General features: G+C 45.0%; 41 protein-coding genes, 1 tRNA gene, 1 other RNA gene and 1 pseudogene (1 of these 44 running past the window's edge). 11 read left to right on the plus strand and 33 right to left on the minus strand.

The features are described from left to right. Positions 1–110: 110 nt before the first annotated feature. The 18 genes from glnA to glmS form a co-directional block, all read right to left on the minus strand. Positions 111–1,463: a type I glutamate--ammonia ligase gene (gene glnA / locus AC5162_RS04775; protein ID WP_496534117.1), complete on the minus strand. Its 1,353-nt coding sequence runs from the start codon at positions 1,461–1,463 to the stop codon at positions 111–113. 88 nt (positions 1,464–1,551) lie between these two features. Then, on the minus strand, positions 1,552–1,893 hold the full coding sequence (locus tag AC5162_RS04780; protein ID WP_496534118.1) for a MerR family transcriptional regulator: 342 nt from the start codon (positions 1,891–1,893) through the stop codon (positions 1,552–1,554). 31 nt (positions 1,894–1,924) lie between these two features. Beyond that, complete coding sequence (gene polA, locus AC5162_RS04785) at positions 1,925–4,615, minus strand: DNA polymerase I (protein ID WP_496534119.1); 2,691 nt, start codon at positions 4,613–4,615, stop codon at positions 1,925–1,927. Positions 4,616–4,696: 81 nt separating this feature from the next. Further along, on the minus strand, positions 4,697–5,419 hold the full coding sequence (locus AC5162_RS04790; protein WP_496534120.1) for a Bax inhibitor-1/YccA family protein: 723 nt from the start codon (positions 5,417–5,419) through the stop codon (positions 4,697–4,699). 77 nt (positions 5,420–5,496) lie between these two features. Further along, entirely contained in the window at positions 5,497–6,837 is a 1,341-nt protein-coding gene (gene murC, locus AC5162_RS04795; RefSeq protein WP_496534121.1) for a UDP-N-acetylmuramate--L-alanine ligase, read from the minus strand. Between the two features lie 16 nt (positions 6,838–6,853). Further along, positions 6,854–7,513, minus strand: a complete 660-nt coding sequence (gene ytpR, locus AC5162_RS04800) for a YtpR family tRNA-binding protein (protein WP_496534122.1) — start codon at positions 7,511–7,513, stop codon at positions 6,854–6,856. 38 nt (positions 7,514–7,551) lie between these two features. Further along, positions 7,552–8,229 carry a 5'-methylthioadenosine/adenosylhomocysteine nucleosidase gene (locus tag AC5162_RS04805; protein ID WP_496534123.1) on the minus strand — a complete coding sequence of 226 codons (678 nt, stop codon included), beginning with the start codon at positions 8,227–8,229 and terminating at the stop codon, positions 7,552–7,554. A gap of 15 nt (positions 8,230–8,244) precedes the next feature. Next, complete coding sequence (locus tag AC5162_RS04810) at positions 8,245–8,541, minus strand: hypothetical protein (RefSeq protein ID WP_496534124.1); 297 nt, start codon at positions 8,539–8,541, stop codon at positions 8,245–8,247. Further along, entirely contained in the window at positions 8,531–9,106 is a 576-nt protein-coding gene (locus AC5162_RS04815; RefSeq protein WP_496534125.1) for an NUDIX hydrolase, read from the minus strand. Before AC5162_RS04815 ends, AC5162_RS04810 begins: the two co-directional genes overlap by 11 nt. A 1-nt stretch (position 9,107) precedes the next feature. Then, entirely contained in the window at positions 9,108–9,320 is a 213-nt protein-coding gene (locus tag AC5162_RS04820) for a cold-shock protein (protein ID WP_496534126.1), read from the minus strand. Positions 9,321–9,568: 248 nt separating this feature from the next. Further along, positions 9,569–9,751 (minus strand): putative holin-like toxin, encoded by a 183-nt coding sequence (locus AC5162_RS04825; protein ID WP_496534127.1) that lies wholly within the window; start codon positions 9,749–9,751, stop codon positions 9,569–9,571. A 119-nt stretch (positions 9,752–9,870) separates the two neighbouring features. Further along, positions 9,871–11,322 carry an NCS2 family permease gene (locus tag AC5162_RS04830; RefSeq protein ID WP_496534156.1) on the minus strand — a complete coding sequence of 484 codons (1,452 nt, stop codon included), beginning with the start codon at positions 11,320–11,322 and terminating at the stop codon, positions 9,871–9,873. Positions 11,323–11,395: 73 nt separating this feature from the next. Further along, on the minus strand, positions 11,396–15,703 hold the full coding sequence (locus tag AC5162_RS04835) for a PolC-type DNA polymerase III (RefSeq protein WP_496534128.1): 4,308 nt from the start codon (positions 15,701–15,703) through the stop codon (positions 11,396–11,398). A gap of 53 nt (positions 15,704–15,756) precedes the next feature. Next, complete coding sequence (locus AC5162_RS04840) at positions 15,757–17,490, minus strand: proline--tRNA ligase (RefSeq protein ID WP_496534129.1); 1,734 nt, start codon at positions 17,488–17,490, stop codon at positions 15,757–15,759. A 55-nt stretch (positions 17,491–17,545) separates the two neighbouring features. Next, complete coding sequence (rseP, locus tag AC5162_RS04845) at positions 17,546–18,799, minus strand: RIP metalloprotease RseP (RefSeq protein WP_496534130.1); 1,254 nt, start codon at positions 18,797–18,799, stop codon at positions 17,546–17,548. Positions 18,800–18,827: 28 nt separating this feature from the next. Further along, complete coding sequence (locus tag AC5162_RS04850) at positions 18,828–19,625, minus strand: phosphatidate cytidylyltransferase (protein ID WP_496534131.1); 798 nt, start codon at positions 19,623–19,625, stop codon at positions 18,828–18,830. A gap of 18 nt (positions 19,626–19,643) precedes the next feature. Continuing rightward, positions 19,644–20,417, minus strand: coding sequence for an undecaprenyl pyrophosphate synthase (uppS, locus tag AC5162_RS04855; RefSeq protein WP_496534157.1), 774 nt, complete (start codon positions 20,415–20,417; stop codon positions 19,644–19,646). A 120-nt stretch (positions 20,418–20,537) separates the two neighbouring features. Further along, positions 20,538–22,343, minus strand: a complete 1,806-nt coding sequence (gene glmS, locus AC5162_RS04860) for a glutamine--fructose-6-phosphate transaminase (isomerizing) (RefSeq protein ID WP_496534132.1) — start codon at positions 22,341–22,343, stop codon at positions 20,538–20,540. Positions 22,344–22,581: 238 nt separating this feature from the next. Here glmS and ade point away from each other — a divergent pair, with 238 nt between their 5' ends. Beyond that, positions 22,582–24,240: an adenine deaminase gene (gene ade, locus AC5162_RS04865; protein ID WP_496534133.1), complete on the plus strand. Its 1,659-nt coding sequence runs from the start codon at positions 22,582–22,584 to the stop codon at positions 24,238–24,240. Between the two features lie 4 nt (positions 24,241–24,244). Then, positions 24,245–24,748 carry a hypothetical protein gene (locus AC5162_RS04870; protein WP_496534134.1) on the plus strand — a complete coding sequence of 168 codons (504 nt, stop codon included), beginning with the start codon at positions 24,245–24,247 and terminating at the stop codon, positions 24,746–24,748. A gap of 51 nt (positions 24,749–24,799) precedes the next feature. Here AC5162_RS04870 and AC5162_RS04875 read toward each other — a convergent pair whose 3' ends face one another. After that, positions 24,800–27,211, minus strand: a complete 2,412-nt coding sequence (locus AC5162_RS04875) for a DNA translocase FtsK (protein WP_496534135.1) — start codon at positions 27,209–27,211, stop codon at positions 24,800–24,802. Positions 27,212–27,428: 217 nt separating this feature from the next. Between AC5162_RS04875 and AC5162_RS04880 the strand changes: the two genes are divergently transcribed. Continuing rightward, positions 27,429–27,998, plus strand: a complete 570-nt coding sequence (locus AC5162_RS04880; protein ID WP_496534136.1) for a hypothetical protein — start codon at positions 27,429–27,431, stop codon at positions 27,996–27,998. Positions 27,999–28,051: 53 nt separating this feature from the next. Here AC5162_RS04880 and AC5162_RS04885 read toward each other — a convergent pair whose 3' ends face one another. The 4 genes from AC5162_RS04885 to AC5162_RS04900 form a co-directional block, all read right to left on the minus strand. Next, entirely contained in the window at positions 28,052–28,444 is a 393-nt protein-coding gene (locus AC5162_RS04885; protein WP_496534137.1) for a type II toxin-antitoxin system HicB family antitoxin, read from the minus strand. A 44-nt stretch (positions 28,445–28,488) separates the two neighbouring features. Then, positions 28,489–28,671, minus strand: a complete 183-nt coding sequence (locus AC5162_RS04890; protein ID WP_496534138.1) for a type II toxin-antitoxin system HicA family toxin — start codon at positions 28,669–28,671, stop codon at positions 28,489–28,491. Between the two features lie 355 nt (positions 28,672–29,026). Further along, entirely contained in the window at positions 29,027–29,215 is a 189-nt protein-coding gene (locus AC5162_RS04895) for a hypothetical protein (protein WP_496534139.1), read from the minus strand. Between the two features lie 278 nt (positions 29,216–29,493). Beyond that, positions 29,494–29,565: transfer RNA gene (locus tag AC5162_RS04900), tRNA-Glu, on the minus strand. Between the two features lie 149 nt (positions 29,566–29,714). Between AC5162_RS04900 and AC5162_RS04905 the strand changes: the two genes are divergently transcribed. Further along, a complete protein-coding gene (locus AC5162_RS04905) occupies positions 29,715–31,277 on the plus strand; it encodes an MFS transporter (RefSeq protein WP_496534140.1) in 1,563 nt (520 codons plus the stop codon). Between the two features lie 62 nt (positions 31,278–31,339). Continuing rightward, on the plus strand, positions 31,340–31,864 hold the full coding sequence (locus AC5162_RS04910) for a PadR family transcriptional regulator (protein WP_496534141.1): 525 nt from the start codon (positions 31,340–31,342) through the stop codon (positions 31,862–31,864). A 35-nt stretch (positions 31,865–31,899) separates the two neighbouring features. On the opposite strand, the gene AC5162_RS04915 is transcribed toward AC5162_RS04910, so the two are convergent. Then, positions 31,900–32,415: a tRNA (cytidine(34)-2'-O)-methyltransferase gene (locus AC5162_RS04915; RefSeq protein ID WP_496534142.1), complete on the minus strand. Its 516-nt coding sequence runs from the start codon at positions 32,413–32,415 to the stop codon at positions 31,900–31,902. Next, positions 32,412–33,563 carry an AI-2E family transporter gene (locus AC5162_RS04920; protein ID WP_496534143.1) on the minus strand — a complete coding sequence of 384 codons (1,152 nt, stop codon included), beginning with the start codon at positions 33,561–33,563 and terminating at the stop codon, positions 32,412–32,414. Before AC5162_RS04920 ends, AC5162_RS04915 begins: the two co-directional genes overlap by 4 nt. Positions 33,564–33,715: 152 nt before the next feature. Here AC5162_RS04920 and AC5162_RS04925 point away from each other — a divergent pair, with 152 nt between their 5' ends. Next, entirely contained in the window at positions 33,716–34,747 is a 1,032-nt protein-coding gene (locus tag AC5162_RS04925; protein ID WP_496534144.1) for a lactonase family protein, read from the plus strand. A gap of 27 nt (positions 34,748–34,774) precedes the next feature. Here AC5162_RS04925 and AC5162_RS04930 read toward each other — a convergent pair whose 3' ends face one another. The 7 genes and pseudogenes from AC5162_RS04930 to recU form a co-directional block, all read right to left on the minus strand. Continuing rightward, positions 34,775–35,593 carry a Fic family protein gene (locus AC5162_RS04930; protein ID WP_496534145.1) on the minus strand — a complete coding sequence of 273 codons (819 nt, stop codon included), beginning with the start codon at positions 35,591–35,593 and terminating at the stop codon, positions 34,775–34,777. A 124-nt stretch (positions 35,594–35,717) separates the two neighbouring features. After that, on the minus strand, positions 35,718–47,030 hold the full coding sequence (locus AC5162_RS04935; protein ID WP_496534146.1) for a DUF1542 domain-containing protein: 11,313 nt from the start codon (positions 47,028–47,030) through the stop codon (positions 35,718–35,720). Positions 47,031–47,274: 244 nt separating this feature from the next. Continuing rightward, positions 47,275–48,759, minus strand: a complete 1,485-nt coding sequence (locus tag AC5162_RS04940) for an ABC transporter substrate-binding protein/permease (protein WP_496534147.1) — start codon at positions 48,757–48,759, stop codon at positions 47,275–47,277. A 158-nt stretch (positions 48,760–48,917) separates the two neighbouring features. After that, positions 48,918–49,281: RNase P RNA component class B (gene rnpB, locus AC5162_RS04945), an RNA gene on the minus strand. A gap of 35 nt (positions 49,282–49,316) precedes the next feature. Further along, positions 49,317–49,727 (minus strand): DivIVA domain-containing protein, encoded by a 411-nt coding sequence (locus AC5162_RS04950; RefSeq protein ID WP_496534148.1) that lies wholly within the window; start codon positions 49,725–49,727, stop codon positions 49,317–49,319. Between the two features lie 132 nt (positions 49,728–49,859). Beyond that, positions 49,860–50,414 carry an SLOG family protein gene (locus AC5162_RS04955; protein ID WP_496534149.1) on the minus strand — a complete coding sequence of 185 codons (555 nt, stop codon included), beginning with the start codon at positions 50,412–50,414 and terminating at the stop codon, positions 49,860–49,862. Positions 50,415–50,527: 113 nt separating this feature from the next. Beyond that, positions 50,528–51,139, minus strand: a pseudogene (gene recU, locus AC5162_RS04960) (Holliday junction resolvase RecU); the annotation flags it as partial. A 139-nt stretch (positions 51,140–51,278) separates the two neighbouring features. On the opposite strand from recU, the gene AC5162_RS04965 reads away from it, so the two are divergent. Next, the gene (locus AC5162_RS04965; RefSeq protein ID WP_496534150.1) at positions 51,279–52,313 is read left to right on the plus strand and encodes a branched-chain amino acid aminotransferase; all 1,035 of its coding nucleotides are present in this window, start codon (positions 51,279–51,281) and stop codon (positions 52,311–52,313) included. A gap of 186 nt (positions 52,314–52,499) precedes the next feature. Continuing rightward, positions 52,500–54,485, plus strand: coding sequence for a hypothetical protein (locus tag AC5162_RS04970; RefSeq protein WP_496534151.1), 1,986 nt, complete (start codon positions 52,500–52,502; stop codon positions 54,483–54,485). 46 nt (positions 54,486–54,531) lie between these two features. On the opposite strand, the gene AC5162_RS04975 is transcribed toward AC5162_RS04970, so the two are convergent. Continuing rightward, on the minus strand, positions 54,532–55,110 hold the full coding sequence (locus AC5162_RS04975; protein ID WP_496534152.1) for a PBECR4 domain-containing protein: 579 nt from the start codon (positions 55,108–55,110) through the stop codon (positions 54,532–54,534). 360 nt (positions 55,111–55,470) lie between these two features. On the opposite strand from AC5162_RS04975, the gene AC5162_RS04980 reads away from it, so the two are divergent. The 3 genes from AC5162_RS04980 to AC5162_RS04990 form a co-directional block, all read left to right on the plus strand. Further along, positions 55,471–56,004 carry an HdeD family acid-resistance protein gene (locus AC5162_RS04980; protein ID WP_496534153.1) on the plus strand — a complete coding sequence of 178 codons (534 nt, stop codon included), beginning with the start codon at positions 55,471–55,473 and terminating at the stop codon, positions 56,002–56,004. A 127-nt stretch (positions 56,005–56,131) separates the two neighbouring features. Beyond that, the gene (proB, locus tag AC5162_RS04985; RefSeq protein ID WP_496534154.1) at positions 56,132–56,920 is read left to right on the plus strand and encodes a glutamate 5-kinase; all 789 of its coding nucleotides are present in this window, start codon (positions 56,132–56,134) and stop codon (positions 56,918–56,920) included. A 1-nt stretch (position 56,921) separates the two neighbouring features. Further along, a protein-coding gene (locus AC5162_RS04990) for a glutamate-5-semialdehyde dehydrogenase (protein WP_496534155.1) crosses the window boundary here: on the plus strand, positions 56,922–57,671 show its 5' portion. 492 nt of this gene lie beyond the right edge of the window; only the first 750 of its 1,242 coding nucleotides appear in the window; the start codon lies at positions 56,922–56,924; the stop codon falls past the right edge of the window.

Raw genomic sequence — 57,671 nt, forward strand, 5'->3', positions numbered from 1 at the left:
AACTTTGTCTTCTTTTGATAATTTGGACATAATAAAAACCTCGAAATTTGGTTGTCCAAATTTCGGGGTTCATATCAGAATGGACTGCTTAATTTGATAAAACGTTTTGATTAATAGTTGTTAAAGTAATTGTCGACTTCCCACTTTGAAACGTATTGGCGGTAAGAAGTATATTCAATCTTCTTGGCTTCTACGAACTTATCGGTGATGTGAGTTCCGATGGCATTGATAATGGTTTCATCGGTAGACAATTCTTCAAGGGCAGCCAGCAAGGTATCGGGCAAGTTCACAATGCCAGCCTTCTTGCGTTCATTTTCATCCATCAAGTAGATGTTCTTGTCAACAGCAGCAGATGGTTCCAACTTGTTGTCAATTCCATCCAAACCAGCTGACAAGATCGCAGCTAAGATGGTGTATGGGTTGGTGGTTGGGTCAACTGACCGGAGTTCTAGTCGAGTCGCAACACCACGTGAAGCAGGTACTCGGACCATTGGTGACCGGTTTGATGCTGACCAAGCCACATAAACTGGGGCTTCAAATCCAGGAGTCAACCGCTTGTATGAGTTGACCGTTGGGTTAGCAATGGCCGTCAAAGCCGGAGCGTGCTTCAAGACCCCACCCAAGAAGTGCATTGCTGTGTCAGACAAGCCCATGCTAACATCGTCATCATGACCATCAAAGACGTTACCATCTTTATTAAAGAGTGACATGTTCGTGTGCATTCCCGAACCGTTAATGCCAGAAACTGGCTTTGGCATGAAGGTTGCATAGTAGCCATTTTGACGGGCAATCGTCTTCACGACCAACTTAAAGGTCTGAATCTTGTCAGCCATATCCAAGGCGTCTGAATACTTGAAGTCAACTTCGTGTTGACCAGCAGCGACTTCGTGGTGGGCTGCTTCAACTTCAAAGCCCATCTTTTCCAAGGTCAAAACGATTTCACGACGAACATTTTCACCACGGTCCAAAGGAGCCAAGTCAAAGTAGTTTCCATGGTCGTTTAGTTCCATGGTTGGGTTACCCTTTTCATCCAACTTGAACAAGAAGAATTCTGGTTCAGTCCCAACGTTAAATTCAGTAAAGCCTTCCGCTTCGGCCTTAGCAACGGCCCGCTTCAAGGCAATTCGAGGATCGCCCTTGAATGGTGTCCGGTCCTTTGAATAAACATCAGCAATCAACCGAGCAACCTTACCACCATGAGCGTCTGTTGCCCATGGGAAAATCATAAAGGTCGACAAATCAGGGTACAAGTACATGTCTGATTCATTAATCCGGACAAAGCCTTCGATTGATGATCCATCAAACATCAGGTCGTTGTCTAAGACTTTATCGAGCTGTGAAACGGGAACCTCAACGTTTTTGATGGTACCCAAAACATCGGTGAACGTTACGCGGATAAATTCGACTTGTTCATCTTGAACAATCTGCTTAATATCTGCTTTTGTGTAAGAAGGCTTTGCCATGAAGAACTCCTTTATCTGGCTGCAAGTGTGACAATACAACAATTATTTTTGGCCGAAGGCTTACTCCGACCAAGCAATCAATCAAATTTTAATGACTATTAAAGCGGGCAATCTGAGCAAATTCATCTTGCAAAGACCGACGCAGGTTCGTATCGGAACCAGCGGCCAAGGCTTCTTTTTTGCGCTTTGATTTGGCAAAGAGTTCCTTAATATCGGCCGTTGAATCACCGGCATCCAAGTAGTCTTTAATTTGCAAGAGTCGGTCAATGTCATTTAAAGAAAAGCGACGCTGGCCACCCTTCCCCCGCTTGGGAGTAATCAATTCATGCTGTTCATAATAACGGATCTGCCGGTCAGTCAAAAGGGTTAACTCCCGGACCGTTGACATTGGCAAAACCGCCAAGTTGCGTTGTAATTCTGAACTAGACATCGGATCTCCTTTCACACCACTTGGAAAAAGGTTATTTTGCCTCGTACCAAGTTGGACCTGAGTGAGCTTCCACCTTAAGTGGGACAGCCAATGAGACGGCTGAATCCATCACGGAAGTCACTAGCTTCGAAACTTCTTCTAACTCTTCTTTTGGACCTTCAAAGACTAATTCATCATGGACCTGAACTAACATCTTTGTCTTTAATCCCTTTTCTTGTAAGGCCTTGTCGACCTTAATCATCGCAATTTTAATGACATCAGCTGCTGAACCCTGGATTGGCGAATTCATTGCCGTCCGTTCGGCAAAGGACCGTAGGTTAAAGTTCTTAGCATTAATATCTGGCAAATAACGGCGGCGGTGCTCAATTGTTTCAACAAAGCCGTCTTTATGGGCCTTTTCCTTAATTTGCTCCATCCAATTATGGATATCCGGATATTCCGCAAAGTAGGTCTCAATAAAGGACTTGGCTTCTTTTCGGCTAATGCCCAAGTTCTTCGACAAGCCATAGTCTGAAATTCCATAAACAATTCCAAAATTAACTGCCTTGGCTGTCCGACGGTGGTTCGCATCCACTTCGTCGCCATCTTTTAGACCAAAGACCGCCCGGGCCGTTTCCGCATGAATGTCTTCGTTATTTTCAAAGGCCTTTTTCATGTTCGGGTCACCGGTAATGGCAGCTAAGACTCGGAGTTCAATTTGTGAATAATCTGCCCCAAAAATCACCCAGTCAGACTTACTTGGTACAAAAGCGTGACGGATTTTCCGTCCCTCTTCCGTCCGCATTGGAATGTTTTGCAAGTTTGGGTCAACTGATGAGAGCCGACCTGTCTGTGTCAATGTTTGCAAGAACCGGGTATGAATCTTATGGTCACCGAGACCTACAACTGCTAACAAGCCGTCCACATAGGTCGACTTAATCTTAGCTAACTGCCGGTATTGCAAGATGTGTTCAACAATCGGTGCCTGTGGTGCTAACTGTTCTAAGACTTCGACTGCCGTTGAATACCCGGTCTTCGTCTTTTTAATCACTGGCAAATTCATTTTTTCGAAGAGCAAAGTGCCCAGCTGCTTAGTTGAATTGATGTTAAACTCTTCGCCAGCTAACTGGTAAATTTCCTTCTTTAAGCCTTCAATTTGCTCGTCTAATTCAACGCCCATCTTAGACAACCGGTCGGTATTAACCGTAAACCCTTGGGCCTCCATTTTAGCTAAAACAAAGGATAGTGGTAGCTCAATATCATGGTAAAGATGCGTTTGCTGGTGAGCTTCTAAGTCATTAAAAGCTTCGTCGCGTAAGGCATACAAGACTTCTGCCTTGTGCCCCAAGTGGTTAAAGACAGCTTGGTCATCTTCTGGCACTGCATACTTGGCGCCCTTACCATAGAAGTCTTCATCTGACGTAAGCGTCTTACCAAAACGGTCGGCTAAGGTCGACAAGCTATTATCGTTACCAACCGTATCAAGTAGGTAAGCCACCAGCATAAAGTCAAAGTCGACGCCTTGCAATGTCAACCCTAAGCGGTGGAGCAAGACCCAATGGGCTTTGGCGTTAAATAGGCGAAGATTTGTGGTCTCCCCTTCAACAATCCTTTGCAAATCAGGATTATCAAACCAAGTGAAATCACGGCTAGCAAAGTAACCCAAGTCATCATTACCAAGAGCAAAGGCAACCATATCAGCAGTGTGGTAATTATCAGCCGTCGTATCAATTTGAAGAGCCAAAGTCTTAGCCGCTGCTAGTTTCGTTAAAGCTTCTTTTGAAAGGGGCTGAACATCATGCCAATTAGAAACGACTGCTTCTGCCTGGTCAACCGAGGTATCATCCTGGTCCACCAATTGGTGAGCCCGCAGTTTCGATAAGGCCTGCTTAAAGTGTAAGGTTTCAAATAAGGCCACCAAGTCAGTGGTATTTGGACCATTATAGCCCAAGTCATCCAAGCCAATTTCCAAATTGGCATCAGTAATAATCGTCGCCAACTTTTGAGCCCGGTAAGCGACTTCCTTGTCGGCAATCAGGTTTTCCTTCATCTTGGACTTCTTCATTCCATCGATGTTGGCATACAAGTTATCCAAGTCATGGTACTGGGTTAATAGCTTCAAGGCTGTTTTTTCACCAACTTTAGTAACACCTGGATAGTTATCGGAAGTATCACCAGTCAAAGCCTTCTTATCAATAATTTGGTCAGGCGTCAGACCAAACTTTTCCATAATAAAGTCTGGTGTATAAACTTCTACTTGCGTAACACCTTTCTTGGTAATCTTAACGGTAATATCATCTGTGGCTAACTGAGTTAAGTCCTGGTCACCCGTAATAATTACCACTTCGTCACCGGCCTTGGCACCCATCCGCGATAAAGTGCCGATGATATCATCAGCTTCTAAGCCATCTTGTTCGTAATTGTGTAATCCATGAGCCAGAACCATTTCCCGCAAGTATGGGAATTGCTCCTTAAATTCGGCCGGCGTCTTATCCCGACCACTCTTATAATCAGCGTAAAGGTCTCCACGGAAGGTTTCCTTACCTGATTTTGCGTCCCAAGCCACCAAAGCAGCATCAGGCTGCATTGGTAATACGAGTGATTCTAAGAAATTGTTAAAGGCCACTAGGGCATTAGTGTGTAAGCCCTCTGGGGTGACCATTCGGTCTAGTTGCTGGTACATCGCGTAAAAAGCCCGAAATGCCAGCGAATTACCGTCGATTAAAAGTAGTTTTTTCGTCATTGGTTAATCCTTATTCAACTTGTTTGTAGTTTAGCACAAAAAAAGCCCGCCGAAGCGAGCAATGTTAGTTTTTCTAACACTTTAGTTTCGTTGGTCACCCATAATCCGAATCAAAGCGTAGAAGATGTTAATAAAGTCAAGGTACAACATCAAGGCACCGTAAACGGCAATTCCAGTCACTTGGTTATCATCATCGGCACCATTTGAAGTCAATTGAACATACAACTGGCGCAAACGGTTGTTATCGTATGCTGTATACAACGCAAAGATAATTACCGATGCGTATGAGATGATCAGCGTCAAACCTTCAGAATGCATAAAGATTCCAAAGAATGAAGCAACCATCAAACCAATCACTGACCCAAACAAGACAGGACCAAGTGAAGCAAGTGACTTCTTAGTGATAAAACCATAGAAGCCCATGCCGCCAAACAAAGCGGCGGTAGAAGCAAAGGCGGCAATCACAGAAGCTGGCGTATAAATAGCCAACAACAAACCAAGGGTCAACCCTTGGACTACCGAAAAGGCCATTAGCAAGCCAAAGGCCTTCGCCGGGTTTTTCACTGATGCTGATCGCATCATCACCACAATAATCATTTCAATGGCAAAGATTGCCAAGGTTCCAACAATGCTAGTAAAGAAAACGACCAACTGTGGCAAGAAAAATTCCTGGGCCACAAAACCAGTAATCGCCGTTACCAACAATGCCACCGTCATGTAGCCATAAATCTTTTGGAAGAATGTCTTCATGCCAGCGTCCACACCCGTGACGTCACGGCGTGAATCAAAGTCAAAGTTATTCATCAGTCAACCTCCTAATTGGTCTCAGAATTTGAAGTTACTCTATTATAATCGATTTTTTCAAACGGAACAAGGTTCGTTTAAACTAAGTCTGATTGAATTTGCCCGAGTAACGTTTCATAGGCAAACTCATACTTTTGAATGTCACCAGCCCCCATAAAGACCAAAACCGCGTCCTGATGCTTTAGTAATGGTGACACGTCCTCTTCATCTAAAATACCAGCACAGCTTGGAAGTTCTTCGGCAATATCTTTGGCTGAAACAGTTCCCTGCGCCTCACGGGCTGACCCGAAAATCGGAGTCAAATACACCGTGTCAGCTGCCTTCAAAGCTTCAGCAAACTCATCTTTGTAAGCAATGACCCGAGTAAAGGTATGGGGCTGGAAAACTGCCACTACTTCCTTATTTGGATACTTTTGCCGAGCTGCATCAATCGTCGCTTGAATTTCGGTTGGATGGTGGGCATAGTCATCAATAATGATGATGTCTTGGACTTGCTTTTCAGAAAAACGGCGCTTCACTCCCTGGTAAGTCAACAAGTACTCACGAACCTTAGCTAGGTCAACCCCTTCTAAGTAGGCTACCGCAATGACAGCTGTGGCATTATAGACATTATGCTGGCCAAAGATTGGAATTGAAAACTCACCCAAGTCCTGACCCTTATAAGAAACATGGAACTTCGACCCCGTCGTTTCCTTATCAACTTGGTCAATCAAGAAGTCATCACGACCAGCCTGGTCACCGTAATAGTAAACCGGTACATCAACATCTTTTGCCAGTTCTTGCAAACTTGGATCATCACCCCAGGCAACAATCCCCTTCTTCACCCCTTTGGCAAAGTCGGTAAAGGCGGACTTTACATCCGCCAAATCCTTATAATAGTCCGGGTGGTCAAAATCAATGTTCGTTAAGATTGCATAGTCCGGGTGGTAACCAGCAAAGTGGCGGCGGTATTCATCGGCTTCCAAAACAAAGAATTCCGAATCCTTGGCACCGCGTCCAGTTCCATCACCAATTAAGTAAGAAGTCTTGGCCACATTTTTAAAGACATGAGCCAATAGCCCGGTCGTTGAAGTCTTTCCGTGGGCCCCAGCTACTGCAATCGTTGTTGCCTGGGCAATTTGTTCTGCAACCGCCTCTGGGAATGAAATCATCTTGACCCCAGCCTCCAAGGCTGCCTTCACTTCAACTTGGTCGTCTTCAAAGGCATTTCCCCGGATAAAGGTTGCATCCTGGTTAGCTAAAACATTTTTGGCATCAAATGGCAAAAGCTTGATACCAGCATTTTCCAGTGGCGCCTGTGTATAGGTGAACTTCGTAATATCAGATCCTAAGACTTCGTTGCCCTGGTCATGTAAGATTTGAGCCAAAGGTCCCATTCCAGTTCCCTTGATTCCAATAAAATAATATTTTTTTGGCATGGTAAAATGCCCTTTCTTAGTAATTGGTATCAATTAAGCCATCAGCATACAAATTTTTTGCTGCATTAAAGTCAAAGGCTTTTCCAACTTGACCGAAGTCTGCTGGCAAAACTAAGGCACCTGGTTTGTTTGGTGCTCCTTGCAAATGCAATTCCCGGCCGGAAACAATCATGCCGGCTGATGGAACGCCGCGCAAAGCACCATCCCAAATAATTTCGCCAGAAGGCATCATAGAACCTGGTTGAGCAACAACAACGCGGATGCCCGTTTGCATGTTGGGTGAACCAGAAACAATTTGCAAGTGGTCCCCATTGCCAACATTAGCCTTCACAACATGAAGGTGGTCAGAGTCTGGGTGAACTTCCATTTCATCAACTTCACCAACCACTAGTTTCGATTCTTCAACATTAATTTTGTCTGAAAGACCAGCTGAAACCAAAGCCTGGTTAACAACTGCCGCCTGGTCTTCCGTTAAAAATACTTGACCGGCTTGGTTGTCATTAAAATTCAATTGGTCACCAAGGCCTTGAATATTCAAGCCCAAAGTTTGACCATTTTCTTGATCAAAAATTCGAGTAACAGCACCTTTTTCTTCAACAGCTTCTGTTGATTCAGCTGGTGCAAAGGTTAGCATCAAAATATCGCCAACCGCTTGTTGGTTATAAACTGCAATCATCTTGCGTATCCTTTTCTAAAATTGATTATCAAAGTTGCTTAAGCAGCAATACTATCCAAGTACTTCAACAACAGTGAAGCTGATTGCTTACCAGCCTCAACCACGTACTCTTCAAAAGTGACACCGGAATCGCCATTAGCAAGGTCAGAAACCCCACGTAAAACAATAAACGGGACATCAAAGCGGGCTGCAACTTGGGCGACCGCTGCCCCTTCCATTTCGGCAACCTGAGCTTCAGGGAAGTGACCTAAGACGGCTTCCTTCTTTTCTTGCTGAACAAAGCTATCACCAGAAACAATTAAGCCGGCCTTTGCATCAGTTAACTTCGTAAAGGCTTGAACTAATTCAGGGTCGGATTCAAACCGAGCTGGTTGGTTTGGCATTTGGCCAAATTCATAACCGAAAACCGTCGAATCAGCATCGAAATAAGTTAATTCTTGACCAATTACCAAGTCCCCAATCTGCAAGTCAGCTTGTAAGGCCCCAGCAGAACCAGTGTTAATTACCTTTTCAACTTGGAAGACCTGGGTCAAAATTGTCGTGGCGGTTGCTGCTGCCACCTTACCAATCCCAGATTCGGCCAAATAGATTTCATGGCCTGCATAAGTACCAATCAAAACAGTCAAGTCAGCAAATTCACGGACTTCCTTGGTTTCGATGTTAGCCGTCAAGGCCTTCTTTTCTTCGGCCATTGGGGTAATAATTCCAAGTTTCATAGTGTCCTCACTTACTTAAACAGTCTTAACGAAAAAGAAAAAGAGATAGGTAATAATAATTAAAATCGCGACAAAAATCATGCCACGGTTATAGCGGTAAGCCAACCGGTCCGTCTTACCTTGTTCTGTTAGTTCACCATTTGAGCCTAGTTCAAACCGGCCCTTCTTGGTTAACCGCATTTCAGACCGGTTTTCTGGTTCAACAACCGTAATATCTTCAGCGTGGGTCCGAGCATATTCTTTTTCAACCCGGTTTCGGCGCTTAGCCCGCTGCTTTTCTTCGCGGCGACGCGTAAAGAAATTATTTGCCATTGGTCATCCTCCAATTTGCCCAGTACAAGTAGGCAGTAATGGTTTTTTGGTCGTTTAACTGACCATTTTGGTATAAGTCATTCACTTCGCCAAATGACAAAGTAACGAGGTCGAGCGATTCACCATGGTCCCGTGGTAATTCATCAGCCTGGTCGAGCTTTTCCAAGTTCGTTGCCAAATACAAAGCAATTTTCGAATCAGTAAAGCCAATCGCTTCATAGCCATCAGCCAAAAGCTTCAAGTCACCGGGATGAACGCGGATTTCTTCGTTCAACTCCCGGGTCGCAGCTGCTAGACTGGCTGTCTTTTCGTCCCCATGGTCGCGACTATCGACCTTACCGGCTGGAATTTCTAACACAAAGTCATTCGCTGCCGCCCGCCACTGGCGGACCAGAATAGCATGGTCAGCATCGATTAAGGGTAAAACCCCAACCGCCAACATGTGATGGACCACATCTCGTTCTGCTTCCTTGCCATCAAAGAGTTTTACTGTTCTTTTTTCAACTGAAAAAATTGGTCCTTCAAAGACCGTTTCACTTGAAAGAAACTCTTCTTTTTCAGCCATCTTATTCGTCCTTTACCACTTCAACCTGGGCAGCCTGGAAGTCATCCTTGCCTTGGACCAAAACGTATTGAACACGTTGGCCCTTTTGCAAGGTCTTAAAGCCATCACCAGCAATCCCATTAAAGTGAACGTAGACGTCATCACCCTTTTCATCGGGTTTAATATAACCGTAACCACGGTCTTGTTGCCAAATTTTTACTGTTCCATATTTCATAGTTTCATTATAGCAAAAATAACCCCCAGGTGTTGGTAAAAGCCCCCATTCTACAAGACATTTTTTCACTTTTAGTGTATTAAAAAGCTTGTTAAATTTTCGACAGTTTTCTTGGTTCTCTTTTTGATAAAAGATGCTATAATTTAAATTGAAAAGGGGCTAATGAATACTCATTAACCCCTCTCAGCAAACCCGTAAAACGGTGGCTTAGTGATAAATAAAAAATAACCATCAACTCGTCAAAGTTTTTAATGGTTATTTTTTTTTTGGCTTAACTTAATGATTTCAACCACTAATAGCAAGACCATGACTATCAATGAGCCAAAGCCTATCATTAGTGACATTGCATCACACGGTGCCACCGGCCTCTCCTTCCAAGCGGTTTTGGTCATGCATAAGCACCACCTCCTTTTGAAATAAAGCGCCACCATTTCAACTTGTTTGCTGCTTGAATTATAACACGAAAAAGTGCCTTAAAACGCTGGTTTTAAGGCACTTTTACTAGGTATTTTGTCTAAAAAAGCGACCAACTGGTCGCCTTTTTATTTGCTTAAATAATAGCTAATAAGATAAAGTTTGCCAAGAAGAATGCGGTAATCACCAACAAAATTGGTGACAGTGACTTGAACTGCTTTTGCGCGATCTTCACCACAATGTAAAAGATGAAACCGGCTGCAATTCCGTAAGAAATTGAGAATGAAAAGGCCATGAAAATCGAAGTAAAGAAGGCCGGAATGGCAACGGCAATGTCGTTCCAATCAATCTTCTTAAATTCGCCCATCATCATGATTCCAACCACAATCAAAAGTGGCGCAGTTGCTGCACCAGGCACAACAGAAACGAAGGGAGCCATAAAGAGCATCGCTAAGAACCCGGTCGCCGTCACAATGTTGGTCAACCCAGTCCGGCCCCCGGCAGCAACACCCGTCGCTGATTCGATAAAGGTCGTCGTGTTCGACGTTCCAACCGCTCCTGCCAAAGTAGTGGTAAAGGTATCAACCACCAGGGCCTTGTCCATCTTAGAATTGAAAGAATTATCGGCAGCAAAGGCCTTTTGGTCTTCTTCTGAGAAAATCCCAGTCTGGTTTCCAATGCCAATCAAAGTTCCAATCGCATCAAACAAGCCAGTCAAACCAAGGGCGAAAATTGTGACAACTGCCAACAACGTCTTTTGCCAGTCAGCAAACAAAGACATCATCCCGTTATGACCAAAAGTGGCACCAAAGGTTGAACCAAATTCAGAAAAGGCATGTGGCAATGAAGTAGCGGCTGACAAATGCGTATCGGTTACGCCCATTGGAATCCCAATAATCGTTGTCACTACCAAGGTAATCAAGAACGCCCCTGGAACCTTTTTAATCAACAAGAAGACCAACAAAATCAAGCCAATCAGGGCCAGCAACTGTGGTGCTTGGGTAAACTTAGTTAATTCTGGTGTCACGCCACCAGAGGCAAGCAAAGAGTTCAGACCACCCTTCACGGTTCCACCACTATAAGCGTGGTCGTTAACCGTAATGATGTTATTACCATCAATCACAAAGTTAATGAAGCCGGCATTTTTCAAACCAATGTAAGTTACAAAGGCCCCCAGTCCACCACCAATGGCGGCCTTTAGTTCGGCTGGAATTGCTTTAACGATTGCCTGACGGCCGTGAGTCAAGGTAATCAAAATGTCTAAGATACCGACCAAAAAGACGATTGCCAAGGCCTGTTGCCACTTAAAGCCAAAGCCAAAGACGATGGTATATGTGAAATAAGCTTGCAGGCCAATTCCTGGCGCCAAAGCAAATGGAACGTTGGCATAAAAGCCCATCAACAAAGTTCCAAAAACCGCGACAATAATCGCTGCGATGAAGACTGACAAAGCTGGCATCCCCGTTTGCCCCAAGATTTGAGGGTTCAAAAAGAAGATGTAGGCCATCGAAACAAAGGTCGTCAAGCCGGCGACCACTTCCGTCTTAACGGTCGTATTGTTTTCCTTTAATTTAAAAAATGATTGCATGATATCCGACAAAAGTCGGCGTCCTTTCTTGTTTTTATTGACTGCTGGTATCCGCCACAGCAGGCACTATTTGCTAAAAGTCAAATAATGAAAGTTGGTTTTCGTCTGGTAAGTCTGAAATAACAGACTGCATCGTCAAAAACTCGATAATGGTTTGTGAGACCTTTCCGCGTTTCTTCAGGTCCTCTTTACTAATAAATTCCTTCTCAACCCGGGCAGCCACAATCTGCTTGGCCACGTTTTCACCAAGGCCGGGAATTGTGACAAATGGAGGAATCAACTCATTGCCATCAATTACCCAGTCGGTTGCTTCTGACCGGTACAAATCGACCATCTTAAAGGAAATGCCGCGTTCAAGGGCTTCATTTGCCATTTCTAAGACAGTCCGTAAGTCCTGGTCACCCTTGGTGGCATCGTTTCCCATATCTCGAATCCGGGTAATCGCCGCCTTCACAGCGTCCTTTCCACGTGACATCGCCACAATATCAAAGGAATCAGCCCGAACGGAGAAGTAGGTCGCATAGTAAACGGCTGGGAAGTAGACCTTAAAGTAGGCAATCCGCAAGGCCATCAAAACATAGGCGGCCGCGTGGGCCCGAGGGAACATATACTTAATCTTCAAACACGATTCGATATACCACTCTGGCACATTGTTTTCGCGCATTAGCTTCTGGTACTCGTCGGTGATTCCCTTTCCTTTTCGAACCTTTTCCATAATGTTAAAGGCGTCCTCAGAAGGCAGTCCCCAGTCGATCAAATCGGTCATGATTTTATCACGGGTTCCAATCACGGTCGCAATCGTGGCGGTCCCATTTTCAACTAAGTCATGGGCGTTACCCAACCACACATCCGTTCCGTGGGACAGACCAGAAATTTGAAGCAATTCTGAGTAAGTCTTTGGTTGGGTATCCTCCAGCATCCCCCGGACAAAGCCCGTACCAAATTCAGGTAGGCCTAAGGTTCCGGTGTTGGAGTAAATCTGGTCAGATGTAACGCCCAGTGGTTCAGTTGAGGTAAAGAGCTTCAACACACCAGGGTCGTTTGGTGGAATCGTCTGTGGGTCAATTCCTGACAAATCTTTTAGGGTCCGGACCATCGTAGGATCATCATGTCCCAAGATATCCATCTTCAACAAGTTATCGTGAATCGAGTGGTAATCCATGTGGGTTGTTTGCCACAAGGCTGATTGGTCATCAGCTGGGTACTGGACTGGCGTAAAGTCATAAATATCATAGTCACCCGGTACAATCAAAATCCCACCTGGGTGCTGTCCAGTCGTCCGCTTGACCCCCGTCACTCCCTGGGCTAGCCGTTCGACTTCGGCACCACGGAAGTGCTTATCGTGGTCACGTTCGTAAGCCTTCACGTAACCAAAGGCCGTCTTTTCAGCGACCGTGGCAATCGTTCCAGCCCGGTAAACTTTCTTTTCCCCGAACATCACCTTCATATAGTTGTGGGCAACTGGCTGGTAATCACCAGAAAAGTTCAAATCAATATCGGGGACCTTATTTCCAGTGAAGCCCATGAAGGTTTCAAAGGGAATATTTTGACCATCGCCAATCAGCATTTCACCAGGGTGGTTAGGATCTTCCTTCGGTGGTAAGTCATACCCCGACCCATAGCCGTCCACAATCTCAAAGTAATCCCCGTGGGCCGACCGATAGTGTGATGGCAGTGGGTTAACTTCAGTAATTCCAGACATGGTAGCGACAAATGATGACCCGACTGATCCACGCGATCCAACCAGGTAACCATCCTTATTGGACTTAGCTACCAGTCGTTGGGCAATCATATAGTGCGGTGCGAAACCGTTCCCGATGATTGACTTCAATTCCTGGTCAATCCGGCTTTGAATCTGTTCTGGCAATGGGTCGCCATAAGCCTTCTTGGCAGCCGCATAAGTCTTTTCAGTCAGTTCGTCGCCGGCCTCTGGGATTTGTGGTGGGTAAGACCCCTCTTTTAGTGGTGAAACATCGTCAATCTGATCAGCCACAAAGTGGGTATTATCAATCACAACCTTCTTGGCTAAATCGGCCCCTAAGAAGTCAAATTCATCCAAGAGGTCTTGGGTTGTCCGGAAGTATAACTCGGGCAAGGTTGTCCGGTTTAATGGGTTTCCCGGCTGGGACCCAATCAAGATACTGCGATAGATGTGGTCTTCTGGGTTGGTGTATTTGACATCTCCCGTCACCACAACTGGTTTCCCTAAAGTATCACCAATTTTAACCATTTCCTTGATGATTGACTTTAACTTATCAGGGTTAGCAATCAACTGGCTGTCAAGCATTGGCTGATAGTTTGGCAGGGGTTGAATTTCCAAATAATCGTAGTACTTAGCCTTCTTCAAAGCGGCATCATAACCCTTTTCAATTAGGGTTACAATCACGTCCCCGCCCGTATCACCGGTTCCAACCAAGAGTCCTTCCCGGTACTTTTCTAAGACTGAGCGTGGAATCCGTGGCACTTTATTAAAGTAAGTCACGTTTGATTCTGAAACCAAGCGGTACAGGTTCTTCAATCCAACCTCATTTTTAACTAACATAGAAGCATGGAAAGGCCGGCCATGCCGCCAGGCCCCACCATCCATCATGTGGTCGTTCAACTGGTTAAAGTTGGTCAAGTCAAACCGTTCTTTGGCATCCTTTAATAACTTCCAACCCAAGTGGCCGGTTGTTTCGGCATCGTAAATCGCCCGGTGAGCCTGTTCCAGTTCAATCGAGAACTTCTTGGCCAAAGTTCCCAGCCGGTATGACTTATAGTCAGGGTATAACCACCGGGTCAAAGTCAAAGTATCAATAACTGGGTTTGAAATTGGCTCGTCATCATAACGGGCATAAGTAGCGTTCAAAAAGTCAACATCAAAGGTCACGTTGTGACCAATCAAAATGGTGTCCTTTGACCACTCCCGGAAGGATTCAATCACGTCTTGCTCACTTTTAGCGTTGGCCACCATGGCATCAGTAATCGAGGTCAATTCCGTAGTAAAGTCTGAAAGTGGGAAGCCTGGGTTAATATACTCCGAAAACTTATCAACGACATTCCCCAGTTCCATTTTGACAGCGGATAATTCAATAATCCGGTCTGAAACTGCTGATAAACCAGTCGTTTCCAGATCAAAGGCCACATAGGTCTGGTCTTTACCAAGTAAGTCTAGGTCCTGGCTATTATAGGCAATCGGGTCACCGTCTTCCACGACGTTTCCTTCCATCCCATAGATCATCTTTAAATCTTGCTTCTTAGCAGCTGCAATCGCATCCGGATACCCTTGCACATTACCGTTATCCATCACAGTCAACGTGTCTTGCCCCCATGCTTTTGCTAACTTAGCCACTGCACCAAAATCAGTCACAGCGTCCATCCCAGTCATATTGGTGTGAACGTGCAAGTCAACTCGTTGCTGGTCACCCTGGTAAGGCTCTGGCCGGTTTTCATGGTCAACCACTTGCAAGTCATAAATATTCAACGATAACTCACGAAGGTACTGGTCTTCTTGAACAGCACCGCGGATTTTCACCCACTGACCTTCTTTTAATTCGTCAAAGACTGCCCCATCCGTATCATTATTTTCAAATTTTTTAGCAGAAATTGACGATGAATAATCAGTCAATTTAATTGATAAGAGCTTCTTTTTTGACCGCAATTCACGGACTTCGGAAGCAAAAATATAACCTTCAATAACTACCCGTGATTCTTCTCCATCAATATCTTCCAACCGAGTCACTTCAGCATCAGGATTAATTGGGCGACCTAAGCGCATGGCCACGCCATCCTTAGACTTCTTCGGCTTAGCAGCCTCAGCCTTTTGAACAGCGTCAAAGATTGTTTTTTGCACGTCTTGTTGGCGGGACTGGTACTTTTCTCGAACTTGGTTTTGCAAGTCCTGGTCAAAGTGGGCGGTAAAGGTCAAGTTCCCCATCCCTAAAAAGGCATAGGCCTGACTTAGCTCAGCTAACACCTGGTCAGTTAAGGCTTCCGCAAGGTTGGCCATGCTGACCTTAATCGTTGCCTGACCATTACCAGCTAATTCGACAACCGAGCTAGCACCCAACTGTTGCGTTAACCCATAATTTAAGTTCGTCTGGTGCAAGGCAAAGTGGAAGTAATCCACCAGGTCTTCTTCCGTAAAACCAGCTTGCATGACTTGGATGACCAAGCCGACGTGGGAAACCTGCTGAAAATTAGCCTGCAAACCCTGGTAAAAGGACAAAAAGGCCTTAAACGGCAAGACCTTCGGCACGGCAACCACAAAGGTCCACCGTTTTTCTTTTGCTGCCACCTGGACGCCAGCTAAACGTCCGCCCTCAAAGTAGACTTTAACCTGGTCGCTTTGCTTACTTTGGTTCAGCAGTTGTCCTAATTGTTCTTCTGGCGTTAAAGACATTGCTAACCTTTCTCATTACGTGAAAAAGCCGATTAAAATCGGCTTTTTAAACTTTATTCTGCACTAGCTTGGCCGTGCAACAACACATCAATTGATTCTTGAATTTCAGAAAGGCGCATTTCAAAGTTCGAGTCATCGGAGCGAACAGTCACTTCCACGATTCCCTCACTAGCCTTCTTACCAACAGTGATTCGAACTGGCAAACCAATCAAGTCCGCATCCGCAAACTTAACGCCGGCCCGTTCTTTTCGGTCGTCAACTAAGACTTCCAAGCCATTGGCTTTTAACATTTCTTCGAGTTCGTCCGTTACCTTAGCTTGGTCTTCATCTTTCAAATTGATTGGGACCAGGTGAACATCAAACGGTGCGACGCTAGCAGGCCAAACAAGGCCCTTATCATCACTCTTTTGTTCTGCAATTGCAGCAACCAACCGCGAAATGCCAATACCATATGAACCCATAATCATGTCGACATTGCGACCGTTTGAATCCAAAACTTGGGCACCCAAAGCCTTCGAATACTTAGTTCCCAGCTTAAAGATATGACCAATTTCAATTCCCTTAGTAAAGCGTAACTTCCCCTTACCATCAACGGCATCATCGCCTTCCTTAACTGTTCGGAAGTCAGCAACCTGGTCGTCTGTTAATTCAACATCGCGACCCCAGTTAACGTTTTGGAAGTGCTGGCCATCTTCATTTGCACCAGCAGAGAAGTTCACCAAGTCAGCAGCCCGTTCATCCACTAAGAGTTGGACATTTTCTGGCAAAGCAACTGGTCCAAGTGAACCAAATGATGCTCCGACAGCTTCTTTTACAACTGCTTCGTCGGCCAATTCCACTTCGGTATAACCCAAGTAATTTTGAACCTTAACCAAGTTAACTTCGAAGTCGCCAGTCGTTACCACGGCTACCAACTTCTGGTCTGGCGTTACAACCATAATCGTCTTGACCATTTCGGCAGGGTCTTCGTCAAAGAGTTCTGCAACTTCTTCAATCGTCTTGGCGTTTGGCGTTGCCACCTTTTTCAAGTCGGCAAAGTCAGCTTCATCAGCCTTGTCAGCACGGACATAAGCGTCCTTAGCCATTTCCAAATTAGCGGCATATTCGCTTTCATCTGAATAGACAATCACGTCTTCACCGGCAGCAGCAGGAGCAGAGAATTCCTTAGAATCAGACCCACCCATCGCACCAGCGTCACCAACAATTACTCGGTAATCCAAGCCAATTCGGTCAAAGATTCGGACATAGGCAGCTTCCATCTTGGTAAAGATAGCATCCAACCCCTCCTGGTCAGCTGAGAAAGAATAGGCATCTTTCATAATAAATTCACGGGTCCGGAGCAAGCCGAACCGTGGCCGGCCTTCATCACGGAACTTCGCTTGGATTTGGTAAACCAACAATGGCAGTTTCTTGTAAGACTTAATATCATTGCCAAATAGTTCCGTAAAAGTTTCTTCATGCGTTGGACCCAAGATAAAGTCGCGGTCCTGGCGGTTCTTAAACTTATACAAATCTTGACCATAAGTCTCATAACGACCAGTCTTTTGCCATAATTCAGCCGGCAAAACTTCTGGGACCAACATTTCGTTGGCATCAATCCCATCCATTTCTTCACGGATAATCGCTTCAATCTTGTTCAAAACTCGCTTTGCCAATGGCAAGTAGGCAAACATTCCTGCCGTAACCGGACGGATGTAACCAGCCTTTAGCAACAACTGGTGGGATTTAACTTCTGCATCTGCGGGAACTTCCCGCAGGGTTGGCATCAAGAGCTGTGATTGTTTCATAACGTCCTTCTTTCGCTATCTAATATGTACGGGGAAAATCCCCAATAAGTTGTTATTACTGACCTAAGTCCTTGATGGTGACTAAGACCATCAAAACTACTAGTAAGACTGTTCCCAACCCGGTCAGGCCTTTAGCTAGCCATGCCGGTGCCGGCCTTCTAAGAATTCCTTCCACTAAGTTCAAAAAAAACTGACCCCCGTCAAGTGGTGGGATTGGTAGCAAGTTAATCAGACCAAGGTTGACTGACAAAAGTCCCAACAAAGCCAAAACCGTAATCCAACCCTGTTGCGAAGCCTTAGCTGTCGTCTTGGCCAGCATCACTGGTCCACCGAGCTTGTCAATCGAAAAGCCACCCGTAAAGAGGTTGGCAATTCCCCGTCCAACTTCAGTGAACCAAGTGCCTGTACTTATCATACCAAATTTTAGCCGCGACCATGGATCGGAATAAGTCTTAACTGATACCCCAATTCGAATTTCTTTTTGGCCATCAACTGTAACCGTTTCTGGCACAACCGTTTTCGATAACGTCCGACCACCCCGGTCAACCGTCAACTTTAATTTTTGCTTGTCATTTTCAGTTACGAAAGTGGCAAAGTCAGTAAAAGTCTTAACTGATTGACCATTAACCGTCTTAATCGTGTCACCTGACTCGATACCAGCCCTAGCGGCTGGCTCACTTTTAACTACCTGACCAATTGTCGGTTCGTCAAAGTGCACAGCTGGCAAAGCAAAACTCAACCCTAAGGCAGCCACAGCTGCCAAGACGAAGTTCATTGCTGGACCAGCAATATTGACTGCTAACCGTTTTCCAACCGGAGCGGACTCTAACCAAGTTGGTCGTGGTGCAATCCGGGTTTCAACCCCATCTGTACCAACCCGAGTGGCGTTTTTAGCCACATGCAAGGTTGTCATCTCTTCTTGGTCAGCCTGGTAACCAGTTAAAGTCATTGCATCAACCAAGTCAGCCTGGTCAACTTGGAAAAACAAACCGGCCTGACTTTCATCAGCCCGCTCGTCAATCAAAATAACCTGACCAGCTTCATCAACCGTTAAATACAAACGTTGGCCAGCCTCTAACTCGTCTTGTTCAAGCTCACTAGCCATCCGCACGTACCCACCTACTGGCAGTAGCCGGATTGTATAGGCCGTACTATTTTTATAAAGGGACAAAATTTTTGGCCCCATCCCAATCGCAAACTCACGAACTAAGATACCCGCTTTTTTTGCGACGATAAAGTGGCCAAATTCGTGAAAGCCCACTAATAGGGCAAAAACAAGCAAAAAGGCCAGAATGGCTGTAATATTCATTTCCTTCTCCCCCGTTTTAGTCCTTCACTTAGCTCAACAACCCAATCACAGCCATCAATGGCATCACAATTAACATTGAATCAAACCGGTCTAAAATACCACCGTGACCTGGCAAAACATTGCCCGAATCCTTGACGTTGTAAAAACGTTTCAAACCAGATTCAATCAAGTCACCAATTTGACCACCGATTGAAAGAACAATGGCGATAATACCAAGTTCAATGATTGACCCGTCAATCAAACCAAAGTAGGTATAAACGGAGACCAAGATGATAACAGCTGCTAATGACCCAAGCACTGACCCTTCCCAGGTCTTATTGGGTGAAATTCGCGGTGCTAACTTGTGTTTTCCAAAAGCTCGACCAAAGAAGTAAGCCCCCGAATCAGTCAACCAAACACAGAGCATTCCAAATAGGATAACCTCTAAGCCACGAGTATCTGCCAAGTAGAAGTAGTGGAACCCAGTTCCAATATAAACAGCCGACAAGAACAAAACACCAGCATCTTGGAAGTTAAAGTTTTTCTTTGAAAAAACAGTCCGAACTAAGAGCAAAAAGCCCACGCTATACAAGACCGTCTGACTGTTGATTGTATCTGGCCAAAAGCCATTATTCCAAAATGACTTTGGCATAATAATCGCCAAGGCGCCTAGGTTAGCAACCAAGGCTTCAAATGACACAATCAAAGTATGGGTCATTCGCATTACTTCGCGCATGGCCAAAGCACCCAAAATCAAGGTTAAGACCAACAGTGGCCAGCCCCCAATCACTAACATTGGGATAAAGACAATCAAGGCCACCACGGCCGTTATAATCCGAGTTTTCATCGGGATTCTCGCTTTCTCTTATTTCGTTTTTACACCACCAAAGCGGCGGTCACGTTTCGTAAAGGTTGTTAGGGCCTGTTCAAATTCAACTTCATCAAAGTCAGGCCACAAAATGTCCGTAAAGTAGAACTCAGCATAGGCCGCCTGGTATGGCAAGAAGTTTGAAATCCGTTCTTCCCCTGAAGTTCGAATAATCAAGTCTGGCTTGGCCAAATCACCTAAGAACCCTGTGGTTAATTCAGTTTCAAAGGCTGCTTGGTCCACTTGGTCGGCCCTCATTTCACCCGCTTCAACCTTCTTAGCTAAGGCAGCAGAGGCTTCAACAATTTCCTTTTGTCCCCCGTAATTCAAGGCGAAGTTCAAGACCATTCCAGTCCCCTGAGCTGTCTGTTCCTTGGCATCATAAACGGCCTTACGGGTTGCTTCAGGCAAAGCATCGATATCACCGATTGTTTCCACCCGGACGTTTTCTTTAATCAAGTCCGGCACAAAGGTATTAAAAAATGTCACTGGCAACTTCATCAAGTAGGAAACTTCATCGTTTGGCCGTGACCAATTTTCAGTGGAAAAGGCGTACAAGGTCATGACCTTGACCCCAGCATGGGAGGCCAATTTGGTAACAGTCTTAACCGTTTCCATCCCCTGCTTGTGTCCCGCTACCCGTGGCAAGTGACGGTTTTGGGCCCAGCGACCATTCCCATCCATGATAATGGCAAGGTGCTTGGGCACCTTCAAATTGGTGACATCAACGTCTGTTGCTGCCTTTTTAAATAAGCTTTTGAACGGTTTCATCCCGTATACTCCATCCGACATAAAATGTCATTTATTCCTTATCTATTTTACCAAATAAGTCTTTGACAAACAAAAAAAGCCGGCGTTTTTCCACCGACTTTTTACATTAAAAATGTTTTTTTATTGAACCGTCACTGACTTAGCCAAGTTACGAGGGCGGTCGACATCCAAGCCCCGAGCCAAGGTAGCATAGTAAGCAATCAATTGAGCTGGCACAACTGCCAACAATGGCATCAACAATTCATTAACTTGTGGCAAAACAAAGGCATCGCCTTCCTTAGCCAAGTCCTTTGAAGCCAAAACAATGGTATTAGCACCACGGGCAGCTACTTGGGCGACTTCACCACGGAGGAGACCAGCCGTCTTTGACTGAGTCAGCAAGGCGAAGACTGGTGTGCCCTCTTCAATCAAAGAAATCGTGCCGTGCTTCAATTCACCGGCAGCAAAGCCTTCCGTTTGCACGTAAGAAATTTCCTTCAACTTCAAGGCAGCTTCCAAGGCCACGGCCGCATCTAAGCCCCGGCCAATGTAAAAGGCTGAGCGTTTTTCATCCAAAGCAGACTCCGCAATCTTCTTGAAGACTTCCTTGTCATCCGTGATTGCTTGGATTTCAACAGCAACCTTCGCCAATTCAGCCTTCAAATCAAAGCCAGGCTCACCCATTGCAGAAGCCAAGATAGCTTGGACCAGAACTTGGGCAGTGTAAGCCTTAGTTGAGGCTACGGCAATTTCAGGGCCGGCCAAAACAGGCAAAGCAAAGTCAGCTTCACGGGTCAAGGTCGAATTCATCACGTTGGCCAAAGTCAAAGCTGGGAAGCCTTGTTTCTTAACATTATCCAAAACTTCACGAGAATCAGCCGTCTCACCAGACTGTGACAAGAAGATAAAGAATGGCTTTTCTGACAACTTTGGTTGGTCGTAAGCAAATTCTGAGGCAATGTGAACTTCCGTTGGAATGTTCGCCCACTGTTCAAAGTAACGCTTACCAACTAATCCAGCGTGGTAAGAGGTTCCGGCCGCAACGATGTACAAGCGATCTGCTTCTTGCATTTTGTCGGTAATAGCACAACCAATTCCTTGCAAGTTACCGTCTTCATCATAATAGTGACCGGCGATATTACGAACAACAACAGCTTGTTCGTCAACTTCTTTCAACATATAATAAGGATAAGCACCCTTATCGGTATCTTCAGCAGAAATAGTCAAAGTAAACGGTTCACGGTCAACCTTTTCTTGGTTGGCATCGTAAATTTCAACAGAATCTGGCTTAACGATTGCGACATCGCCATCACGCAATTCGATAAATTCCTTGGTCATATCAACCATCGCCGCAGCATCAGATGTTACCACGTTGCCATGGTCTGACAAACCAACCAGCAATGGTGACTTCTTCTTAGCGACAAACAACGTATCAGGTTCCTGGTGGTCAATCAACAAGAAACCATAAGCTGAGTTTCCTTCTAGCAATGAAATCATCTTACGGAAAGCATCAACATTTGATAACCCACCTTCAGTCGCAAACTTGTCCACCAATTGAACCGCGACTTCCGTATCAGTTTCAGATACCAAATCAACATCAGCCAAGTATTCAGCCTTCAATTCTTGGTAGTTTTCAATCACACCGTTGTGAACCAAGTAAAAGCGGTCATCAGCAGACTTTTGTGGGTGAGCGTTTTCAACGCTGACATTTCCGTGGGTTGCCCACCGAGTATGAGCAATCCCAGCTGTTCCAATAAAGCCGTGCTTTTCAGCCTTTTCGACTAACTTTGCCACCCGACCAGTTTCTTTAATAAAGGCGCTATCCCCATTTTGGTCAGTCAAGTAAACGCCGGCAGAATCATAACCCCGGTATTCCAACTTCTGCAACCCATGCAAGAGGCATGGGAGTGCTTGGTCTACTCCAGTCACTCCAACAATTCCACACATACAAAAAATCTCGCTTTCAAATAAATTGGTTTGATAATACTTTTTAAGTTAACAATGCTATTTTATCAACGTTATCCTAGGTGGTCAAACCAAATTTAGGTAATTGGTATAGACATTTTATTAAGATGATTACTGAAAAATGAAAAACCGTTACCAAAATGTTTTTTTAATCGTTTTTCTAAGCAGACCCGATTGTGCTAAACTAGGTAAAATTCATTGATTTTAAAGGAGTACAACCATGTCGCAAGAAGTCGACTACCGTTTGACCGGGGCCAAGGTCCTCAATGTTTTCAACCAGGACTTTGAAGACCAAGATGTCTTTATCCAAGGCAAAAAAATCGTCTTTGTTGGTAAAACCGAGGCTTTTACCGCTAAGGAAACCTTGGACTACACCGGTAAATTCATCGTTCCTGGCTTAATCGATGCTCACTTACATATCGAATCTTCTTTATTAACACCGTCTGAATTTGGCCGCTTGTCCTTACAAAACGGGGTTACCCGAATTTTTGCCGACCCCCACGAAATCGCCTCAGTTGCCGGCATTTCTGGAATCCAATATATGCTGGACTCTGCTAAGCAAACACCGCTTCATATCCACTACATGCTCCCTTCTTCCGTCCCGGCAACCCCCTTTGAACATGCGGGTGCCACATTAGATGCTGAGGCCCTGAAGCCCTTCTACCAACACCCAGAAATCGCTGGTTTGGCAGAAGTAATGGACTATCCAGCCGTTGCCAACGGTAATCCGGACATGCTTCAAAAAATCCAAGATGCCAACGAAGCCCACCGCCATGTTGATGGCCACGGTTCTGGCCTTGGACCCGACCAACTAGCAGTCTACCGCAAATACGGTATCGACACAGACCACGAAGCAACCAATCAAAAAGAGGCCTTAGACCGGATTAACGCCGGAATGGCCGTCTTCTTACGGGAAGGAACCGTTGAACGAGACGAACTAGCCCTTTTGCCAGCCATCAACGAAGCAAACCACGGCCACTTCGCCTTTGCCACCGATGATAAGTCGGCTGCTGATATCCGAAAGGAAGGGTCAATCAACTTCAACGTTGCTCTCGCAATCAAAAATGGTCTTGCCCCTGAACTGGCCTATACACTGGCTTCTTATAACGGTGCCAAGGCCCACCACTTAGAAAACATCGGTGCGATTGCCCCTGGCTTTGAAGCAGACCTGTTGGTCCTATCTGACCTAAAAAATGTCATAATCGAGCAAACAATGGTCAGCGGGCAGTTCTTTGAAAACGAACAAAAGCCCGTTCTCTTATTACCCGGCCAACAAATTAATTTGACCTTTAGCAAGGACGACTTGGCTCTGTCACTGGACCCGAAAAAGCCTGCCCACGTGATTGAAATCGAGCCCCGCCACATTACCACTAAGCACGTTCAAACGACCGTACCAGTTGATGAAAACGGGAACTTTGTGCCAAACCAAACCTTTGCCAAAGTTGCTGTAATTGAACGCTACCACGACCTAGGCCATGGTCTTGGTATTATTTCCGGTTTGAATTTGCAAGCAGGAGCGATTGCTTCAACAATTGCCCATGACTCTCATAACGTGATTGTGGCTGGAGTCAACGATGACGACATGGCAACAGCCGTTGCCACCTTAAAAGAAATTGGCGGTGGCCAAGTGGTCGTCAATAACGGTCAGGTCACCACCCTACCACTACCAATCGGTGGCTTAATGTCCAACTTGGCATATGAAGACCTGATCCAACAACAAAACTTGCTAAACCAGGCCTTTGCCGAGATTTCTGATTTGCGATTCGACCCATTCCTAACCCTGTCATTCATGGCCCTACCGGTAATCCCATCCTTGAAGATTACCGACCAAGGACTATTTGATTTTGACCAATTTAGCTTTATTAACATCCAGGACTAACACTATGCAAGCAATTAATATCGATCCCAAGGACTTAGTTAAAGTCCTTGTCGGCCAGGAAGTCAAGGCCGACGAAAAGATGCGCGGGCAGTTCTTGCTCGTCGCTAAAGAAAATAACGAAAAGCACCTCCCATCTGCCATGGCCGCAGCCGTCGCTGACATCGCTTTAGGCCAGGTCCAACTCCAAACACTGGTCCACCCGCTAAAGATTGCGGTTGACCAACCCGACTGGACGCCTTACCAGGTTGAAGAAAGTTTCTTCACCAAGGAGCCCCACAACTGGTTTGGCCCAGAAGCCCTCGTCATCGAAAAACGGTTGTCAGACTTTGTCAAAGACTTCGATGGGCAAAAGGACGACCAAGGTCGGATTCCAACTTCGGCCATTCCCAAAAACATTGCCGAGCCACTAATGGTCGAAGATGCCTACTGGGCTGACTACCAAAAGTTCGTCAATGACCCCGACGGCGACTTCGCCAGCCAACTAAAACCAATCTTTTCAGGTAAATAAAAAATAGGAAACTCTGCGGAGTTTCCTATTTTTGTTTGCTTAAATTTTCAATTATTGGTCAACATCACTCTTAGTAACATTGACATGGCGGGGACGGGCGCCATCAGCCGGACCAATGTAACCAGCATTCTCCAGGTCATCAACCAAGCGAGCTGCCCGGTTGTAACCAATCCGAAACCGCCGTTGCAACAGCGAAGTTGAGGCCTTTTGCTGGTCAATAACGAATTCCAGTGCTTCACTAAAGAGTTCATCATCAGAATCGCCACCGCCCAAGCCGGCATCCTCTTCCGCAATATCTGCGTCCGTAACCGTCATCTGGTCATCGTAAACGGCATCTTGCTGACTCTTAACAAAGTCAACGACCGAAGTGACATCCTGGTTTGAAATAAAGGCCCCCTGCAAGCGGCGGTGAGCCTTGCCTGGTGGGGCAAAAATCATATCACCACGGCCAAGCAGTTTCTCAGCCCCATTGGTATCCAAGATTGTCCGCGAATCAATTCCAGAAGCCGTTCGAAAGGCAATTCGACCCGGAATATTCGACTTAATCGTTCCGTTAATCACCTTTACATCCGGCCGCTGAGTAGCCAAAATCATATGGATTCCAGCAGCCCGGGCCTTGGCCCCTAGGCGGGCAATCGAAACTTCGATTTCAGAACCAACCGTTGACATCAAGTCGGCGAACTCATCAACAATCGCCACAATAAATGGCATCTTCGTCATCAAAGCATTCCCAGTTTCCTTGGCACGAGCGTTGTTTTCATCAACCGCCGCATTATATTCACCAATGTTTCGCTTACCAAATTCAGCCAAGAGTGAATAGCGGTTTTCCATTTCATCGACCAGCTTCTGCAAGGACTTAGCGGCCTTACGCGGGTCAGAAACAACCGGTGTCAGCAGGTGTGGAATGCCGTTGTAAATTGAAAGTTCAACCACCTTTGGATCGACCATCATCAACTTGACTTCAGAAGGCTTGGCCTTTAACAAAAGCGAAACGATAATGCCGTTCAAGCCAACTGACTTACCTGACCCGGTTGAACCCGCAATCAGCAAGTGCGGCATCGCGGATAGGTCAACAGAAACAATGTTACCAGTCACATCCCGGCCCAGTGGAACCGTCAAAAGTCCCTGGTTCGTCGTCTTTGATTGTTCAACCATATCGCGGAAACCAACCGTGGCCTGGGTATCATTTGGCACTTCGATTCCAACATAGGGCTTTCCAGGAATCGGGGCCTCAATTCGAATCGATTTGGCCGCCAGAGCTAACGCCAAGTCATCGGCCAAATTGGCAATCTTGTTAACCTTGACCCCTTGACCAGGCTTTAACTCGTACTGGGTCACGGTCGGACCAAGTGAAACGGATGAAACCGTGGCGTCAACTCCAAAAGATTGGAGGGTATCGTGAACCAAACGGGACTTACCGTTCAAACTAGCAGCTTCCTTGGACTGGTCAGTCGCCTTGGTCTTCGTTAGCAACGACGTCTTTGGTAACTGGTAATCATCGTCTGCAATCGTGTCATGGTTAAAGTCATCATGGTTACTTGAACTTGGCGTAACTGGGGTCGGATTTGCCGTCGTTGACCCAGTCGGTGTGCTTGTTGGTGCTGGACCTGTCGTAGCGGTTGGGTTCTGCCAGTTAATCGTTGGCTCAACTGGGTCGGCCGAAACACTCGTTTCTTCTGTCGCAGCCATCGCCGGTCCATTATCACCATCGCCAAAGAATGGGTCATCGCTTGGTCGTCCGGCTTCAGGCTCCGTCTTACTTAGACCAAAAGGATCATTGCCGAAGTCTGTAATGTCTTGCTTATCCTTACCGGCCAAAAACTGCCGTTGGTCGCGTTTTTGTGCCTGGTTTTGTTGGAACTCGGCAAAATTTTCGTGGGCTTTGGTAACGCCCTTTTGGGCCATATCTTTCGCAGGCAAACGGAAAGTCACAATCAAACCGGCAATATACAAGAGTGCAATAATGATGGCCGTTCCAATTTCTGACAAGAAGCCGTCAGTTACCTGGTAGAAAAAGGCCCCGATAATACCAGATCCAACTGGTGTGTGAGCCACCTGGTTGGTCATATCCTGACCGATAATCCGAATTACTTGGGAAACATCACTGCCGTCTGGGAACTGGTTTTGCGTGAAGTAAAGCAGCGCTGATAATAACATCGTGGCCAAATACAGCATGGTCACCCCGGTATAAATCCGGCCCTTAATCGCAAAGCCCTTATCCATAATCAGGTAGTACAGTGCCCAAATTGCGATTGGTAGCAAGGTGATTTGGTACAAGTTACCAAAGAAGAACCGGCTGATATTGGCTAAGTACAAGCCAAATAAGCCAATCTTAAAAATGGCAAAAATTGCAAACAAAATCACTGCTAGTAAAGCAATAATCTGACTGGCTGTTCCAACCTTATTATTGGTCTTTTTCTTAGTATTCTTTTTCGGACTACGACGGGTTGCCTTTTTCGCCATTGCCTTCTCCTCTAATTACAAGCTAGAAATAGCTAAATGTTTGACGCACTTATTCTATCTTAGCACAGTGTTAAGGCCTGTCTAGTCTGATAACAAGAACTAAAAGTAATTTTAAAGTTTTCCTTAAATGCACACAGCAATAAGAGCAAAATTGTATTTTAAAATTTTAAGACTATAATCAGGATTATCGGGATAAATTAGAAAGGATTTAAACAAAATGTCTAAGAGAAGTAAAGCCATTCTGTGGGCCAGTATTATCACTGTCTTAGTTGTAGCCTTTGCCGGTTATGAACTAATCGGCAATGCTAATCATCAAAGCAATAACAGTTCGTCATCATCGACAAACACAACCGTCAAAAAATCAAGCGCTAGCTCAAGCTCAGCAGCAAGCATTTCAACTACTTATTCAAGCAACGGGTCAACCTATACCCAGGCCCAGTTAGACGCAGACTTGCAAAAGTCAACCAAAACCAAGGTCCAAGACCTCAAATACTATAATGGTTCAGAAGCGGTCATCCTACCAATGACCAATGGAACGATTAACGCCCCATCTGACACCAACTCGCTCAATCCCTATACCGACGGGATTACCTTCTGGACTGGTACCATGACCATTGACGGTAAGAAGCAAAGCGTTGTTGCCGCCTATGAACGCCAGGGTTACTTTGAAATTTACACTAAGAACCCAACTGCTAGTTCACAAAGTTTCACCTACAACGGTGATGACTACCAGAGCCAAATCGGTAACAAGGACTTGGACCAGGTCTTAAGTAAGGCTAATAGTTAAAATCCTATCTGTAAAACAGGGCACCAAACAGTGTCCTTTTTTACATCAATAAATCAGCTGAGTCCGTACCGATTTTCTAACGCCTTCGTTAGGATATCAGAAACATTATCATTATGTTTTTTAGCAAGTTCATTTAAATAGCTTGGGACAGTAACATTTTTACGAACAGTCTTGGACACGGCCTTCAAATAATCGATCAATGAAACATTCACCATTTGAACAAAGCCATCTTCTGCAATAACATTATTAAAATGAGTTGGTTCCGGCACTTCTAGTGTTGTTGATAGTGCCAACTCAATTGCTTCTTTAATATTAACAAGTATTTCCTCAACTGTTTCACCCGTAGTAAAAGCACTAGGAACATCAGGAACGTTTGCCCAGTAACTATTGTTTTCTAGATGAATAACAACTGGATAAGTGGTTGATAATTGATCCTTACTTACCATTTTTATTCTCACTCCTTTTCTACTTAATCATTCGAATGGCGTTACTATTTAATCCCTGCTTGTTTTAATATAGCTTGTTCAAGGCCTTTTGATAATTCTTTAAAGTGCATGGGGACCTCAGTGTAACAACTACCATTCTTAAGTTGAACGTGTGAACCTTTTTGACCAACAATTTCAAACCCGTTTTTCTTCAGCTTTTTAACCATTTCTTTCGGTTTGATGGGCACAAAAACCGCCTTCACTCGCACATCCATTATACACATAAAGTGTGTATAATTCTATGGATTTAAATTAAAAAGGTCGCAATCATAATTGCAACCTTCAAAGTTATCAAAGATTTTCGTGTATTTCTATCACTGCCCGCATCGACTGACCAACCTTCTGCCAATCATCCGCTAGTGCCTTAACGTCCTCTTCCGCCGTCCCAATGGAAACTGGTTTAGTAACACTTGGCTTAATATTCATAAACACATTCATCTTGGAATAACCATTAATCATTCGCCTTAAAGTCCGATTCCTTTTATTCATAACGTTCTCTCCTTCGCAGCAATAAAAAGAATATCGCATTGTTAATTCAAATAACTATTGTTTTTCTTCGTCCTCAGATAGCACGACATTCACGATGCTCCCCACCTGGATAGCACTTCGGCTATCATTCGGGTCGAGTCGAACCTTTTCAGTTCGCTTGCGCCCAGTACTATCGATGTAAGTAGTCTTGGTATAGCCCTTTACCTTAGGCTTATGCTTAAAAAACATGCTTCGCTTTTTCATACTCATTCTCCTTTATCTGCTTTAATTTTAAATTATATTTTAAATAAAAACAATATATTTTAAAAATATTAAACAAATAGGACAAAAAAGTATATTAAAGCAAGCCGTGAAATTTGGCAATTAAAAAGTGTAGCAAATTTGTAGCAAATCGCCCCAAAATCATTCCTGAAAGAACCATTTTTAGTTAAATTTTGTTATTTCAATTCAACCAATAAATTCCATAAACTCCGCCATTAAGGCAAACAAAAAAGTCGCAACCGAAGTTGCGACTTTTTTAGTAGCTCGTGAGAGAATCGAACTCTCGATTCCGCCGTGAAAGGGCAGCGTCTTAGCCACTTGACCAACGAGCCATGGTCAGTTGTTGTTTAATCTCTCTTAAACAACTATATTAGTTTAACAAGGCTATTCAAATTACGCAACCCTTTTTTGAAAAATATTTTTCTTTTCTTTTATATTAACTATGTTAATATAAACGATGTTAATAAAGGAGATTAGAAAAATGATTAAAAAGTACTTCATCACAACAATATTCATTCTGGGTATTTTCATTTGTATGCTTGATACAACAGTAATGAATGTTGCACTACCAGATATTGCTAGCACCACCCACTCTAGCCTTAATAACCTTTCCTGGGCATTGAACGCTTACACTATCATCTTCGCTTCGTTCACGATTCCATTAACCCGAATTGCAGAAATTTTTAACAAAAAAGTATTTTTTATTTTTGGCGCAACTTTATTTGGTCTTGGATCTTTATTCTCTGGATTTTCAACCACGTTTAATGTCTTATTAATTGGTCGTGTTATTCAGAGTTTCGGGGCAGCACTACTCTTCCCTTTATCCATGTCACTTGGGATCGAACTAATTCCTGGAAAAAATAGAACTGCTACAATTGCAGCATTAGGTGTTACGCAGGGACTAGCAGCAGCGTTCGGCCCTACCATTGGCGGCGTCATCACTCAATTTTGGTCTTGGCATTGGATATTTTTCATCAACCTCCCTCTGACCTTGTTCATTATCATTTTAGGAACATTGGTCTTGCGCTCGGTCAAAATTATCCCCTCCAATGTTAAAAAAGTCGATTGGTTAGGTTCTTTTCTAGGAATTACGCTCCTGTCCAGTTTTACATCATTTTTGATTGAAGGACGTCATTGGGGTTGGACATCAGTCACTTCAATCTCATTAATTTTAATTGCAGTCTTGTCCCTAGTCTTATTTATCTTGGTTGAGCATTTTTCTTCAGCACCAATGATTTCACTTAACTTATTTAAAAGTCGTCAATTTTCTGGAGCTTCTATCGTCATCATTCTCAGTAACCTATTTTTAGTAGCAATTACCGTTATTTTACCAACATACTTTGTCAATGTTGAACACTACAACACATTGAATGCATCGTACATGATTACGCCAATTACTCTTTTCATTTTTATTATGTCCCCAATTGCCGGTTTACTGCTAAAAAAGATTGGACCCCGATTACTCGTTTTTACAGGATTCCTATTTATGCTAGCCGGTTACCTTTCATTTGCTTGGCTTTCAGCCTTAACAAGCCCTCTTTCAACTTGCATCAGTGGTGCTCTAATTGGAATTGGATATGGTGCCATTACAGGTCCAATCACTGTTATTGCAGCTGCAGACTTTGAAGGTGAAATGCTTAGTGCATCGCAAAGCGTAACGGGCGTTTTAAGACAGGTTGGTATTTCTTTAGCTGTCGCAATTTTCATCAGTGCCTTATATGGCAACCTTAACCATGCCCAATCCAAAACCATTCAATACTCAAATAGCTCATACAGTCACTTAGCTCTGCCAAGACCCGTTATTAATCAAATTCAAGCAACCGCCAAAAAACAAATTAAAGCTGAAAATAGTCAACAAGGTTCTTCTGTTAATACCGGCAACTTGGCCCTCAACCAAGAAATCCAGCAGCTGAGCCAACACATAAAAAATTACGCTAAAAAACAGAATACCTTCGCATTCACAAACTTATACCGTACCGCTCTGCCTTTCCTTGCTATCAGTACATTCACGTTCCTTATCTTTCCAACGAAAACTAAAAGATAATATGCTTATCAAGAATATATATTATAATCATATTAATAATATATATTTTGAAAGGAGTTCTAATGAAGGGACAAGATGTGATTCTCGGCCTTTTAATGGACCGCGACTTAACCGGTTACGAAATTCGTGACTTAATTGAAAACCGGCTGAGCCACTTTTTCGATAGTGGCTTCGGGATGATTTACCCGACCTTAAAAAAGTTAGAAAATAATCAACTAGTTACCAAAAAAGCAGTCGTCCAGAACGACCGCCCTAACAAGAATATTTTTTCAATCACAGAAGCAGGAAAAGAGACATTTCTAGGCAGCCTTTCAAAGGAAACAGAGCCTGACAAACTTCGTTCTGATTACCTGCTAAAATTTTACTTTGGCAAGCACCTCAACTATCAAACTTTGTACACCATTACCAAAAGACAAATTGCTAACGTTGAGACTCGATTGAATTCTTTAACCAGTCAAAGCCACGAATGGTCTGGCAAAATGACTGACGAGCAAGAGTTTACCTATAAGTATGGTGTTACCTACTACCAAGGAACTTTAGACCTGCTTAAAAAAGAACTAAAAAAATTAGAACAAAAAATCGACTAGGTTCATATCACATGAACCTAGTCGATTTTTATTTATTATTTCAACTTATCCTGCTCATAAGTATGAACCTTGTCCAACTGAGCAAAGTCTTGTTGGCGCAAAGCTTCAAACAAGACGATTGCGACTGTATTTGACAGGTTGAGTGAACGAATGTGCTCATCGTTTTGTGGGATGCGAATAGCCTTTTCTGGGTTCTGCCGCATAAAGACTTCAGGCAATCCCGTCGTTTCCTTACCGAACAAGAAGTAGTTATCGCCACCATTAGCTTCGCTATAATCTGGATCAGTATAGTCCTGGTTAGCAAACTTCGAGACCAAGTACAAATGGTCATCTTCTTTTAAAGTTTCCAAGAAGGCTGGTAAAGAATCGTGCTTGACCAAGTCGACATGGTCCCAGTAATCAAGCCCAGCCCGTTTCACGGCCTTATCAGAAATATCAAAACCAAGCGGTTCAATCAAGTGCAAGACAGCGTTGGTACCCGCAGTCGTCCGGGCGATATTGCCAGTATTTGCTGGCATCACCGGTTCAAATAAAACAACGTGGTTGGTCATTTTCTGTCATTCTCCAATTCTTCAGTAAACAGGCCAGAATTCGTCCGCCACCAAGTGTAAAAGTGGGTTACTAGGACTTTCAAAACGGCATAGCCTGGCACAGCCAGGATAAAGCCGAGGAGGCCAAAGACTTGGCCAGAGGCCAATAAGACAATAATAACAGTCACGGGGTGAACTGCCAAGGCATCCCCTAAAATCTTTGGCGAAATCACGTGAGCTTCCATTGGCTGTTCAATTGCCAAAACAACCGCAGCCAAAGCAGCCATCTTTGGCCCCCCAGTAACCAAAGCTACCGCAAAAACCGGCACTTGGGCTAAGAAAGAACCAAGGTAAGGAATCAAGTTCAAAATTCCGGCCAAGATTGCCAGTAAGATGCCAAATTGCAAGCCGATAATCGTATAACCAATAGCAAACATTACCATCACGGAAAAGGCCACCCCGAGTTGACCCCGAATGTAGTTGGCAATTTGCTTGGACATCTCTTCTAAGACATGCTTGGTTGATGGCCGGGCTTTATTTGGCAACTTATCAATGATAAAGTTTGGCAACCGTGACCCGTCCAAGAGCAAGTAGTACAAGATAAATGGCGTTGAAATCAAGACAACCCCGATTTCACTAACTTTCGCCGCAAACTTACCAACGCTAACCAAGCCAGTCCCAATATTGGCCTGGACCCAGGTAATCGCCGTATGGTTAATCGAGCTATTCGAAGTCGTCAAAACTTCCCGAACTTGCTCGAACTGGTCGCCCTTAAAGGTGTTATTAATCCAAGCTTGGCCGTTGTGCAAATAAGTTGGCCAATGACTAAGCAAGGTCGTTACCTGGTTAGTTACCACATAAGCCAAAAAGGCGATCCCCCCAATTAAGATTAGCAAGAAAACGGCCAAAACTAGCAAAGCGACATACCGCCGCTTCCAACCGGTTTTACCTTGGATTTTATTAACCAAAGGATTTAACAAATAAAAGAAGACCCCGGCAATAATAATTGGTGCACCAACTGCCGCTACAAACTTTTCAATTGGACCGAAAATAAAGCGAACCTGGTAGCCCAACCAAATCACAAGCAAGACTAAAACGATTGCCGCCAACGTCTTGAGCCCCTTGGTTGAGGTTAACCCTGTCAATTTTTTCTTTTTTTCTTCTGGCATGGTTGCTCCTTTTTAAACAAGTTTCATTACTTAATATTGTAACATAAGAAATACTAGCTAACCTTCTCCTACCGCCGATTTTTAATTCAATTAATAAAACATGGTATAATAATAAGGATTACAAGATTAATAAAAAAGGAGTTTTTCTGAACATGACTGTTCATCACGTACTATTTGGTACCTATACCCGGCAGACCTCAAAGGGAATTTACGAAGCTGACTTCGATAGCCAATCTGGTCAACTAAAAAACCCCGAACTCGTTTTTGCAGGCACAAACCCAACTTACTTGGATATTTCCAAGGCAAACAAGGTTTACGCTGTTGAAAAACGTGGCGAAGAAGCCGGCGTTATCGCACTTGATAACACTGACCGTCCCATGAAGGAACTGGGCATTAATATGACTGAAGGGTCTGCCCCTGCCTACATCGGAATTGACGAAGCCCGTCAATTCGTCTTTGCTGGTTACTACCATCGCGGTATGGTGGAAGTCTTCCACATTGAAGCCGACGGCTCACTAGAATTGCGAGATACTTGGTACAACAAGGGTGATGGCCCCCGTCCTGAACAAGACGGTGCTCATGTTCACTTTACCAACTTGACGCCAGACAACCGGTTGGTGGTCGTTGACCTTGGAACTGATGAAGTGATTACCCTGAATTTGGATGACCAAGGGGCAATGACCGAAGCTAGCCGCTACAAGGCTGATGCCGGCTTTGGTCCCCGTCACATCCGCTTCTCCCCCGACGGCCACTATGCCTACTTGCTTGGTGAACTGTCATCCCTTCTATCAGTCTTGAAGTACTCGGAAGAAGACGGGTCATTTGAACACATCATGACCGCTTCAACAATCCCATCTGACTGGGACGACCATAACGGTGCAGCCGCTATCCGGGTTTCTGCCGATGGCAAATTCATTTATACCTCAAACCGTGGTCACGACTCCGTTTCAGTCTTCCAAGTCACCAACTTGGGTACTGAAATCGAATTGATCCAAACGATTTCCACAGAAGGTTCATTCCCCCGTGACATGAACTTTGACCCTGAAGAAAAGTACTTGGTGGTTGCCAACCAAAAGACCAACAACGTTTCTGTTTACCGCCGCGACCTAGAAACCGGTGAACTTGAACTAACGCAAAAAGACTTCCCTATTCCAGAGGGTGTCCGCGTTAAGTTTGAAAACTAATTTTAACAAATAAAAGGTCGAAGACAATTAGTCTTCGACCTTTTTTGTTGCTGTTAATTCTAGGACCCGGTCCTTTCCAAGGAGGCCCTTTGCTCCAAAGGCCTGGAAGTCCTTCATCATTTTCGTATAAGTATCACCATATGCTTGATTTTGGTGGTGAGGGTCATAAAATGTTTTACCGTCGTAATCTGAAACTGCAATTTTTTCTAAAACCGCGGTTAATAGCCGACCATCACCGGAATAATAATACTCGCCTAATAAGTGTAAGACGGTATCCATCGTCCTTTCCGGCAAATAAAAGATTCCTGCCCCGGCTTGTAAAAGTGGCACATTCGCAGCTAACAAAGCCGTCCGTTTATTGGTGTCGTTAAATAGCTGAGCCCGCGATAAGTACAGAAACAACCTAGCCGCCTTCGTCTCTGCAGCGATACTTTGGTCAGCCAACAAGCTATTAACTAGGTCTTCAGCTTTTTTAGGGTCAACTGAACCGGGATAAAAGGTTCCCTTCTTGGTGTTGACACCACCGGGACCCGTGCGGAGTTGCCCAGGGTTTAAGGCATTACCTTGAGCAGTAATTTTGTGTAACTCTTTTAGGCTATCAAAATTAAAATTATCAAAGTGATCAGCGACATAATGAGCACCCAGGTGCATTTGATGAAGGGCTAGTAAATCATCAGCTTTCACCCCATCGACTACGTCATTATTGGCAATCGCCTCAGTTTGTAAAATCGTCAGTGGCATTCCCTCAAATTGGGCCCCGTCATGTAAAATCGTTGGCGTGGCTAATTTAAACAGGAGCAGTTCGGTTGCTTGGTCAAAGTGGTATTGATTCTGCTTGTCTGTCATCTCCCTGCTCCTTTCTACTAGTCAGTTCTTTATTATACCGTATCTTGAAAGCTGAACCAAAAAGGGCCAGACGTCATTACCGTCTGGCCCTTCATTTGTCAGTCATAACCTAAGTCATTATCACTTATTTTTCGTCATCATGCTTCTTTTTTTTACCACGGGCAAAGAAGAGGGCAAAGGCACCAACAACCCCAGCTCCAAGGACATCTAAGCCAGTCTTGATGGCTGTTGCAGCTTTTGGCTTAGTCTTAGTAGTCCCACTATTGGCACTTTCTTGGTCAGAACTATCACCAGTGGTGGCCAACTCAACATCTGAATTAGCGTTCTGATTTGAATTAGTTGTTGAATCAGACTGACTCGAACCAGTCATTGGATTTGCTTCAACCGAGCCATCACCGGCAGTGGCAGCCAGATTGGTGGTGATACCAGCATTGCCACTTCGGTTACTTGTTGTGCTTGCTTGGGCTGCAGAATCGGTATTCACAACTGAATCAGTTTGACTTGCCGGATTATTTGCCTTTCCAGCAACCTCCTGGTCAACCTGGGTCTGAACATTTTGCTTCTCAGATGCCCAGTCAGTCAAAGCCGACACAACGCCATCAGCATCTTGGGCCACATTAGTAGCCTGCTTGGCCTGACTGGCAGCCTGGTCAATTGCTGCCTTGTGAGTAGCCTTTTGGCCATCTGATAGGCTTGAGTTTCCATCAATTGCATTCTTAGCAGCCTGAGCCTGTTGGTCAATTGCTTGCTTTGCCTGGTTCTTTTGATCAGTCAAGGAGCTAATTCCAGACTTATCCTTAGCCCCATTCAAAGCTTGGTCAAAGTTACTTCCGGTTCCTGCAGGAGCACTTGCTCCCGGTAAGGTTGTCGCCTGGTCAACCGCCAACTTAGCGGCGTCCTTAGCGGCATCAACCTTATCTATCCGGTCAGCCTTCTCCCCAGCTGTCAAATCAGGGTCAGCCTGAATGGTATCCTTGGCCTTTTGAGCAGCGTCCTCAATTTCTTGACGGCTGGTTTCTTTATGGTCATGCAAACCAGCAATAGTAGTCTGGCCGTCACTTTGTCCTTGACGAACTCCATCAGTGGTCGTTGCCTGGTTAATTACCTTCTTAGCCTCTGAACCAGCCTGGTCCAATGCTTCTTTTTGAACTGACTTTTCATGATCAGTCAATGAAGCATTTTGGTCAACTTGCCCCTTCGCCTGGTTAATTGCCTCATCAATTGCTTGGTGGGCTGCCTGCTTATGGTTAGTCAAACCTTTAATGTTTTCCAAACCAGCCTGAGCTGCTTGGTTAATTGCTTCTGCCGTTTTGGCCTGGTTAACCGCCTGTTTAGCAGCCTGACCAGCCTGGTCTAAGGCAGCTATTTGTTCAACCTTATCTTGGTCAGTCAAAGCATTATTCTGTTCAACTTGAACCTTACCATCTTTAACTGCCTGATCAATTGCTTGGTGGGCTGTATTCTTAGCATCCCCAAGACCGGCAATCTGCTTGGTCCCAGAATCTTTAGACTGGTCGATACCAGCTAGAGTGCTGGCCTGGTCAACCTGTTTTTTGGCCTCTTCGGCGTTCTTGTCAATGGCCGCTTTATGGTCGGCTTTGGCCTGGTCATCCAAGTTGGCGTTTTGGTCAACTTCTTGCTTGGCATTGTCGGCCGCTTGGTCAATTTCTTGGTAAGCCTGGTCTTTTTTGCCATTCATTTCTGCCAAATCACTTTGGCCCTGACTAGTGGCATCCTTTATGGCGCCACTATTTCTAGCCTGGTCAATTTCAGACTTGGCTTGGTTGGCGGCTTCATCAATCGCCTGCTTGCGGTCGTCTTTAGCAGACTGTGGCAAGCGGTCATCTTGGTCAATCTGACCCTTGGCTGCTTCAGCCGCCTGGTCAATTGCTTGGTAACCATTTTGCTTTTGCTGGGTCAAGTCATTAATAACCTTCAAGCCATCCTGGACGGCCTGACTAACACCAGCACTGTCCTTAGCCTGGTCGACTGCTTTTTTAGCATCCTGGCCAGCTTGGTCAAGGACAGTCTTTTGAGCGTCCTTAGCTGGTTGATTCAACCGGTCATCTTGGTCAATGGCCTTTTTAGCATCAGCAACTGCTTGGTCAATCGCCAAGTAACCATCTTCCTTGCTAGTTCCTAGACCAGCAATATGATCTTGACCAGCATCCTTGGCTTGGTCAACATCATTAGTGGTTGTGGCCTGGTCAACCTGGTTTTTGGCATTTTCTGCACTTTGGTCAATCGCTGCTTTATGACTTTCTTTTGCCTGGTCATCCAAATTAACGTTTTCATCCACGGCCTTCTTAGCCGCTTCAGCTGCTTGGTCAATGGCCTGGTAGGCTTCATCCTTCTTGTCACTTAAGCCAGCTAAATTGTCCTGACCGGCCGCTTCAGCAGCGGTAATACCAGCTTGGTTCTTAGCCTGATCAATCTGTTGTTTAGTCTGGTTAGCTGCTTCATCAATCGCAGCCTTTTGAGCTGCTTTAGCAGCATCTGTCAAGGAAGAATTTTGGTCAACTTGTTTTTTAGCCTGACTAGCTGCCTCGTCAACTTTATCTCGAGCAGCATCCTTACCAGCACTTAAACCGTTAAGGTTGTTAACCGCCTGGTCTTTAGCCTGGTTAATCCCATCAGCAGTGCTTGCCTGATCAATCTTTTCTTTCGCCTGGTCAAAGACATCATCAACAGCCTTCTTTTGGGTTGCTTTTTCGCTGTCCGATAGCGATGAATTTTGATCAATGACATCTTTAGCCTGACTTGCAGCTTGGTCAACTTGAGCCTTAGCGGAACTTTGCTGGTCATCAATGGCTGTTCCATTATTCGGACTACTGTGGTCAGCTAGTTCCTTTTCAAAGTCAGAACCATCAGTCACAACTGCCTTGGCTTGGTCGGCTGAAGTAGCGGCATCAACGGCTGTTTTTGCGGCAGCCTTAGCAGCATCCACCTTATTCAGCAAGTCCTGCTTTTCACCAGCAGATAACTTATCATTTTGCTTAATAGCTTCTTCAGCCTTAGCAGCCTGGCTATCAATTTCTTGCCGAACACCTTGCTTGGCATTATCCAAACCTTGGATAGTTTCAACCCCATCTTGTGAACTTTGGTTAATCCCATCCGCTGTCTTTTGCTGGTCAATCACCTGCTTAGCATTTTCAGCCGCTTGGTCGATTGCCGCCTTTTGGCTAGCCTTTTCGTCATCCGTTAACTTTGTATTTTGGTCAACGGCAGTTTTCGCATCATTAACTGCTTGGTCAATTAAGGGCTTAGCCTGTCCTTGTTGGTCACTAACGTCTTTGACGTTTTCTAACGAGGTGTTGGCAGTAATAGCAGTGCTTAAGTCGGCATTATTGGTGGCTTGATTGGCACCATCGACCGAATCAGCTTGGTTAAGCTGGTCTAAAGCCTTTTCATAGGCTGTTTGAATAGCCTGGGCCCGGTCATTTTTTTCAGCCTCAGTCAAGGCATTATACTTGCTATCATGAGCCAACTGGTCCAAAGCAGTCGCTGCTTCATTTGCTAAGCTAGCTCGGCCACTTTCCTTGGCTTTTGCTAAGTCAGCAAAATTGCTTTCGACTGCAGCCGTTGCCTGCTTAATTCCTTCAGCCTGAGTCAAACTGTCAATTTGATCCTTAGCAGCCTGAGCTAAGCGGTCAATTGCAGCCTGCTGGTCCTTAATTTCACCGGTAGTCAAAACGTCTGGCTTTTGAGCTGACTGACTATCGCCCTGGGCCTGACTAGCGATTGTTTCCTTGGCCTTAGCAGCTGCCTCATCAATCGTAGCCTTGGCTTGGGCCTTTTGGTCAGACAAGGTAGTTGTTGGCTTAGTTGCCGGATCTGAAATAGCCGTTGCTAAGCCAGTATCCGTGGTCAAATCTGTGACTGTTTCAATTGACGATGCCTGGTTCACACCAGCAAAGGCCTGGTCGAGAGCCTGGTCAATTTGACCTTTCCGACTTGCCTTTTCTGCATCCGTTAATTCGGCATTACCATCAATTTGGTCCTTAGCTTGCTGGGCCATTTGGTTAAAGTGCTCACGGGCACCATCCTTAGCGGCGGTTAAACCAGCTAATTCCCTTTGCCCAGCAGCCAAGGCAGCCACCGTCTCATCAGCAGTTGTCGCAGAACCAACCGCATCAACCGCGGCCTGTCGAGCTGTTTCAATGGCAGCCTTTTGCGTGGCTTTATCAGCCTCTGATAGGTCAGTCCGGTCAGAAATCTCCTGACTAGCCTTTTCAGCTGCCTGGTTCAAAGCAGTGGTAGCCGCACTTTTCCGGTCAACTAATGACTGGTAACCATCAGCAGATTGAGCATCCAAAATGACCTGGGCCAAGTTCACATCTTGACCAGCTGCCGTTGCCCCAGCAATGGTGCTTTGTTGGTTAACATTCGCCAAAGCCTGGTCCCGAGCTTTTTCGATTTTTTCAACCCGTGAATTACGTTCATCAGTCGTCAAATGTTGGTTATCTTGCAGGTCTGAAATTGCCTTTTCTGCCTGGTCTTTAACCGTTGCTTGAGCGTCTAATTGGGCCGCACTTAAGTTATTAACCTGGTCCAATCCATTGTCTAAGGCTGCCTGGATTCCATCAGCAGTCGTTTGTTGCCCAAGGGCAGTCTTGGCTGTTTCAGCAGCAGCATCCAAAGCTGCCTTCATCGCTTTCTTGGTACTATCGTCAGCTTGGTCAGCTGAGTATGCATCTACTAGTTCTTTGGCAGCAGCCAAAGCTTGGTCGATACTTTCACGACCACCTTGTTTCTGCTGGTCAATGGAATCGACTTTTTCAATCTGGTCTTGAACACTAGCCAAACCATTTTGGAAATCATCAAGACCTGCACTCTTAGCCGAACTTGCATCTGTGACTTCATTGACAGCTTGCTTAGCGGCAGAAAGAGCAGATTCAACTTCATCCAACAAGGCATCTTTACCGTCTTGGGTTAACTGGTCACTTTTGTTGATTTGGTCCCGTTGGTTATTTGCTGCATTCTCCAACGAAGCAATCGCAGCCTTCTTGGCGTCGTTAAGTCCTTGTAAGTTCTCAATTCCACTTTGACGACTAGTATCAACATCATCAGCATTTGTTTGACGGTCAATTGCTTGTTTAGCCTGGTCGGCTGCCTGGTCAATCGCCGCACCTTGTTCAGCTCGGTCATCATCAGACAAGTTTATTAGGCCGTTTTTGGCAGCACTAGCGGCCATATCAACCGCTTGCTTAGCCTGGTCCTTTTGACTATCCAAGCTAGCAAAACCACTTTGACTACCAGCAATGGCTTGGTCTAAGGCAACATTTTTACCAGCAGCGGTAGTACCACTAACCGTCGTTGCCTGGTTAACCCCATCCAAGGCGGTCTCATAAGCAGTCTGGAGGTCTTTTACTCGGTTAGCTTTTTCATTGGCTGTCAAAGCATCGTTTGCTTGGACAGCCGCCATAGCAGCACCAGTCTGGTCGGCCAAAGACTGCCGGGCACTTTCTTTAGCCCCGGCTAAGCCAGCCAATTCTTGGCTGGCACTGACCTGGTTTTCCACCAAAGTGTCGGCATTGACTGAATTAGCGAGCAAGTTCTTGGCTGCTTGACCAGCCTTTTCAATTGCCGCCTTTTGGGCCTCTTTTTCAGAAACCGTCAAAGCCTTTGAATCATTAGCATTGGCTTGATTTGAGAAAGCACTTGGTTGGCTATCAACAGCGGCCTTCAAACCAGCAACTTGGTCATCGATTGCTTGCTCTGCTGCCTTGATTTGATCATCCAATGACACAAAGGCACTTGTATCAGCGGCCTGATCCAAGGTTGAAACGTCAATTTTTGCTAAGTCACTAACCTGACTCGTTTCCTCAACTTTTTGGTTAATCGTAGACAAGGCCTGGTCAATTGCCTGCTTTTGACTAATCTTTTGCTGACTAGTCATACCCGTATTTTGGTCAACCTGGTTTTTAGCCTGGTTAGCCGTTTCGGTTAATTGATCTTTAACCTGGTTTTGTTCTTTAATTAAGTTTTCTAAGTTGGTCAACCCAGCCGAAACGCCCGCACTAACCCCATCGGCATTTTTAGCGTTATCAATGGCAGCACTAGCACTGTCGGCGGCCTGTTGTAAAGCGGCCTTTTGGCTATCAGACAAAGTTGAATCAGCTAACTGCTTCGTCAGTTCGTCGGCAATTTGGTTCTTTGCATCTGACTTCTGCTCAGCCAAAGTCATTGTTGGATCAGCATTAGCAGCATTAATTGCTTCTTTCAAAGCTAAATCAGCTTGCAAGGCATTGACCTGTTCAACTGTTGTCGCCTGGTTAATTTGCTTCAAAACATTAGCATAGGTATCCTTAACATTTTGAACTAGCTGGTTGGCTTCGGCTTGACTCCAGCCAGTCGCTGGGTTCTTCGCCTTATTAACAGCCGCCAAAGCTTGGGCAGCCAAATCCGTTAATGCCTGCTTTTTAGCTGGCGTTAACTGGTCAAGAGCAGCCTTAGCATTCACCAAAGCTTCTTCTAGTTCCTCGGCAGTGGTGGCCTGACTCAAACTATTATCAATCAAGTCTTGAATGGCTTGGTCAATCGCCCTTTGTTGAATCGTTCGCTCGGCCTTCGTCAAGGCACTATTTTGGTTAATACCAGGTACCGTGGCAATTGGCAACTGGGCTACCCCGGGCTTCAAGGTATTATTGGCATATTCTTCCAAGGCCAATTGGACTAGTTGCTTCTTTTGGTCCAAGGTCGTAAAGGAAGTGCCCAAGATTTCATTAATTTGGCCGTTCAAACTATCGAGATTTTTACCATCTGTAATTGCATCGCGGCCTGTTTCTTCTGCCAATGACTTTTCAGCGGCTGCCAAGGCTAATGTAATCTTTGCCAACTGGTTTGCTTTTTCGTCCGCTGACAAATTTACATCATTATTAACCTGGTCTGTAGCCTTCTGAGCCATTTGCTCCATCAAGCCACGAACAGTCCACTTATCTTCAGTAATGCCATCCAAATAAGCCAAGGCGTCAGCCGCAACATCGGCGATATCCTGAGCCTGGTCTTTTTGGTTGATGGCGGCAATTGCCGCATCCCTGGCATCTGTAATAATTTTAGCCTGGGTAGCTTTTTCTTCGGCAGTTAACTTCGACTGTTTGACCGTCGTTTGGTCGTCAGTACCTGAATCAGCTAAACCGGCCCCAGATTCAAGGTCATCCAAACTATCCAGTTCAAACTGGGCTTGGTTATTAATCAAGTCGATGGCGTTTTGCCGGACATCTGCCAAAGAAGTATGGACCTTAGACTTATCGATAGCGTCTTGTAAGGCATCGTTTTCACTATTGTCATCAACGCCCGCCAAGGTTGTTTGCTGGTCAATCAGCTTCAAGGCAGCTGCCAGAGCGCCGTTAATCGCCCCTGTCTTTTCAGCAAGTTCATCAGCTGGCATATCAGCCGCAGCCTTTTGCAAATTAGCCAAGGCTTCATTAGCTCTTTGAGTCAAATCATCTCGGGCAGCCTGCTTGGCACCGGTTAAGTTTTCGAGTAGGGTTTCTTGTTCCGTTAACAAGTCTTCAATTTCTTGGGCAGAACTAGCCCCTGAAATTGCTGCCCAACCGTTTTGGTAAACACTATTAAAGGCGTCCTTTTCAGCCTGACTAGCATTATCAGCTGGCTTGATTCCCTCAGCCTGGCTGGTTGCTTCATATTGCGCTAAGGCAGCCTTCATCCGGTCAGCAAAGCTTTGCTCAGCGGCCATAGTGGCCTGGGCCAACTTATTATCAAAGTCAGTTCGGTTTTGACTACCAGCAGCACCAGCAGCCGTTGCCTCACCTGCTGTTCTTTGCTGGTCAATTTGAGCCAAGGCCTCTGCCAAAGCTTGCTGGATAGCCCGGTTCCGCTCAACTTTTTCAGACTCTAAGTAGTCTTGGCTGTTATTAATAGCAGCCTGGGCCTGCTTGGCTTGGTCTGTGAAATATGTTCTTGCAGCACTTTTGGCATCATAGAGGCCATCAATGGTTGCAACCCCCTCTTCCTTGGCCCCTTCCAGTGGGCTAGCAGAACTATTAGCTTGTTCAATATTATATTTAGCCTGGGTCGCAGCATCATCGACTGCTTGCTTTTGGTTAATCTTAGCAGCCGCTGACAAGGAAGAATCGCCGTCAATTTTAGCCTTGGCTGCCTTGGCCGCGTCATCAACTGCAGCTTTCGCGTCTTGCACCTGCTGTGACAATTCTGCTACATCCGAAACATTTAACTGTTCTGCAATCACGTCAGAAAGGTGCTGGTTGGTTGCCCCGTTTTGAGCATCCTCTAGGGTTTGTGTTTCGTCAACTTCTGACTGAGCATCCCCCAAAGCAGCTAAGATTGAAGCAATTCGAGCAGCCTTCTCAGTTTCTTGGAGCTTATTGATTTGATTAATCTGGTCGATTGCTGCTTGAGCCTGGGCCCGCAAAGCTTCCTTCGACTGGTTTTGCTTTTCAGTCAAGTTTTGAATGGTATTCAAACCATCTTGATAAGCGGCTTCAATTGTCTTAGCAGTTGATTGCCCCTTCATATTGGCAATCGCTGCCTCAGCAGCATTTTCAAGGGCCTTCGTTTGAGCTGCTTTAACCTGGTCAGAGGCCGTCGAGTTGTTAATAGCAGTCTTGCCATCAATCAAAGCAGCCTGCATCGCCTTTTCATTTTGAGCAATCCGTGCCGAATTGTCATTAATACCTGACAAAGTAGCCTTAATCGTCCGGTTTAACTCGTCATTATCGGCAGCTAATTGAACCTCTTCGACACTAATCTTAGCGTCCAATTGGTTAACGGCCTTAATATAAGCCGCTTCAATCTTTTGCACCCGGGCAGCAATTTCACTATCCGTCAAAGCCGTTGAGGCTTCTAGCTGAGCAATTGCGTCTTGGGCTGTCTTTTGTAAACTAGCCCGACTACTTGCCTTAGCCGCTGATAACTGGTTCAAGAGGTCTAATTCTTTCTTGAAGCTACCGCCAACAATGGTGTTCTTTAATTCCTTCTTTCCCTTAACAAAGAGGTCCTTATTCTTATCGTTTTTAATCTCATTCAAAGCACGTCGGTAAATCGTCTCAATTGCTTCAATTTGAGCCAGCTTTTCACCCTTGGTCAAGGCCCCATCATTAGCAGATGATTGTGAAGTAGCCGTTGGGTGGGCGTTCACTTCGGCGATTGCAGCATCCCGGGCCTTTTGAATTTGATCCAAAAATTGCCGGCGCTGGTTATTGATCTTACCAGCCCATTTGTTCTTATTTAAGTTTTCAATTGCTTGGTTTAATTCCGCACTTTCACTTGGAATATTGTCCAAGGAAGTAGCCGAATCAATCGCAGCATTGGCATTGTTAATGGCTGTATCCAAGGCCTTGTATAAGCTGTCTTGGGATAGCATCTTCTTTCGGTCTTTGCTAGTGTTGGCATCCAAAATGTCATAACCCAGCAACTTAGCAGTGTCAGCCAATACTGCCCGAGCATTTTCCTTCTTTTCGTGGATTTTATCCAAGGTATAGGTAGCTTCTTCCGCTACTTGGCTGATACTATCGACGTCACTAGCCGCAGCAATTTGCTGGTAAGCCGCAGCAGCAATTGCCTTAACCGCTGTAATCTGGTTATCACGGTCAGTCGTGTCACTGTTACCCTTAGAATCAGTCGTTACCAAAGTATCATCTTGGTTGATGTCCTTTAAGGCCTTTGCCAGCATTTGCTCTACATCGGCCTTAGCTGCAGCCCGAGCAGTCGCCAAATCGACCATACCAGTCTTAGCATCCTGGTCAAGGCTATCAATGGCTGTCTTTCGCTGGCTAATGACCATATCAGCAGTGGTTGCCTGGGCAACCTGGGCAATATACTTAGCCCCGTTGATTTCAACCGTTTTCTTGTTCTTAGCCTTTTGGGCTGAGGTCAACGTCTTGTCCGAGTCAATTTCTCGGATTAAACGGTCGACTTCGTTTTGGATATCTGTTCTAGCAGCAGTTTGACGGTCAGCCACAGACTGGCCATCTTTAATTTGCTCGGCAAATAACGGTGTCAAATTCTCAATTTGACTAGCCGTGTCAATTTCTTCATTACTGTGCTGACCATTACGAATATTTTCCTTCTGGTCAGCCACAATCTGGTCAATCGCCACAAACCGTTCTTGCCGGTCTGCTGCTGACAAAGTTGGATTAGCTGCGACACTAGCCTTTGCTAACCGGGCTGCCTCTGTAATAGCAGCGTCAAAGTCCGCATAACGAGTCTCTAAGGTCACCTCATGGTGAGCACCGTCTAAGGTTTCCTTACCACTGACCAAACTATTCACAATCGCCTGGGCATTTTGCTTTGCAACTTGGTCTAACTGGGCGTTAACTTGGCTAACCAATTTGGCCAAATTAGCCTTCTGCTTAGTTTTATCGTTTTTAGTCAGTGATGAATCGTTATCAATGGCTGCTGTAATTTTGTCAGCATAAAGAGCCAGTTCCGCCTTAGCAGCCTGGTTGCGGTCAGACAGACTGGTCCCGTCGTCACTTGTTCCCAAAGTATTCATAGTTGTCAAAAACTTTGAACCAATTTGTTCTACATTGGCCCGGGTATAGACTTGGTTAATTTGGTCAATGGCCGAGTTGTACTGGCTTTCCAACTGCGTCTTTCGGACAGATTTTTCAGCATCCGTCAAAGTCTTGAAGCCATCAACACTCTTCTTCATGTCAATCAACTTTTGCTTTAACTGACCGGCTGTTGCTAATTTGGCAGCCTTCGAGCTACCAACTTCATTGGACCGGTCGGACATATCACTCTTTAATTTTTCAGAGTAAATAAAGGGGTTATCATCCTCCAGACCAAAAAGGCGCATATTAAAGAAACCACTACCAAAAGCGCCATTGGAACTGTCATTAACACCGGTCTTTAACTCAGTGTCATCACCCAAGTACGCATAGAGTTCCTGACCAGCTTGGAACTTATACTCAATCACCTGGCTAGCAGATCCCTTGGAAATACCAACAGTCCGACGACCCGAGCTATTTTCACTGTAATCCCCCGGGGTTACCCAACGTAAATAAACGTTACTAATCTTGCTAGTCGTAGTGAAGTTAAAAGTGGTTGTTCCCTGAATCATTTGCATCTTCAACTTCGAACCATCCAAGTAAACAAAGACATTTTTGACTTGAATGTTGACGGTGCCTTTGTCATTGACTAGGGCATTATATTTAGTTGGAAGGTCCTTGTAGGCACCAACCCGGGCGTCTTCAATGCTATCAAAGGTAAAATAAGCCGCTGAACTGTTGGCAGAAACTGGGTTCCCGTTGATATCAAAGGCGACTCGACCAGTATTTAAGGCCGCTTCAGCCGCCGAAACCTTGTGGGTCCCAATCCCGGTTTCCGTTTCATCCATATCATCGATCATGGCCATCCCGCCAGTGACCGTAAAGGCTGTCAGCGCAGCAAAAAGCCAGGTTTTACCAGCCTTATACATCTTGTACCGTTGTTTTGTCATTTTTGCGTCCATCAGTTGGGCCTCCAGACAATCTATTCTAAATACTCTTTGTAATTATTGTATCATATATTACATAAATTACACCAAAATAATCATATTTATTGTTATTCGTATTTATAATGACTTTAATGACAAATAAAAGTAGATATTTTGTCAAAATCGTTCATTTGGTCAAGACCACTTTGACCTCTCAATTCCAAACAAAAAAAGCCACTACAATCCGAAGTGGCTTTCATTTGATAGAAATTATAAAATTTTAGTTCCGACCCATCCGCCGTTCGGCAAAACCAAGCAAGCGTGAAATTGTAAAGGTCAAAACGAAGTAAATCAGTGAGGCAATTACCAGTGGCATAAATGGTTCGAAGGAAGCCCCTTGAACAACGCCTGTTTCATACATCAATTCGCCAACACCAATCACAGAGATGACGGAACCTTCCTTAATGACGGAAACAAACTCGTTTCCAAGGGCCGGCAAAATCGTCCGCACAGCCTGTGGCAAGATGACTAAGCGCATCGTCTTTCCGTGGGTAAAGCCAAGTGACCGGGCCGCTTCCATTTGCCCATCATCAACCGATTCAATCCCAGACCGAATGATTTCGGCCACATAGGCTGCCGAGTTCAAGCCCATTGCCAGTGACCCAGCAACAAAGGCTGACAAATGCAAGCCAATTGCCTGAGTTCCGAAGAAGACCATAAAGGCTTGAACCAAAAGTGGCGTTCCTCGAACGTATTCAACATACACATTCCCCATCACTCGGAAGATCAAGAGTGATGACAACTTGAGCAAAGCCAAAATGGTTCCCAGCGTGGTCCCAATCAAAACCCCAATCACGGCCAAAGCCAAAGTAATCCAGGTCCCTTCGATAAAGTAATGACCATACTTTTGCCAATAAGTCTTATCCTTAGAAGCAAACATTTGTTTTTGAGCCTTGGACTTCCAACTATCGAATTGGCCGTTAGTTGTTACCTTACTAATAACAGTATTAACTTGGGCTAGTAAGGCCGGTGAATTCTTCGGTACCGCTACCGCTGAAGCACCAGTAGTATCACCAGTAAACTTCGGCGTCACAACGGCAAACTTCGAGTTCTGCTTAGCATAAGCATCGGCGATTGTCTTTTCAGCAACCACTCCAGAAATCACACCCTGGGAAAGTTGTGAAATCAAGTTTGGATACTTTTGCAAAGAAACCACGGAAGCACCAGGAATACTCTTAGCAACCGTTTCTTGAATGGTTTGGGTTTGAGCCCCAACCTTTTGGCCGTTAAAGGCTGACAGAGAGTTGTACTTATCCTTGTCCTTCTTTAGAACAATCATCGTTTCTGGTGACCGCAAGTAGACCTTTGAAAAGTCAACTTGCGTTTCCCGCTCAGGGGTTGCCGTCATTCCAGAGGCAATCATGTCGACTTTGCCAGTCTTCAAAGCCCCTAGCAGGGCGTCAAAGCCCATGTCGTCAACCTTTAATTTCACGCCAAGTTGCTTGGCAATTGCCTTGGCTAAGGAAACATCAAAACCAACGATTTCATCTTTGCCATTGACTTGGGTGTGAAATTCATAAGGGGCGTAATCGGCTGACAGACCTACTGTCAGCACCCCGTTTTTCTTAATTCGAGTTAGTGTCGGATCAGTATCCGAGGCGTTAGCTTGGTTAGTAACAGCCAAGGCTGAAGAAAGCACTAGCGGAACGGCAATAAAGGCCAATCCCACCCAGGCCATTAATTTTTTCGTGATTTTTTCTAACATTGTCAAATCCTCTACGATTTTTCATTGGAACATGAAGAAATCCCCCAACAGAGATTTTCCCATGGTTGGCCAGCACCTGGCCAAACAGCAACCTTTATTTTACCAATAAATGACCAATAAAAAAAGCCCACACAAAGTGTGAGCCCCCTGAAGCAGATACCTGTAGGCCATGTTTTGTTCCAGTATTAAGCAGGGACTTAACACCTTCAGTAATCATCTATCTAAGCTTACGCCATACCGACCATCATTTCAGTTCACTAGGTCAGCCGCCCCTACCAAAGTTTGGGTTGCCCGCTTGTGGGGTTTACCTCGTCTCAAACCTTTTACTTTCATAAAAGGATACGTTTCTATGGCACTTTCAGACCTATTATGACATAGCAAAGCCTTAGCCAATTCAGTCGCCGTCGTGTTTTACACGCCTGGGTTTATTTTTTATCCCAGCACAGTCACTACAACCATCACAGGTTGTGCGAGCATGGACCTTCCTCACATGAGAAGTATCATGCGCAATTACTCAGTATCTGCAATTGCTAGTTACCTAGCATTTATATTATACCTTAGTTAGTACCATTATCGGAACCAAAAACTGCTCGTTCCAAGTTAGCAACGCGCTTGATCAAGTCCAAGTTTGTTGTTTGTGCTGGTTCTTCAGCCTTAACAGGTTCTGGTTCAGGTTCTGGTTCAACCACTGGCGCAGCAGGTTGTGCTGGGGCAACTGGTTGAGCAGCGGCCATCGATGCTGGTTGGGCATCACGGACTGCCAATTCTTCTTGGGCAGCCTTCAAAGCAGTTTGCAATTGAGAAACTTGTCCTTGCAATTCTTCGATTCGCTTAGTGAAGACACCATAGTCAGCGATGATACCATCCAAGAAGTCATCAACGTCGGTTGGGTCATAACCAACACCAACACGCTTTTGCTTGAAAACGCGGTCGTAAATATCTTTTTGAGTATATTGTACTTGTGCCAAAAGAACACTCCTTTGAATTCCTTATTTGATTATATCAATAATATCAGAGTAAAAAAGCAATAGCAAGCAACTACCACAAAATCAATAAATTTTCTACTAATTTTGAAAAATTCCCGAAAATTTAATTCGGATTTAATCTGACAATGATTCTTGGTAGTCGTTGGCAAATTCCTGCAAATCGTCCATACTAACCGTCTTTAAGGGGTATGGCGACTGATTTTTAAAATTTTCAACCGCCTGGTAATCATACTGAGTCTTGCCCGGGTAGTCCGGGTCATAGACCATCACCGCGCCATCCGTATGGCCCAGGATAAAGTCCTGGTACTGGCGGAGCTGAAAAGGTCCCTGATATTCTTCTTGGTGGACTTCCGCACAAAAATCAACTTTAGCTTTTAAAGAAGCCAACCTAGTTTGACTAGCCTCCTGCCATTGAGAGCCAAAGTGGGCAAAGGGAAGGAGCATCCCCACCTTTAAGTCTGGGTAGTCTGCCTTCATGTCCAAGGCGACTTCGGCCACCCAGTTTTCAACACCTAACTGGCCACCGGTAATCACCCATTCAAGGCCAAGGTCCAGTTGTTCTTCCAGGCTCTTCTTTAAGGCATACTTCAAAACTTTAACTTTGGGGTCCGTTTCCTTAAAGACACCCAGCTCATAAGTCCGGTACCCCGTTACCCAGATCCGGCTCATGGCTTTTTCCCACCCTTAATCGATTGGCTATGGCCCTGGTTTTGGTCTATATTTGGGTTGGCTCGCAACCGCCTGGCGTCATCAGTTGATTGGCCTAAGCGTTTCCCCGCTGCCAAGTCTGCCAAATAAAGGTCAACAGCCTTCAGGTAATCTAAGCTTGGCGTCAAGGACGGTTCCACCAAGTAGCCCTTTTCAACCACCTGCTGGTATGGCAATGACCGGTGGCCATCTAAGACCTGCCAGTCTTGGACCAGGTCTGGAGCTGGGTACAAGTAGGTTTCATCTAAAACGGTAAATTTAATTAAGAAGAAACCAACCCCACCCTGTGAGACAATGTTGGCCAGGTGGCGAACCTGGTGCTCGTGGATATTTTTCATCGGAAAGGAAGTCTTATTCTTCGTTTCCTTGGCATCAAAGTCAATGTACTTGCCCTGGTAGACCCCGTTGTAATCGGTCGTAGATGGCTGCTGGAAGTAAGCTTCGGTAATTTTAGCCGCTGACCGAGCCGGATAGTCAACGTTTACAATCGTGACCGGGGTTGGCTTTTTATAGATTACAGCCAAGTGGTCGGCCAGGTAATACTGGTTGGCATCATTAATTTCGGATTCCAGGCCCATCCCCCGCCGACCAAAGAGCAGACCCTTTTTGGTGGTCTTGCCAGTCTTAACCTGGTTTTTCACTTGATTGGCATCACCGCGAACGCCCTTGGGATAATTGACCATCAACTCGGCTCCTCTCGAAATTGCTAATTTCATTTTACCATAGGATCTTGCTGGTCCAATCTGTCATTTTTGAGAAAACTCTTGACAAATTCTCATTTTATTCTAATATAAGAGCAAGCGTTTAAGAAAAGGGGTACAGACAATGACAAAAGCAAATGCAAAAGAACTTGATTATGAAAACCTCGGTTTCCAGTACCGAGAATTGCCCTACCGCTATAAGGCCGAATACCATGACGGCCATTGGCAGGCTGGCGAGCTAACTGAAGACGCCACGATTAGCCTGAGTGAATCAGCGGTCGTCTTGCACTACGGTCAAGAAGTCTTTGAAGGTTTGAAGGCTTACCGCCGCCAAGATGGTGGTGTCAATATTTTCCGTCCTGACCGCAATGCCAAACGAATGGCCAACTCAGCTAAGCGCTTGTTGATGGCACCTTTTCCAGAAGATGAATTCGTGAAGGCGGTCAAAGAAGTCGTCAAGGCCAACCAGGACTTTATTCCACCATATGAATCAGGTGGGTCACTTTACCTTCGTCCCCTTTTAATTTCAACTAGTCCAGAAATTGGTGTCCACCCCGGTCAAGACTTTCTCTTTACCGTCTTTGCCATGCCAGTTGGCGCCTACTATCCAGGTGGTTTGACACCAACTGCCTTTGTCACCTCTGAATTTGACCGGGCTGCTCATGGCGGAACTGGTCAGGCTAAGGTTGGTGGAAACTACGCCGCCTCAATGTTGCCCGGTGACAATGCCCACCAGGCTGGCTTCTCGGATGTGGTCTACTTGGACCCACGAGAACACGAATACATTGAAGAGCTTGGTTCTGCCAACTTCTTTGGTATTACCAAAGACGGCCAATTTAAAACACCAAAATCACCATCAATTTTGCCATCCGTTACCAAGTACTCTTTGCTAGCATTGGCTGAGGAAATGGGAATGAACCCGGTTGAAACCTCAATTTCAATCCACGACTTGGACCAGTTTGCTGAAGCTGGTGCGATGGGAACCGCAGCCGTTATTTCACCGGTTGGGTCGATTACCCACGCTGGTAACAAGCACGTCTTTTATTCTGAAACCGAAGTGGGCCCTAAGACCAAGGCCTTGTACGACCGCTTAATTGCCATCCAGTATGGTGACCAAAAAGGGCCTGAAGGCTGGGTCCAAGATGTGCCATTGAAGTAGTCGGTCAGTTTCCAAAACCTCCAATTTTTAACAACTTACAAAACAAATTTGGCTAACAATTTGAAACTGTTAGTCTTTTTTTGCATTGAAGGCATGACGGTCATTCCAAAAAGTAGTAAAATAGTCACTACAGTTTTCTTTCATATAAGAGATAAAACAAAAACTTTTTACCCGAGTAGGAAAATCATGTTTAAAAAATATTACCCATCCTTCTTACCTGCTGTTTTGATGGTTGTTTTAATCCTTGGTATTATCGCCAATTCTTCCGGCTTCCCCGAGGCCGTTTTAGCATTCTTTGTCGGCGCCTTGTTATTGGTGGTCGCCTTAGTGGTGGCAAAACCAATTAACCAGCTCCAAGTAAAGCATGTTAAAAGGATTGTTGGTACTGGCCTAGTGGTCATGGTGGCCATCCAGGTCTTTATCCTGGTGACCATGCCACAAACTGTCTACCACGACCCTTACCGGATTTTGTCACAGGCTGACCAGATTGCCACTGGGCATACTGGTTGGAATTCAACTTACTTCTGGCGCTACCCCAACAACGTGCCAATTGCTTATTTGCTATCCATTTGGTTAAAGCTCACCCACTTGATTGGCTTTAATACGAACTTGGCAGTCTACGCCTTGTCAATTTTAACCCTAGACTCTTTTATCTTTTTGATTTTAAAGACCGTCTGGCAGTTAAACCGGCGCAATAGTACTTTAATTGCCGCCTTTCTCTTCTTCGCCTTTACCCCCTTTGCCTATACTTACTACCTGCAAGTCTTTTACTCCGACTTGCCATCAATGCTCGTTTTGCTAGTAATTATGCGTAGCCTCTGGCACTGGCATAACGGCAACCAGGCCAAAAAAGTCTGGCGTGGAATTGGCTTAGTGATTACAGTTTTAGCGGGAATGCTCTTAAAGCCTAACTTAGTTGTTTTGCTGCCTGCTTTAGTCTTATTCTTTATTATTTTAGGCTTCAAGCGGCAAATCAAGCCCGCTAAGTTACTGGTTCCAGTTGTCCTAATCCTAGTTGGTTTTGGCCTGAACTTCCCAGCCACGAAGGCAATTGATCACATTACCGACTACCACCGCAAAACCCAGTATGAATTTCCAACCACTCACTGGATGTTGATGGGTGTCAATATCAAGTACTATGGGACTTATGCCGATGATGATGTCGCTACTGACATCAAGTTGCCGACAAAAGAGGCTCGGACAACCTACGACACCAAGGAAATTAAAAAGCGAGTTGCTAACTTAGGTCCTAGCGGTCTGTTAGAACTTTGGTCAATTAAGACCGGTGCCCTCTTAGATACAAGGAACATGCAAGTCTGGTATAACGGCGGCTATCGGACAGCACCTTTCTGGTACCAAAAGCACATGGCTCTTTGGCAAAACTTAACTGCCTTGACCTTTGCGGCTGCCTCGATTGCCTTTTGGCTCTTATTGATGTTCCGCTTGTGGGGTTGGCGAGCCAACCTGGCTGATCCAAAAGAGCGAATTGCCCTCCTAGCCATTATCACCACTTTGGCCTACATTTCCTTCCACGTTTTGCTCTGGGAAGTTGAGGCCCGCTATGGCCAACTCGTGATTCCATTACTCTGGTTTACCTTGGCAGCTCTGCCAATCCCTGAAACAAACGCTAATCCGGCTAAAATTCGCCGGATTGTCGGCCCAATTGCAGCAGTGCTTGCTTTGATGACCGCCGTTGGAACAGCCCGTTACCTAGCCCACAATCAAAAGGAAGACGATATTGTTGCCGTCCAGGGTTCCCAACTTTCAACCCAGTACGACCCTAAGCCGTTTACCTTAAAAGCTGGCGGCGATTTGAAACAAAAGGTTCACCTAAACTACCGGGCCAATTACTTTGCCGTTCAAGTTCGTGCCAAAGTGAACGTCAGCGTTTGGGTGAAAAACACCAAGACCGGTGAGACAGTTGCCCTCCCTCATTCATACGATGATATTTACCGGATTAAGCACCACTACTTCCGCCCCGGTACTTACCAAATTATTATTAAAAATGAGACCAACACGGGACAAGCCGTCGATGTCGTTCACAACGAACGCTACCGCTTAGCTGAATACCCACTCTACATTAACAACAAAAGAGAAGACTACCAGTCTTTGATTTATACCGTTAAGTTCCAGGACCGGACTGATAAGAAGCCGGCCCCTTGGAATAAATAATTTAAAGTAACGAACAAGGCCACCTCCACAGGTGGCCTTGTTATATTTAGAAATATAATTGTATCTCTTGCTTGCTATTAACAGATTTCAGGGTGGCTATTTTATGCTGCACATATTTTTTCTTTCTGGTTGCAGCAATACTCATATTAGATAAAAAGCATTCGTGAGGATTGTTATTAAATTTCCTAGTAGCAAAGCAGACATCAACTCTATCGGACATTAATAAATGATCAAACTTCACATTACCATAGTTATCTTCTTCAGTAACGATAACATCCTCGTGAATTAAAAAATGAATATCTCGTAATCCATTTAATTTTTTATAAAAGAAATATCGGCCGGTCCGCTGAGACTGTTTTGAATGATTTACCAAAATCTTTGAAAAGCTAACATTTCCTTTCAGTACATGTTGCCAAAACATCTTAGCCCCTAAATCATAATGCACTCCCATTAAATGCTGAAATTGCTTAGGATGAAACTTTATATATAAAGTTATTTCACAATTTTCAATAAAGTACGTATAACATAAAATACGGTTTACAAAATGTAGATTAAAAAAATTTGCAGCAGCCTGCCATTCAGATAGAATTTTTATCCTATCAACTTTTTTAGCAAATAAAGTCATAGTTTTTCCTCAATAAAAAATTTATAAAAATGGGGAAATATGTATGCGGAAATTCTATAGGACAGGAGAGCCCTTGCCATCATGGCTTACCGAATATAGCCTCAGCACTGGCTGTGTCAGCGCCCAAAGTCTGACTAGAAGCTCCTTGGCTTTCCGCCGGCCCAGTCACCAAGTTACTAACTTAGTTACTAATAAATTACCACAAATTAATCAAAATGTAAATAAATCAGATATTATTTTAAAATATTAAACGAAAATCGATGAAAAGTCTCTTGATGTCAGTATATAGCAGTTCTAAAATTTCCCTTTCATTTCAAAAGTAAAAAGACTACAATAAAAGTAATCAGGAGGAAACAAAACATGGTTGATGAGTTATATAAGAAAATTCGCAGTGCTGTTGGTTTCGATGGCCTGCTTTCACTAGCAATTGGGCTTTTAATTATCTTTGTACCAGACCGGACTGCAAAGTTCGCGGCGGCCGTCATTGGTATTATCTTTATTGCAATCGGCTTAGTCCGGATTGCTGCAAGCTTTAAGCACAGTTCCAACGGTTGGGCCGGCTTTGGCCACCTATTGGTTGGCTTTTTGTACTTCGTTGCTGGAATCTTTATCCTCGGTGACTTGGGTATTGCCGCCGTTTCACTCTTCATCATGGTCGGAATCTTTATTGGTTTAACCTGGTTAGTTGAAGGAATTGTTTCTTTGGCAAACTTGTCTGGAACCCCCGGCAATAAGGGGTGGAATGCTTTCTTCTCAGTTGTCAGCTTCTTAGCTGGTCTCTCACTCCTCTTTGCCCCATTCTCTGGTGCGGCTTTCTTATGGACCTTAGCTGGTTATATGTTGGCCATCATCGGTATCTTGAAGGTTGTGCAATACTTCGGTATGAAAGATTAATAACAATAATCAAACGAATTTCAAAGGAGCTCTTAGAGCTCCTTTTTTGTATTTATTTTTAAAAGACTATCCCCTACATGACAGTTTTTTGCTATAATAAATTAAAATAATCTAAGGAAAAATCACTATGGCTGATTGGCAAAAAATTGTTGTTAAAGTTGGAACGAGTACAATTGTAAATTTAGACGGGCAAATTAACTACCCGGTCATTAACCGGCTCGCCCAAACTCTCAGTTCCCTGACCCAGGCTGGCCATCAGGTCCTCTTAGTTACTTCCGGTGCTATTGGCGTTGCCCTGGACCAAATGAACCTGGCCGAGCGACCCAAAGATATCCCAGACCAGCAGGCACTGGCTTCGATTGGCCAAGGCTATTTGATGTCAATCTACCACCAAAGTTTCGCCTTTTATAAGCAAACGGTCGGCCAACTTTTACTGACCTACGATGTCTTTGACAACCCGGCAATGCTGGAAAATACCACTAATGCCATCGAGACTTTATTTGAAAAAAAAGTCATCCCCATCATCAACGAAAACGATGTCATCGCCGTTGATGAATTAGACCACCAGCACTCTTTTGGTGACAACGACCGCTTAGCCGCCCTTGTCGCCCAGCAAATTCAAGCAGATGGTCTAATTATCTTAAGCGACGTCGATGCCCTCTACACAGCCAATCCTGCTTTGGACAAATCAGCCAAGCCCCTTCACCATGTCAGTACCATCACCGATGCAATTCGCTTAAGTGCCACAGGTTCGACCTCTGGGCTTGGAACTGGTGGCATGAGTACTAAGTTAGCAGCGGCAGAAACAATGCTTGAATCCGGCCGCAAGATGGCTTTAATCAATGGCGCCAACCCTGCCAATATCTTAGACGTGATCACCGGTCAAACAATCGGTACCCTCTTTCAAGGAAAATAATATGACAAGTTTAACTACAATTGGCAAACAAGCTAAAGAAGCCAGCTTCGCAGTCGCTGACCTAACAATTGAACAACGAAATGCCATTTTAATCGCCATGGCTAAAGCCCTCAAGGAAAACTGGCAATCAATCCAGGCCGCTAACCAAAAAGACCTCGAACGGGCCACCAACCTATCCGGCCCAATGCAAAACCGGCTAACCTTAGACCAAAGTGTCATTGCCGGGATTGCAGACTCACTGGCAGCCGTCGCTGACTTAAAAGACCCACTCGCTGGCCCCTATGAAAACTGGGAACATCCGACTGGGTTCAAAATCATTAAAAAGACCGTTCCATTAGGGGTAGTTGCCATGGTCTACGAGGCCCGGCCAAACGTCACAGTTGATGCCGCCGCTTTGACCATCAAGTCTGGTAATGCCGTCATCCTTCGTGGTGGTAAAGAGGCCATCCAATCAAATATTGCTTTGGCAGAGGTCTTACGGACTGTCTTAATCGACCAAGGGCTAAACCCTAATATCATCCAACTAATCCAAGATACCAGCCACAAATCAGTCAACGAACTCTTGAACATGCGCGACTACGTGGATGTCCTCATCCCCCGCGGGTCAGGGGCCTTCATTGACTTTGTCGTCCAAAATGCCACTGTTCCCGTGATTGAAACCGGGGCTGGCAATACCCACATCTTCGTTGACGATTCGGCCGACCAAGACCAGGCGATTAAGGTCATCTTGAACGCCAAAACGCAAAAGCCA

The organism is Fructobacillus sp. ChS1-6f1-1-27 (assembly GCF_059579415.1).

Excerpts from the sequence above, each read along its gene's own strand:
- glnA (WP_496534117.1), bottom strand. The coding sequence starts at position 1,463 with ATGGCAAAGCCTTCTTACACAAAAGCAGATATTAAGCAGATTGTTCAA.
- AC5162_RS04780 (WP_496534118.1), bottom strand. The coding sequence starts at position 1,893 with ATGTCTAGTTCAGAATTACAACGCAACTTGGCGGTTTTGCCAATGTCA.
- polA (WP_496534119.1), bottom strand. The coding sequence starts at position 4,615 with ATGACGAAAAAACTACTTTTAATCGACGGTAATTCGCTGGCATTTCGG.
- AC5162_RS04790 (WP_496534120.1), bottom strand. The coding sequence starts at position 5,419 with ATGAATAACTTTGACTTTGATTCACGCCGTGACGTCACGGGTGTGGAC.
- murC (WP_496534121.1), bottom strand. The coding sequence starts at position 6,837 with ATGCCAAAAAAATATTATTTTATTGGAATCAAGGGAACTGGAATGGGA.
- ytpR (WP_496534122.1), bottom strand. The coding sequence starts at position 7,513 with ATGATTGCAGTTTATAACCAACAAGCGGTTGGCGATATTTTGATGCTA.
- AC5162_RS04805 (WP_496534123.1), bottom strand. The coding sequence starts at position 8,229 with ATGAAACTTGGAATTATTACCCCAATGGCCGAAGAAAAGAAGGCCTTG.
- AC5162_RS04810 (WP_496534124.1), bottom strand. The coding sequence starts at position 8,541 with ATGGCAAATAATTTCTTTACGCGTCGCCGCGAAGAAAAGCAGCGGGCT.
- AC5162_RS04815 (WP_496534125.1), bottom strand. The coding sequence starts at position 9,106 with ATGGCTGAAAAAGAAGAGTTTCTTTCAAGTGAAACGGTCTTTGAAGGA.
- AC5162_RS04820 (WP_496534126.1), bottom strand. The coding sequence starts at position 9,320 with ATGAAATATGGAACAGTAAAAATTTGGCAACAAGACCGTGGTTACGGT.
- AC5162_RS04825 (WP_496534127.1), bottom strand. The coding sequence starts at position 9,751 with ATGGTGGCGCTTTATTTCAAAAGGAGGTGGTGCTTATGCATGACCAAA.
- AC5162_RS04830 (WP_496534156.1), bottom strand. The coding sequence starts at position 11,322 with ATGCAATCATTTTTTAAATTAAAGGAAAACAATACGACCGTTAAGACG.
- AC5162_RS04835 (WP_496534128.1), bottom strand. The coding sequence starts at position 15,703 with ATGTCTTTAACGCCAGAAGAACAATTAGGACAACTGCTGAACCAAAGT.
- AC5162_RS04840 (WP_496534129.1), bottom strand. The coding sequence starts at position 17,490 with ATGAAACAATCACAGCTCTTGATGCCAACCCTGCGGGAAGTTCCCGCA.
- rseP (WP_496534130.1), bottom strand. The coding sequence starts at position 18,799 with ATGAATATTACAGCCATTCTGGCCTTTTTGCTTGTTTTTGCCCTATTA.
- AC5162_RS04850 (WP_496534131.1), bottom strand. The coding sequence starts at position 19,625 with ATGAAAACTCGGATTATAACGGCCGTGGTGGCCTTGATTGTCTTTATC.
- uppS (WP_496534157.1), bottom strand. The coding sequence starts at position 20,417 with ATGAAACCGTTCAAAAGCTTATTTAAAAAGGCAGCAACAGACGTTGAT.
- glmS (WP_496534132.1), bottom strand. The coding sequence starts at position 22,343 with ATGTGTGGAATTGTTGGAGTGACTGGAGTAGACCAAGCACTCCCATGC.
- ade (WP_496534133.1), top strand. The coding sequence starts at position 22,582 with ATGTCGCAAGAAGTCGACTACCGTTTGACCGGGGCCAAGGTCCTCAAT.
- AC5162_RS04870 (WP_496534134.1), top strand. The coding sequence starts at position 24,245 with ATGCAAGCAATTAATATCGATCCCAAGGACTTAGTTAAAGTCCTTGTC.
- AC5162_RS04875 (WP_496534135.1), bottom strand. The coding sequence starts at position 27,211 with ATGGCGAAAAAGGCAACCCGTCGTAGTCCGAAAAAGAATACTAAGAAA.
- AC5162_RS04880 (WP_496534136.1), top strand. The coding sequence starts at position 27,429 with ATGTCTAAGAGAAGTAAAGCCATTCTGTGGGCCAGTATTATCACTGTC.
- AC5162_RS04885 (WP_496534137.1), bottom strand. The coding sequence starts at position 28,444 with ATGGTAAGTAAGGATCAATTATCAACCACTTATCCAGTTGTTATTCAT.
- AC5162_RS04895 (WP_496534139.1), bottom strand. The coding sequence starts at position 29,215 with ATGAAAAAGCGAAGCATGTTTTTTAAGCATAAGCCTAAGGTAAAGGGC.
- AC5162_RS04905 (WP_496534140.1), top strand. The coding sequence starts at position 29,715 with ATGATTAAAAAGTACTTCATCACAACAATATTCATTCTGGGTATTTTC.
- AC5162_RS04910 (WP_496534141.1), top strand. The coding sequence starts at position 31,340 with ATGAAGGGACAAGATGTGATTCTCGGCCTTTTAATGGACCGCGACTTA.
- AC5162_RS04915 (WP_496534142.1), bottom strand. The coding sequence starts at position 32,415 with ATGACCAACCACGTTGTTTTATTTGAACCGGTGATGCCAGCAAATACT.
- AC5162_RS04920 (WP_496534143.1), bottom strand. The coding sequence starts at position 33,563 with ATGCCAGAAGAAAAAAAGAAAAAATTGACAGGGTTAACCTCAACCAAG.
- AC5162_RS04925 (WP_496534144.1), top strand. The coding sequence starts at position 33,716 with ATGACTGTTCATCACGTACTATTTGGTACCTATACCCGGCAGACCTCA.
- AC5162_RS04930 (WP_496534145.1), bottom strand. The coding sequence starts at position 35,593 with ATGACAGACAAGCAGAATCAATACCACTTTGACCAAGCAACCGAACTG.
- AC5162_RS04935 (WP_496534146.1), bottom strand. The coding sequence starts at position 47,030 with ATGGACGCAAAAATGACAAAACAACGGTACAAGATGTATAAGGCTGGT.
- AC5162_RS04940 (WP_496534147.1), bottom strand. The coding sequence starts at position 48,759 with ATGTTAGAAAAAATCACGAAAAAATTAATGGCCTGGGTGGGATTGGCC.
- AC5162_RS04955 (WP_496534149.1), bottom strand. The coding sequence starts at position 50,414 with ATGAGCCGGATCTGGGTAACGGGGTACCGGACTTATGAGCTGGGTGTC.
- AC5162_RS04965 (WP_496534150.1), top strand. The coding sequence starts at position 51,279 with ATGACAAAAGCAAATGCAAAAGAACTTGATTATGAAAACCTCGGTTTC.
- AC5162_RS04970 (WP_496534151.1), top strand. The coding sequence starts at position 52,500 with ATGTTTAAAAAATATTACCCATCCTTCTTACCTGCTGTTTTGATGGTT.
- AC5162_RS04975 (WP_496534152.1), bottom strand. The coding sequence starts at position 55,110 with ATGACTTTATTTGCTAAAAAAGTTGATAGGATAAAAATTCTATCTGAA.
- AC5162_RS04980 (WP_496534153.1), top strand. The coding sequence starts at position 55,471 with ATGGTTGATGAGTTATATAAGAAAATTCGCAGTGCTGTTGGTTTCGAT.
- proB (WP_496534154.1), top strand. The coding sequence starts at position 56,132 with ATGGCTGATTGGCAAAAAATTGTTGTTAAAGTTGGAACGAGTACAATT.